Source organism: Stenotrophomonas sp. TWI377, from assembly GCF_039674525.1.
In the GTDB taxonomy this organism is placed as follows: Bacteria; Pseudomonadota; Gammaproteobacteria; order Xanthomonadales; family Xanthomonadaceae; genus Stenotrophomonas.
In genome coordinates this window covers 1-48,827 of sequence record NZ_JBDJNT010000022.1, presented here as the reverse complement: position 1 = coordinate 48,827, position 48,827 = coordinate 1, and the positions used below count along the sequence as shown (strand labels likewise).

The window sequence follows — 48,827 nt, the reverse complement described above, 5'->3', positions numbered from 1 at the left end:
GCTCTACCCCCATGAACCCCGGTAGAGCCGACCGTTGGTCGGCTGCCACAAACCCGGCAGAGCAACCACTACCCAGCCGCCACCCCCGGCGCCCGATTGGCCCCCGCGCCCGAAACGCGCGATAATCCGCCACCGCACCTGCGGAACGACACCCCGTCACGAGACCAGCGCACCGGTCATCGGCGGGGCTTTTTCGTTTCCGGTCGCTACAGATTCGGACAACAGGAAGATCCAATGAAGTCGATTTGCGTTTACTGTGGTTCCAACCCCGGCAGCAAGCCGGTCTACACCGAGCGCGCCATCGCGCTGGGCGACCGCATCGCCCGCGACGGCCTGCGCCTGGTCTACGGCGGCGGCAACGTCGGCCTGATGGGCACCGTGGCCAACGCCGTGCTCGCCGGCGGCGGTGAGGTCACCGGCGTGATCCCGCAGCAGCTGGCGGACTGGGAAGTGGCCCACCGTGGCCTGACCGAGCTGGAAATCGTCGGTTCGATGCACGAGCGCAAGTCGCGCATGTTCGATCTGTCCGATGCGTTCGTCGCCCTGCCCGGCGGCTTCGGCACCATGGAAGAAATCTTCGAGATGCTGACCTGGCGCCAGCTGGGCATCGGCAACAAGCCCTGCGCGTTCCTGGATGTGGACGGCTTCTATGCCCCGCTGATCGGCATGATCGATCGCATGGTCGAAGAGCGCTTCCTGCACCCGGCCCAGCGCGCGGACCTGTGGTATGGCTCGGACATCGATGAAATGCTGGCCTGGATGCGTGCCTACGAGCCGGCGCAGGCCTCCAAGTGGATCGACGAAAAGCGGGCCAACGCGCTGCGTTGATGCCTGCGGCCCCGCGACGGTTCAGGCCGTCGCGGGGGTCACCATCGGGGCCGGCCGGCCGAGCAGATAGCCCTGGCCGTAATCGCAGCCGAGCTGCAGCAGCGTATCGTGCTGGGCCTGGGTTTCGATGCCCTCGCCCACCGTTTCGATGCCCAGCGTGCGCGCCAGTGACAGCACGCCCTGCACCAGCGCGTGCGTGCTCTGCATGTCATGGCCGTGCAGGCCGGCGATGAAGGATTGGTCGATCTTCAGCGTCGAGATCGGGAACCGGTGCAGGTAGGACAGCGCCGAGAAGCCGGTGCCGAAATCATCCAGCTGCACCAGCACCCCGCGCTCACGCAGGGTCTGCAGGATGCGCAGCGTGCGCGGGCCATCATCCAGCAGCGCCACCTCGGTGATCTCCAGCCGCAACCGGTGCGGATCGGCGCCGGCCGCTTCGATCAGGCCGAACAGGCGCGTACTGAAATCGGCCGAGCGGAAGTGCCGCGGCGACACATTGACGGACAGATACCCACGGCCACCGCGCGCGAGCTGGGTGATCACCTGTTCGTACAGCAACCAGTCCACCTGTTCGATCAGGCCGCTCTCTTCGCCCAGATCCAGGAACGCACTCGGCAGCAGCAGCCCGCGGCGCTCGTGCTGCCAGCGCAACAGTGCTTCGTGGCCGACCAGCTCACCATCGCTGAGCCGCACGATCGGCTGATAGAACGGCATGAAATCCCGGTTGATGATGGCCCGGCGCAGGTCCGCCTCCAGGTCCAGGCTGCGCAGTGCCTGCTCGCGCATCGCCTCATCGAACACGGCGCAGCGATCATTGCCCTGCGCCTTGGCGCGGTACATCGCCGCATCCGCATCGCGCACCAGTTCCTCGCCGTTGCGGTAACGCGGGTTCCACATGGCGATACCCAGGCTGCCCGAGGGGAACAGTTCGCGCCCCTTCACCCACATCGATTCTTCCAGCGCCACCAGCATGCGCTGGGAAAACTCCAGCGCCGAGGCCAGGCCATCGCCGCACTGGAGCAGGATCGCGAACTCATCCCCGCCCAGCCGTGCGACCACATCCTGTGCGGAGATCATCGAGACGATGCGCTTGGCCACCTCCACCAGCATCTGGTCACCAGCAGCATGGCCGATGCTGTCATTGACCAGCTTGAACCGGTCCAGGTCCAGGAACAGCACGGCAAAGCCCTGGCTTTCGTTGTCGCGCGCACGCACGATCGCGTCTTCCAACCGGTCCAGCAGATGCAGGCGATTGGGCAGTCCAGTCAGCGCGTCGTGCATGGCCTGGTGGGTGAGGCGCTGTTCGGCACGCAGGCGCTCGCCGATCTGGCCCAGCAGCTTGTCGTTGACGTCGGCCAGCTCGCGGGTGCGCTCGTCCACGCGCTTTTCCAGATCGGCATGCGCGTTGCGCAACCGCTCCTGGTCACGCTGGCGCGCCAGTCCGTTGCCGATGTTCTGTGCCACGAAGGTCAGCAGCCGCTGGTCGTGCACGGTGAACACCACCTCCGGTGAATAACTCTGCACCACGATCACGCCGACCACATCGTCATCACTCAACAACGGCACACCCAGCCAGCAGTTCGAGCGCGCACCGAACTCGCGCACCACGCCACTGTCGCGCATCGCATCGATGCGCTCACGCGTGGCCAGCAGCGGTTGCCGGTTGCGCACGATGAACTCGGTCAGGCCTTCGCTGAAGGGCCGTGGTGCGCGCGAGGGGTTGTACTCATCCACCGAGTACACGAACTCCAGCCCATCCCCGCGTTCATTGACCAGCGCGATATAGAAGTTGCGCGCATCCAGCAGCGTGCCGACGACGCCATGTACCTGGCCGTAGTACTGCGACAGCGACTCGGCGCTCATCGCCAGCTCGGCGATGTTGAACAGCGCCATCTGCAGTTTCTCAGCACGGCGGCGCTCGACCACCTCCTCCTGCAGATTGCGGTTGGCACGCTGCAGCTCGACCGTGCGGCGCTCGACCTGCCGCTCCAACTGCACCTGCGCCTGGCGCCGGTCCATCGCGGTCAGGATGTGCTGGGCGACATAGCCCAGCAGGGTGCGGTCGGCCTCGCCATAGCGCGCGCGGTGTTCGTAGCTCTGCACCACGATCGCGCCGCACACGCGCCCATCGCGCAGCATCGGCACGCCCAGCCAGTCCAGGCTTTCCGGGCCGCGCTCGGGGTCATGTTCGTCATCAAGGACGGCCAGCAGTTCCCGCGAGGGACCGCTCAACGGCTCACCATGCCGCAGCAGCGCGAAGGTGAGGCTGCGTGGCATTTCATGCTCTTCGTAGCTGCGATCCGGGTCGGCAACGAAATCATCTTTCTGATCGGCGAAATACAGGAAGCGGACCCGGTGGCGGATGTCGTCGTATTCGACGATGAAACAGTTCTGCGCGTACATCAGCGAATTGAGCACGCGATGGAAGTGGCGCAGCATCTCGGCCATTTCCAGGTCCGCACCGGCCAGATCGGCGATTTCATAGAGCGCCTGCTGCAGGCGTTTGGAGTCTTCCAGGGAGGCGATCTCGCGGCGCTGCCGCGCCAGCAGCAGGGTGCTCTGGAACAGGGAGCGCGCCAACGCCCACCAGGTGTCCGGCGGTGTCGTCCCGGCGGCCGGGGTCACGTCCAGCGTCAGGGCGGCGCCGCTGTGGTTCCAGCACTGCTGCAGCGCCATGCCGGCCGAGGCCGCCTGACGCCGCGCGGGACCAGGGCCCGCCGGCGGGCTGCGGCCCTCAGGATGGGCCAGGGCACCCTCGCCCAGCACCGGATCCGACCAGGCCAGCGTGATCGCCGCCCCTGCCGGCAACAGGGCGCACAACGCCGTGGCGACCGCGGCAGGGATCACCGCATCACCGTCCCGTTGCACTGAAGAGGTCACCATCTGGCTGGTCACGTTGCTCATCTCTCGCGTGCCGACTGCCCGGCACCGCCCCTGTCCTGCGAGCATAACGCGCGGACCGGGGGGCAATGGAAGCGCTTCAACCCCGTCCGGCGCTGCTGGACGTTGTTCGTGCTGTGCCCCAGGTCATCACCATGCCATCCCGCTCTGCCGCCCCGCGCGCCATCGACTATGCGAACACCCCCGCAGCGCTTACTCTGTGCGGCGTGGACGCCCTTGCCCTGCCGACCGATGAAGCGCTGATGCTGGCCTGGGCCGGCGGCGACCTGCGTGCATTCGAGGCGCTGTATGGCCGTCATCGCGGCCGTCTGTACAGCTTCCTGCTGCGCCAGCTGCGCGACGGCGCGCTGGCCGATGAGATGTTCCAGGACGTCTGGCAGCGCGTGATCGCTGCGCGCGCCGGCTGGCAGCCGGACGCCGCCTTCACCACCTGGCTGTTCCGGATCGCCCACAACCGCCTCAACGACCACTGGCGTGCGGCCAGGCACCGGCCTGCAGCCCCGATCGACGCCGATGAGCGGGTCGCGGCGATCGCCGATGCGCGCACGCCGGAAACCCAGCTGTCCGAGTTCGAACAACGCCGCCAGCTGCAGCTGGCCATGGAGCAGCTGCCGCCCGAGCAGCGCGAGGTCCTGCAGTTGCGCCTGGAACAGGAACTGAGCCTGGAAGAGATTGCCGAGATCACCGGTGTCGGCCGTGAGACAGTCAAATCACGGCTGCGCTATGCCATGGACAAACTGCGGACGGGGTTGAGCGGATGAACCGCCCGGATCCACTGACCCCGGAAGAACGCGAACTGGCCCGGCTGCTGGGTCGCCCGAGTGCCACCGGCCCGGCGCCGGCGATCGACGAGGCGGTGCTTGCGGCCGCCCGTACGGCAGTGGAAGCACCGGCCGCAGACGCTGCCACCTGGACGCTGCCGCCGGACACCGCCGTGCCTGCGCGACGGCCGCGCTCACGCCTGCCGGCCGTGTTCGGGCTGGCCGCCTCGGTGATCTTCGCCGTGGGCATCGCCTGGCAGCTCAAGCCCGAAGACCCGCCCGCCCCGCCGTTGGCCGAACCGGTCGCCGCAACGGCATCCAGCACCGCGGTGACCGGGACTGCGCCGGCGATGGAGGCCGCGCCGCCACCGCCCCCCGCCGCGGCACCGCCGGCGGTCCAGCAGCCGCGCGCGGCAAAGACAACGGCGCTCGAACCTGCCCCAGCCGCCGCACCGCCTGCGACCGAGCGTGGGCGGGACATGTCCTCGCCCCGCCCCGAGGCCATCGCCGCGCCCGCACCGCCCGCCCCGGCACCGGTGCAGGCCCCGGCGCCAATGAGGTCGGCCCCGGCACCGCAGGCAGCCTCGGGGTATGCCATGGACACAAGCGAACCGGCGCTGGACAGCGTCGTGGTGACCGGTTCGACGATCGAGCGCGCTGCGCCGCGTGCCGCACTCAAAAACGCACCGCCGGCCAAACCCGCACCCAGCGCTCCCGGCGTGATGCGCCGCGCCGCCGCGCCGATGGCGGCCCCCGCCTCGCCTGACGATGCCGTGCAGGCTTTGCATCAGGCCGTCGCTGCCGATGCCAGCCTGCCGCGCAAGCAGTGGCTCAAGCGCATCCGCGAGCGGCGTGATGCCGGCGATGTGGATACCGCACGTGCCAGCCTGGAGCGTTATCTGCAGCAGTACCCGGAAGTGCGCATCCCGCGCGATCTCCGCCAGCTGCTCGAGAACTGACGCGGCGCGTACGGTGATCAGGCATCCCCACTAGAATGATGGGAATGCCCGATACGCTCGCCACCCCCGTCAGCCACAGCCTGGAGATCAAGCACAGCCGCTTCATCGCCCATGCCGCGCCAATCCAGCATGCAGCCGCTGCGTTGGCGTTCCTGCAGCAGGTCGCCGTCGCCGATGCCACCCACAACTGCTGGGCCTACCGCTACGGCAACGACTACCGCTCCAGCGACGACGGCGAGCCGTCCGGCACCGCCGGACGCCCGATCCTGGCCGCCATTGATGGCCAGGGCTTCGATCGCGTGATGGTCGTGGTGACACGCTGGTACGGCGGCATCAAGCTCGGTGCCGGCGGCCTGGTCCGTGCTTATGGCGGCACTGCCGCCGAGTGCCTGCGGGTAGCCCCGCGGCTGCCCCTGATCGCCATGGCCGAGCTGGACGTGCAGGCCGGCTTCGAGGATCTGGGCCCGCTGCATGCCGCCCTGGGCGCCCATCTGGCCGAGAAAGTGGACGAAGCGTTCACCGCCGACGGCGTGAACCTGCACCTGCGCTTGCCGGCAGATCAGGTCGAACCGTTGAAAAACCGCCTCCGCGACGCCACTCGTGATCGTGTCCGTATTGAATCCCGCATCGAACCAGGCCCATCGAATGACTGACGCACCCGTTCCGAACGACACGCCGATGCGCCGATTGGGCAGCTTGAACACCTTGTGGCCGTTCGTCCGCCGGCACGTTGGGCTGTTCAGCGCCTGGCTGGTGGCCTTGGCGGTGTCCTCGGTGGCCACCCTGAGCCTGCCGGTCGCGGTGCGCCAGATGATCGACCACGGCTTCACCAGCGGCGGCCAGATCAACAAGGCCTTCGCGCTGCTGTTCCTGGTCGCGGTGGTGCTGGCCCTGGCCACCGCCGCGCGCTTCTTCTTCGTCTCGCTGCTGGGCGAAAAGGTGGTCGCCGATCTGCGCAGCCGCCTGTACGCCCATCTGATCACGCTGGGTGCCGGCTTCCACGACCGCAGCCGCAGCGGCGAGCTGGTCTCGCGCCTGACCGCCGACAGCGAACTGCTGCGCAGCGTGATCGGCTCGACCATGTCGGTGGCCCTGCGCAGCAGCGTGACCGTGGTCGGCAGCCTGGTGATGCTGTTCGTGACCAGCCCGCACCTGGCGGCGTGGTCGCTGGTCGGCATTCCGCTGGCGGTGTTGCCGATCATCATCGGCGCCCGCCGCCTGCGCAACATCGCGCGCGCCAGCCAGGACCGCATCGCCGATGCCAACAGCCTGGCCTCGGAAACCCTGGGGGCGGTACGCACCGTCCAGGCCCACGCCCGCGAACCGTATGAGCGCGGCCGCTTCAATGCCGCGCTGGGCGATGCGATCGGTGCCGCACGCCGCCGCATCCGCGCCCAGTCGATCGTCACCGCCAGCGCCATCGTGCTGGTGTTCGGCGCCATCGTCGGCGTGCTGTGGCTGGGCGCGCACGAGGTGATCGACGGCAACATGAGCGCCGGTACGCTGGGCCAGTTCGTGCTGTATGCGCTGATCGGCGGCGGTTCGGTCGGCGCGCTGGCCGAGGTCTGGAACGAGCTGCAGCGTGCGTCGGGTGGCATGGGTCGCATCGCCGAACTGCTGCAGGAAGACGTGGAGATCACTGCCCCGGCCCATCCCACCGCGTTGCCGCAGCCACTGCGCGGCGAGATCCGTTTCGAGGATGTGGTGTTCCACTACCCGCAGCGCCCGGATACCGCTGCGCTGGACCATGTGGATCTGCACGTGCGCCCGGGTGAAACGGTCGCGCTGGTCGGCCCCTCCGGCGCAGGCAAGAGCACCATCCTGTCGATGCTGCTGCGCTTCCACGATCCCGCGGCCGGTCGCATCCTGGTCGATGGCGTGGATCTGCGCGAGGTCGATCCGGCGCAGCTGCGCGAACAGCTGGCGCTGGTGCCGCAGCAGCCGACCCTGTTTGCCAGCAGTGCGTTCGAGAACATCCGCTATGGCCGCCTGGAGGCAACGGACGAGGAAGTGCAGCGCGCGGCCGAAGCCGCGGAGGCCGATGAATTCCTGCAGGCCCTGCCCGAAGGCTATGCCAGCGAGCTGGGCGAGCGCGGTGCGCGCCTGTCCGGCGGCCAGCAGCAGCGCATCGCGATCGCGCGCGCCCTGCTCAAGGACGCCCCGATCCTGCTGCTCGATGAAGCCACCAGTGCACTGGATGCACAAAGCGAGCGCGCGGTGCAGCAGGCGCTGGAGCGGTTGATGGCCGGTCGCACCACGCTGGTGATCGCGCACCGCCTGGCCACCGTGCTGAAGGCTGACCGCATCGTGGTCATGGACCACGGCCGCATCGTCGCCCAGGGCACGCATGCCGAGCTGCTGGCCGAGGGCGGTCTCTACGCCGAACTGGCGCGTCTGCAATTCATCGATTGATGACGGGCCGGTAACACCGGCCATCGCATCCTGCAGCCCTCACTGGATGCGCTGCAGGAGGTGTTTCATGTCGTTCCGACAGTTCCCCGCCACCGACGCCAACGGCGACGATTACGTCATCATCGAGTTCAAGGATGAGCAGGCAGATGCCGCTCCAGGCACCGGCCAGAGCGCGCGTTACGAGCTGGCCGATGGCCGCCATCTGATCCGCGACGGCCGTGAGTTCCGGACGGCAGGCGGCGAGCTCACCCTCGTCACCTGAGGCGTTGAAAAAAAGTTACGCGGATGTTGGTCAATTTTTGACCAAGCATCTTGACAGCCTTTTACTGCAAGGCGCGTACGCACTTATCCACATGTTTGTGCGCAGATCATCCACACCCCCTGTGGATGAATGCTGCAGCGCACCGTGTCAGCGCACCAGCACGCGGCCGATACCCGAGGCATCGATCTCGATGGCCGCCGCCTGCAGCGCGAGGGCATCGCTGCCCACCACGAACCCCACCCGGAAGTGCACCTCGCCTGCCGGCGTCCGCGAGGAATGGATCGAGGCCAGGCTGACGCCGTGCCGCTCGAACACATGCAGCAACTCACGCAGTGAACCGGGCCGGTCTTCGGGCAGGTGCACGCTGATCGCGTTGCGTTCGGTCAGATCGGCCAGCAGGTAGCCGACCCGCTCGAAGGTGTAGTTGCCGTCGGCCAGCACCTCCGCACCCATGCTGTCACGGTTGTCCAGCAGCAACTGCTGGCGGAACGCCGCGCGCGCCGCGTCATCGCCCTGCTCCAGCTGTGCCCGCAACTGCTGCAACTGCGCCAACAGGCGGTCCAGCATCGGCGCCACGTGCGGGTTGCCGAACTGGATGTCTTCGTAGATCGCCGGATTGAGCGAGAGGATGCGCGCGATGATCGCGGTATCCAGCTCGAACGAGGCCGAGCGGTACGGCATCAAGGCCGGCAAGGCACCGAGTATCGGCGCGTACTCGCGCAGCACACCGGCCTGGGCCAGGTGGGTGGCATGCACCATCGCCTGCACCAGCGCCATGACCTGGTCGTGATGCTCGGGCGTGGCACGTACGCACTCCGCCTCCAGTGCCTCGCACAGCTGCTGCACGAACGGCTGCCACTGCGTCAGGCGCGCCTCGCAGACCACCATCACCCTGCCCTTCAGCGTCGGTGCCTTGGGCGGAGCCGTCATCGGATGCAGCCCCACCACCTCGGCCTGCGAAGCGAGCATCGCCTCGACCGGGGCCGATTTGACCGAGGTGACATCCAACCACAGACGACCGGCTTCGCGACCAGCCGAGCGCGCAACGTACTCGGCGATCAACGCGGGCGTGTGCCGGATCGGCGCCGAGAAGATCAACACGTCGGCGCGATCAAGCAGCGTTTCCGGACTGTCCGACGCGGGGTCGGCCGGGTCATGGCCGATCACTTCCAGGCCGAAGCGTTGCTCCAGGAAGCGGCGCAGCCAGCGCCCGTAGGCACCGTCGCTGCCGACGATGCCAACCACCGGTGTCAGACTCACGCCAGGCGCTCGGCGACGAAGCGATCCGGCAGTGCCAGTGCCGCCGGCGCCGCCGCCAGCACATCGAACTCTTCATGCCCGTTGGCCAGCGTGGTCTCCAGCGCGACATGCACGCCGGCGATGGCGCGTGAGATCGCCTGTTCGAAGGTTTCCCCACGCAGCAGGAACGCGACCAGCAACGACATCAGCACATCGCCGGTGCCGGCGACGTCCACCGGCAGATGCGGCGAGGACCAGCGCCAGATCGCGTCGCGGCTCACCGCGAGCGTGACCAGCTGACCCGGATCGCCGCCGACGCTGTGCGCCAGCACCCACTCGGGACCGCGCGCCAACAGCGCCTGCGAGGCGGCGATCGCATCGTCCTGGGCCAGGCTGGGCATGCCGGTCAGGCGGCCGAGTTCAAAGGCATTCGGCGTGACCAGCCAGGCATGCGGCAGCAGGCGTTCGGCAAAAACTTTTTCCAGGCCCGGCTCGACGTAAGGGCCGGTGTGGGTGTCGCCAATCACCGGGTCCAGGCAATAACGCAGCTGCGGCGAAGACGGCAGCACCGCATCGAGCCAGTCGGCGAAGGCCGCCCCATTGCCGACACTGCCGAAATAGCCGGAGACCAGCATGCGGGCGCGCTGCGGCAGGCCGCGCTCACCCGCGCCCAGCAGCAGATCGGCGAACCAGTCCGAGGGCAGCACGCGGCCGCGCGTGGTTTCGTAGAACGGCGCATTGCTGAGCAGCGTGGTGGGGATTTCGGCCACGCGCACGCCCAGCGCGCGCAGCGGCGGCACGGCCGCGCTGTTGCCGGCATAGCCGTAAACGAGCTGGGACTGCACCGAGATGACGTCGACCGGCGACGGACCGTCCGGGCGCTGGCGGCGGCCGTGGACCAGGTGGCTTTCGAGGGATTCGTTCATGACGACATTTTACGCCCGGTGCCGCCCGGTAGAGCCACCCCATGGGTGGCTGTCAATCCACGGTAGAGCCACCCCATGGGTGGCTGTCAATCCACGGTAGAGCCACCCCATGGGTGGCTGTCAATCCACGGTAGAGCCACCCCATGGGTGGCTGTCGATCCACGGTAGAGCCACCCCATGGGTGGCTGTCGATCCACCCGGCACCGCGTGCAGCCACCCATGGGGTGGCTCTACCCCCCGGTCTGCGCGCACAAAAAAGGCCCCCTGTCGCCAGGGAGCCTTCGGTAATTCACTGAAACCCGTGACGCTTACGACGTCATCCGGTCCCAGAAGCCCTTCACGCCATCGATGAAGGTCGCCGACTTCGGCGAATGCTTGCGCGCTTCCTCACCGGTGAAGGTGGTTTCGAACTGTTCCAGCAGCTTGCGCTGCTCCGGGGTGAGGTTGACCGGGGTCTCCACCACCACGCGGCAGTACAGGTCGCCTTCGCTGCGGCTGCGTACCGAACGCACGCCCTTGCCACGCATGCGGAACAGCTTGCCGGTCTGGGTCTCGGCCGGAATGCGGATCTCGGCATAGCCGCCGAGGGTCGCTACACGGACGGTATCGCCCAAGGCCGCCTGCGAGATGCGGATCGGCACTTCGCAGTGCAGGTCGTCGCCGTCGCGCTGGAAGATCGCGTGCTCGCGCACCCGCACTTCCACATACAGATCGCCCGCCGGGGTGCCGGCCGGACCGGCCTCGCCTTCACCGGACAGACGGATGCGGTCGCCGGTGTCGACGCCCGCGGGCACCTTGACCGACAACACTTTGTCTTCCTCGACACGGCCATTGCCGTGACAGGTCTTGCAGGGGTTCTGGATGATCTGGCCACGGCCGTTGCAGTGGTGGCAGGCCTGCTGCATCGCGAAGATGCCGCGCTGGATGCGCACCTGGCCCTGGCCACGGCAGACCGAACAGGTCTCGACCTTGCCGTCTTCCGAACCGCTGGCGTTGCAGTCATCACACTCGACCAGACTCGGAATCTCGATGCGGCGCTCCACGCCCATCACCGCTTCTTCCAGGTCCAGTTCCATCACGTAGCCGATATCGGCGCCACGACGGGCCTGGCGCGGACCACCACCACCGGCGCCACCGCCGAAGATGTTGCCGAAGATGTCACCGAAGATATCGCCCATGTCCGGGCCACCCGGACCACCGCCACCGCCGCCCATGCCGTGCTCGAATGCCGCATGGCCGTGGGCATCGTACATCCGGCGCTTGTTGCCGTCGGACAGGGTTTCGTAGGCTTCCTTGCATTCCTTGAAGGCGGCCTCTGCCTCGTTGTCACCCGGATTGCGGTCCGGATGGAACTTCATCGCGCAACGGCGATAGGCCTTCTTCAGTTCTTCATCGCTGGCGGTGCGGGACACGCTCAGCACTTCGTAGTAATCGCGCTTGCTCATAACTTGAATCGGGTTCCGGAAGTCGGGATTCGTCAAAGCGGAAGAGCGGCACCAGGTCCGCTCTTTCGCCGGGCGCCCCGACAGGCCGGGAGACGGCTGTCAGGACCAGAAGGGGGATAGGACAACGGGACGCTGCCTGCGCAACGTCCCGTGTTGTGTCCGGATCAGGACTTCTTGTCGTCCTTGACTTCGGTGAACTCGGCGTCGACCACATCGTCGTGCGCGCCGCTGTTGCCACCGGCATCCGGGCCCGGTGCCGCGCCGCCCTGCTCGGCCGCCGCGGAGGCCGCGAACAGGGCCTGGCCGGCTTCTTCCAGCACCTTCGACTTGGCTTCGATCTGTGCCTTGTCGTCGCTCTTCATCGCGGTTTCCAGATCGGCCAGGGCCGACTCCACCTTGCCGATCACATCGCCACCGACCTTGCTGCCGTGCTCGGTGATCGCGGTACGGGTACCGTGGATCAGCGCGTCAGCCTGGTTGCGGGCCTGGACCAGCTCATGGAACTTCTTGTCTTCTTCGCGGTTGGCTTCCGCGTCGGCGACCATGCGCGCGATCTCGTCCTCGGACAGACCCGAACCTGCCTTGATCTCGACCTTCTGTTCCTTGTTGGTCTTCTTGTCCTTGGCCGACACGTGCAGGATGCCGTTGGCGTCGATGTCGAAGGACACTTCCACCTGCGGCAGACCGCGCGGCGACGGCTCGATGCCGGACAGGTCGAACTTGGCCAGCGACTTGTTGAAGCGGGCCTGCTCGCGCTCACCCTGCAGCACGTGCACGGTCACGGCCGACTGGTTGTCCTCGGCGGTGGAGAACACCTGCGAGGCCTTGGTCGGGATGGTGGTGTTCTTCTCGATGATCTTGGTGAACACGCCACCCAGGGTCTCGATGCCCAGCGACAGCGGGGTCACGTCCAGCAGCAGCACGTCCTTGACGTCGCCGCCCAGCACGCCGCCCTGGATCGCAGCACCCAGTGCCACGGCTTCGTCCGGGTTGACGTCCTTGCGCGGTTCCTTGCCGAAGAACTCGGTCACGGCCTGCTGCACCTTCGGCATGCGGGTCTGACCGCCGACCAGGATCACTTCACCGATGTCGCTCGAACGCAGGCCGGCATCATTCAGCGCGATGCGGCACGGCTCGATCGACTTCTTGATCAGGTCTTCCACCAGCGCTTCCAGCTTGGCGCGGGTCAGCTTGATGTTCAGGTGCTTCGGGCCCGACGCGTCAGCGGTGACGTACGGCAGGTTCACTTCGGTCTGCTGGCTGGTGGACAGCTCGATCTTGGCACGCTCGGCGGCGTCCTTCAGGCGCTGCAGGGCAAGCGGATCCTTGCGCAGGTCGATGCCCTGGTCCTTGTTGAACTCGTCGACGAGGTACTCGATGACGCGGTTGTCGAAATCTTCGCCGCCCAGGAAGGTGTCACCGTTGGTGGCCAGCACTTCGAACTGCTTCTCACCGTCGACGTTGGCGATCTCGATGATCGACACGTCGAAGGTGCCGCCGCCCAGATCGTACACAACGATCTTGCGGTCACGGCCGTCACCCTTGTCCAGGCCATAGGCCAGGGCAGCAGCGGTCGGCTCGTTGATGATGCGCTTGACTTCCAGACCGGCGATGCGGCCGGCGTCCTTGGTGGCCTGGCGCTGGCTGTCATTGAAGTAAGCCGGCACGGTGATCACGGCCTCGGTGACGGTCTCACCCAGGAACGCTTCGGCGGTCTTCTTCATCTTCTCCAGCACGCGGGCGGAGATTTCCTGCGGGGCCATCTTCTTGCCGTCGCTGGTCTGGACCCAGGCGTCGCCGTTGTCATGGGCCAGGATGCCGTAGGGCACGTGCGCGATGTCCTTCTGGACTTCAGCGTCGGTGAACTTGCGGCCGATCAGGCGCTTGACAGCGTAGAAGGTGTTCTTCGGGTTGGTCACCGCCTGGCGCTTGGCCGAGGCGCCGACCAGGACTTCGCCGTCCTTGGTGTAGGCGACGATGGAGGGCGTGGTGCGATCGCCTTCCGAATTTTCGATGACGCGGGCCTTGCCGCCGTCCATGATCGCCACACACGAGTTGGTGGTGCCGAGGTCGATACCAATGATCTTGCCCATGAGGGAGACTCCTGAAAGTTCTGGGTACATCCGGCAGCTGCCGGGTTATGAATGGGATGTGTGGGACGCTGCGGACACTTTCAAGCCGTCCATCAAACACAGTGTTCGATGGCGACCCAACGCGTTCAGCGTCCGGTCGGACCGCCGGGCCTGGCCCGGCGGACCGACCCGTGGGTCAGTCGCGGGCCACCACGACCAGCGCCGGCCGCAGCAGGCGGTCGTTGAGCAGGTAGCCCTTCTGGAACACCTGCACCACGCTGCCGGGCGCCGCGCCGGGCGCGTCGACCTGGCTGATGGCCTGGTGGTGGTCCGGGTTGAAGGTCTGGCCGGTCGGGTCGAGCAGGGTCAGGCCATTGTCGGCGGCGACCTTGAGCAGCTGCTTGTAGGTCAGTTCGAGACCTTCGCGCAGCGGGCTCGGCTCGCTGCCGGCGGCATTGAGGCCGGCATCGAGGCTGTCGAACACCGGCAGCAGCTCGCCGAGCAGCTTTTCATTGGCGAAGCGGCGCGCCTGTTCCACGTCGCGGGCAACGCGCTTGCGCTGGTTGTCCAGGTCGGCGCGTTCGCGCAGCGACTCCGAACGCAGCAGGGCCAGCTCGTTGTGCAGGCTGTCCAGCTGCTGCTGCAGGGACGGCTCAGCGCCCGGCTCGCCGGCGGGATTCTGGGATGCGATATCTGACTGATCTTGGTTCATTTCCGGATCCTTGGCGGTGACTCTCCGCCTCCACCCACCCCTATGTGGGCGCGGCTACGGGATTCAAGAGTCCAGGGCCGCTTTATGCGCGATCGCGGGACAATCCGCCGCCCGCGGGCGAGCCCAGCGCGGCCCCCAGCACCTGGGCGGTGGCTTCCACCAGCGGGATCATGCGGTCGTAGGCCATCCGCTTCGGGCCGATCACCCCCAGCACCCCCAGCACCTGGCCATCGGCCGAGTACGGGGCGGTGACCAGGGAGACGCTCTCCAGCGGCATCACCCCGGTCTCCTCGCCGATGAAGATGCGCACGCCCGGGGCCTGGATGGTGCGCTCGAGCAACTGCAGGATCTCGCGCTTGCTGGCGAACACATCGAACAGCTCGCGCAGGCGCTCCAGATCGGACAGGTCCTGCACGCCCATCAGGCGGGTCTGCCCGGCCAGCACCATGTCATCGGCCGGCGGCACCATCGCCTGCTCGGCCAGCTCGATGCTGTGCGCCAGCAACTGCTCCATTTCCGACTGCGCATCGCGCAGCTCCAGCAGCAGCCGGGCCCGGATCTCGGCCAGCGGCCGACCGGCGCAGTTCGCATTGAGGTAGTTGGCGACCTGCTCCAGCTCGCCGGGGTTGAAGCCGCGGCGAGGCTCGATCACCCGGTTCTGCACCTCGTTGTCGGCGAACACCAGGATCGCCAGCACCCGGCGCGCGTCCAGCGCCACGAAATCGATATGCCGGAACGCGAACTGCTCCCGGCGCGGGGCGCTGACCACCCCGACGAAATGGCTCATCGCCGAAAGCAGCTCCGAGGCACTGCCGAGCAGGGCCTGGGTGCCGGTGCCGGTGGCCAGCTCGGTGCGCAGGCGGCTGAGCTCGCCCTCGCCCGGCGGCTGCATCTTGACCAGGCTGTCCACGAACACCCGGTAGCCGTGCGCGGTCGGCACCCGACCGGCCGAGGTATGCGGCGAGCTGAGCAGGCCCAGGTCTTCCAGGTCGCCCAGAATGTTGCGGATCGTGGCCGGACTGACGTCAAGGCCGGCATGCCGGGCAAGGGTCTGCGAGCCGACCGGTTCGCCATCCTGGATGTGGCGCGCGATCAGCGTCCGCAGCAGATGGCGGGCACGCGGGGCGAGATGGGACGCGGAAGGATGCATGGAATCAGCCTGTGAGACGCCCACTTAGATAATGGCTGCACGGGGCGTTGGCAAGTCATTGGAGACGCCCCCCGCCCATGCTAGCGTGCGCGGCTTGGAGACGCCCCTCGTGTACAACGTAGACCATGCTTAGACATCTATCGATCAAGGATTTCGCGGTCGTCCGCGCCACCGAGCTGGAATTCGGCGCCGGCATGACCGTGGTCTCGGGTGAAACCGGCGCGGGCAAGTCGCTGATGGTGGACGCGCTGGGCTTTTTGTCCGGGCTGCGCGCCGACAGCGGCGTGGTCCGCCACGGCGCCGCGCGCGCCGAGCTCTCGGCCGAATTCGCGCCATTGGCCGACGCCCCGGCGCGCCAGTGGCTGCGCGACAACGAGCTGGACGACGAAGAACAGTGCCAGTTGCGACGGGTGATCCGTGCCGACGGTGGCTCGCGCGCCTTCATCAACGGCCGCCCGGTGACGCTGACCCAGCTGACCGAGCTGGCCAGCATGCTGGTCGAGATCCACGGCCAGCACGAACAGCAGGCCCTGCTCTCGCGCCCCTCGCAGCTCTCGCTGCTGGATGCCTTTGCCCGCAACGATGCCGAGCGCGCCCAGGTCCGCCAGACCGCCGCACGCTGGCAGACGCTGGTGGACGAAGCCGAGGCGCTCTCGCGCCAGGGCGACGTGAGCGACCGGATCGGCTATCTGGAACACCAGCTCAGCGAGCTCAAGCGCGAAGACCTGGACCCGGCCTCGATCGCCACCCTGGGCAGCAGCCACCGCCGCCAGGCCCATGCCAGCGCGCTGATCGGCGCCTGCGACGTGGCGGTCAGCCGCCTCAATGGCGATGACGAGGTCTCGGTGCTGCAGCTGCTGCAGCAGACCCGCCACGATCTGGCCCGCGTGGCCGAACACGACAGCCGGCTCGGCGAGGTCGATGCCCTGCTCGACAGCGCCGCCATCCAGCTGGACGAAGCGCTGTCATTGCTCGACCGCGTCCATGACGACCTGGATGCCGACCCGGAGCAGTTCGAGGATATCGAGCGCCGTCTCGGCCGCCTGCACGACCTCGCCCGCAAGCACCGCGTGCCGATGGAAGGGCTGGGCGAGCATCGCGACGCCATGGAGGCCGAAGTCGAGCAGCTGCGGGGTGCCGACGAGCGCCTGCAGGCCCTGGCCGGCGAGATCGACCGTGCCGCTGGCCAGTGGAAAGCCGTGGCCGAGGTGCTCAGCGCCAGCCGCCGGAAGGCCGCCAAGGCGCTGTCGGACACCACCACCACCCTGATCGGTGAGCTGGGCATGGGCGGCGGTCAGTTCCTGATCGAGATCGAGCCGCAGACCGTGGTCAAGCCGGACCCGAACGGCGCCGAGCGGGTCGAGTTCCTGGTTGCCGCCAACGCCGGCCAGCCGCCGCGTGCCCTGCGCAAGGTCGCCTCGGGCGGTGAGCTGTCCCGTATCTCGCTGGCGATCGAAGTGGCCGCGCTGGGCCTGGATGCGGTGCCGACCATGGTCTTCGACGAAGTCGATTCGGGCATCGGCGGCGCCGTGGCCGATATCGTCGGGCAGAAGCTGCGCGCCTTGGGCGAGAAGCGTCAGGTGCTGTGCGTCACCCACCTGCCGCAGGTCGCCTCCAAGGGCCACGCCCACTACCGGGTCAGCAAGGCGCCGGTGGACGGCATGACCCAGAGCGCGGTCGAGAAGCTGGATACCAAGGCCCGCGAGGAAGAGCTGGCCAGGATGCTGGGCGGCGTGGAAGTCAGCAAGGAAGCCCGGGCTGCGGCGCGCAAGCTGCTGCAGGTCTGAGCCCCCCCCCGTGATGGGTAGTGCCGGCCGCTGGCCGGCTCCCCGCCAGAACCGGTGCCTGGCGCTGAAAGCAAAAACCCCGGGCATGCCCGGGGTTTTTTGATCGCATCCGGGCCGCCAGCGGCCCGTTACCGGCGCTTCTTGCGCACGTAGAGCACCAGCGAGTGCTCTTCCAGCTCGTAGCCATGGTCGGCCGCGATCTTGCGCTGCAGCTCTTCGATCTCGTGGCTTTCAAATTCGATGATCTTGCCGCTGTCCACATCGACCATGTGGTCGTGGTGGCCACCGCGATCCAGCTCGTAGACGGCCTGGCCGCCTTCGAAATTGTGCTTCAGCACCAGGCCGGCGGCCTCGAACTGGGTCAGCACCCGGTACACCGTGGCCAGGCCGATCTCATCACCGTGCTCCAGCAGCTGGCGGTAGATGTCTTCGGCGGTCATGTGGTGGCTGGCATTGCGCTGCTCGAGCAGCGCCAGGATCCGCATACGCGGGTGGGTCACCTTGAGGCCGACTTTGCGCAGGTCGTGGGTTTCCATAGTTCTCCGTTCATTGGCGATTTAGCGCCAGCTGCCTCGGATTGGGTCGCGGCGACACGTCGGGAGTGTATCATCGACTCGATTTCCCCAAACGCCATTCCCCGATGCGCAATCTCCTGCTGGTCGCCGCCGTTGCCCTGTCCACCACGGGCTGCGGCATCATTTACAAGCAACCCATCTATCAGGGCAACCTGATCCGGGAGCAGGCCGTCGGTCAGCTGCAGGTGGGCCAGAGCAAGCAGCAGGTCAACGCCCTGCTTGGCACGCCCTCCATCCCGGACCCGTTCCACGCCCAGCGCTGGGACTACACCGCCAGCCAGCGCGTGAACCGCGTGGGCAAGACGGAAGTGAAGAACTTCACCGTCTACTTCGAGAACGATGCGGTCACCCGCTGGGACGGCGAGTACTTCGCCAGCGACGACGCCCAGCTGGCCCGCAGCACGCTGCGCCAGTTCGGCCGCAACCTGCCCAAGGACAAGAAGAAGCGCGGCCGCTGAGGCCTGCCTTCTTCACTCAGCTGCCGGCGCGTGCGCGCCGGCGGCGGTTGTCTTTCGGGTCGGCCAGCAGCGGACGCAGCAGCTCGACCCGGTCGCCCTCGCGCAGCACCTGATCCGGCTTGGCCAGCAGGCCGTGCACGGCTACGGCCGGGCATTGCGCGCTGCCGTCAATGGCGGCCACCGCGATGGCCTCGGCGATCGTGGCGCCTTCGGGCAGCGACAGCACCCGCGACGCGGCCCGATCGGGCCAGGCCAGCACCACCTCGACGGTGATCACCGCTCAGTCCTGGGCGTCGGCGACGCGGACGAAATCGTTCACCATGCGGTCGGCCAGGCCCTGGAAGCCCAGCGCCAGGGCCGGACCAAGCAGACGTGAGGTCGGCTCGAACTCCAGCGTCAGCGTGACCTTGCAGGCGTCCTCGGCCAGCGCATGGAACTCCCAGCGCCCGTGCAGACGCTTGAACGGCCCGTCCTTGAGCTGCATATCGATGCTGTGCGGGCGCTGCAGCGTGTTCTCGGTCATGAACCAGGTCGAGAACGACCCAAAGCCCAGATCCAGGCGCGCGACCAGGCGGTCCGGGCCGGACTCCAGGATCTGCGCGGCCGAACACCAGCGGAAGCGGCGCGGATAGGCGTCAATATCATTGACCAGGTCGAACATGCGGGCAGCCGAATGTTCGACCAGGGCACTACGTCGGATAGTTGGCATGCGATACAGATGTCTGATGAATCGACCGGGCGTGCCCGAATCGGAGACAATAGGGAAATGAGCAAGAACAGCGGCAAGGATAAAGCAAAGGACGCGACGGCCAACAAAACCATCGCGCTCAACAAGCGTGCCCGTCACGAGTACCACATCGAAGATCGCTTCGAAGCCGGCCTGGCCCTGCAGGGCTGGGAGGTCAAGTCGATCCGCGCCGGGCGCGGCAACATCATCGATGCCTACGCCTACGTGCGTGATGGCGAGATCTACCTGATCGGCGCGCAGATCACCCCGTTGATCCAGGCCTCCTCGCACATGGTGGCCAACGACCGTCGCGAGCGGAAGCTGCTTCTGCATCGCAGTGAGATCGACAAGCTGATCGGCAAGGTGCAGCGCGATGGCTACACGATCGTGCCCACCGCGATGTACTGGAGCAAGAACAAGATCAAGCTCGAGATCGCGCTGGCCAAGGGCAAGCAGACCCACGACAAGCGCGATGCCGAGAAGGACCGGGACTGGGCGCGGGAGAAGTCGCGCACGATGCGCCGGCACAACCGCGACGCCTGATGACGCGCACGGTGCCCGCAGCGGGCATCCAGCCGGCCAGCGCCGAGGACACCCGTGCGGTGTTCGCTGGTCTGCTGGCCTTCAACCAGGCCGCCAGTGGCGACGCCCTGGACGACCAGCCGGTCAACCGGGTCATACGTGATGCTGCCGGCCGCGTTGTGGCCGGGATCGCCGCTGATGTCTGTGGCGGCTGGCTGATGGTGCATGCGCTCTGGGTGGATGACACCCGCCGCAACGAAGGATTAGGCCAGGCCCTGCTGGCCGATGCCGAGCAGCAGGCCCGCGCGCTCGGCGCGCACGCCGTGACGCTGGATACCTTCTCCTGGCAGGCGGAGGGCTTCTACCTCAAGCAGGGCTATGAAGTGTTCGGCCGGCTGCAGGATTTTCCGCCGGGTCATCAGCGCCTGTATCTGCGCAAGCGGCTGTAGGCCCTGCGCGGCGCGCGGTCAGCGCGCGGTATCTTCCGGATCGGCTTGGTAGGGTCGCATCTCCACCGGCGGCGGGTCCACGCCGTGCTTCTGGCGGTACAACGCATTGAGATGCAGATTCAGATGCAGCGCCTCGGCCTCGGCCAGCAGGCGCTGGTCGCCGCTCAGCCGCGCCCCCAGCATCATCTCCCGGTGCAACGCTGCGGTGAGATCGCCGCGCATCTCGGCCACCCGGGATATCGCGTAGGCCTCGGGAATCCCTGCCGCATGGGCGCCCGCCTTCCAGGACGACAGCAGACTCAGCGCGAACAGATCGCCGTCCGCGCCCGCGGCCAGCAAACGGCTTTCAGCCGTCGGATCGGCGCCCAGCTGCCGCGCATCGAACACCGTGGCCGCCACCGTGTCGCCTGCCCGCGCCGCCTGGTCGAGTTCGGCGTCGGAGGCCTGCTGATAGCGGGTCCATTGCGCGCCATTGGGGAAGCCGTGCTGGTCGAGCCAGCGCCGCGCCTCCGGATGACCACTGCTGAAGGGGTCCTGGGCGATTTCCAGGCTCTCCCGTGTGCGGGCGAGATCGGGAACGGGGTGCGGCGGTCTGGTCGAGGCGGTCGGCGCCGCTTCAACCGAAGGCGTGGCCGCCTGTCCGGCCGGTGTCGACGCCTGCCCTGCCCCGCCCGGCGCCTGCGCACCGGATGTCGACCGCCAAACGCTGGCGGCTCCGATCACCGCCACCACCAGCACCGCCACTGCAATCCACACCTGCTTCTTCAACGCCTCGTCCCTGTCTGCAACCACTCTTCCGGGGCCGGATTGTAGCCCGCTCGTTCACCCGGGTGCCCACCCCACCTGACCCGCGGACGCCAGCGGGACAACGATCTTTCCCCGCCAACCCCGCACAACTGTCAGAATCCCCGCATTGATACGGAAAGGATCCGCGCGTGACTCTCGAAACTACCCCGGCACCCGCACTGGCGGCGGACGAACTGACCACCCTGCGCGCCGACGTGGCGGCGCTGGAGTTCATCTTTGACGAACTCGCCCGCGCCATGGACCCGGCCGCGCTGCTCAAGGTGCTGACCTACCTGATCCGCAACGCCAAGCGCGTCGCCTCGGAGACCCAGAGCTACGACAGCCTGGAGCACCGCCGCCTGGTGGCCCAGGTGGAATCGCTGATGGCCCGGGTTGAACCGCAGGCCAAGAAGCAGGCGATGACCGTGCGCAACGAGCACAACCGCCTGAAGAAGGAAAAGGCCCGACACAAGGCCGACAGCCGCCGCCAGCTGCAGAAGTAAGCCGCAGACGGCCAAGGTGACTGTTCAGCTGGATTGGAGTAGCATCCATTCCGTCAAGTAGAGTTCCGGTGCTGTTTTTCCGGATGAAGTGCGGTTCTTGAAGAAACCGGGGGTGCATTGGTTTCGACGGGGGTTGTGAAGTTACTTGGTGCATGCCGAGGGGGCAGCTTTCCTCGTTAATCCAGCAGCAAACTTTTAGTTGCCAACGACGACAACTACGGTTCGAACGACTTCGCAATCGCTGCCTAAAAACAGCTTTAGCGTTTAGTTCTACAGCCGCCTTAGGCGAACCCCCGAACCTACTTGTGCCCGTGCTCGTAGATGTAGGGTCATTATCACGGAACCGGTTGTGATGGCTGCCTGTCAGTCACGACTTAACTAAAGCAGGCTGGTCCTGGGGTGCGCTTTGCACACCGTGCTGCCACAGGATGAGATTCAACGGTGAGCTAAGCATGTAGTACCGGGGATGGAGTGCCTTCGGACGGCGGTTCAATTCCGCCCACCTCCACCAATTAGCCGTTTCGACGGTGCATCAAAGGCTGGAACCCTAGAGAAATCGAAGGTCCCGGCCTTTTTTGTGCCCGTCTTCCGCCAGCCAGACAGCCGCTCAGCCCCTCACGGCAACGTGAACTTCCGCGCCATCCGCAGCGGCCACACCGAAGTGAACTGCGCACCGCCCACCAGCCGGTACGCCGCGGACACGCTGTGCAGCACGCCCATCGCCTCCAGCACATCCTTGGTCTTCCGGAAGGTCGGGCGCGGATCCGCGGTGAACATGAAAAGGTTGATCTCTTTCGCGCTGACGTCGTAACCGTCCAGCGTCGCGGCCTTGCCGAGCGCGGTGGTCAGCTCGGCCTCCAGCGTGGCCAGGAAGGCCTCATCATCCAGCGACTTGCGCCAGAACTTGATCACAAGTTGGTAATCCATCAGGCGGACCCGTTGTTCAAGAAGTGAACCGCCAAGGGTACCCGCATGGCAGGCATCACGCTGTCTTGGAGGCGGCCGCGATCATCTGTGCCAGCCGGTCAGCGATGGCCTGCCGCACCTCCGGCGCCAGCCGCGAGCGCGACAGCGCTTCGAACACCCACATGCCGTCGGCGGCGAGCTTGGCGATGAACAGGTCCAGCGCAGCCGGATCGCTCAGGTCCTGCGGCGTGGGCGGCGACCAGCGCTCGACCACTGCGGTCCACGGCTGCATGTTCTCGTCGGTGGCGGCTGCATCGAACATCAGCTGCAGTTCGGCCCGGGTGGCCGTCTGTGCGCAGGTGAGCGCGTAGGACTGGTAGCGCTCGGGGGGCCCTGCCGCGTCGGCAGGTTTGCCCGCGGCCTCGATCATGCTCGCCTCCCACACGCCGGCCAGGTGCTGGTGGATGCCCTGCAGCAGCGCATCGCGCGAGGGGAAGTGATACAGCAGCCCGCCCCGGGCGATGCCGGATTCGCTGGCGACCGCTTCAAAGGTCAGTGCGGTGATGCCGTCGCGTTCGATCACACGGACGGCGGCATCCAGGATGTTGGTTCGGTTGCTCGGGCGCATGGGTCAGTGGGCGTGGGAGACGGTGGTGGCCGTGCCGGGGCCATGGCGGCGCAGCAGCACGCCGGTGGTGACGGTGCCGACCAGCAGCACCGCGGCAATCACATACAGTACCCAAACGTAGCTGGGGTCGTAGGCGGTGCTGGCCGCTGCCAGCCACCCGGCGGCGCCGCCCGGTTGTGCGGCCAGTGCAAGCGCCTGCTGGATGCTCTGGCCCGCACCGGCGTCCACGCCGTCCGGCAGCGTCACGGTGGCCGAGTACAGCGCGGCGATCAGGCTGCCCAGCAGGGAGACCGCGAACAGGCTGCCAAACTCATAGGACACTTCCTCCACCGAGGAGGCCATGCCAGCGCGGTGCGGGGGCACGTTGCCGATGATCGCGGTGGAGGCGACGGAGATGGTGGCGCCCATGCCCAGCCCGGTCAGCAGCAATCCGGCGAGGGTCCAGCCGAGGTGGCCGCCGAAGGTGGCCGCGACCAGCACCACACCGGCGGTGCCCACGCCCAGCCCGCCGGTGATCAGCGGCAACAGCCCGACGCGGTGCAGGAACATGCCGCCGAAAATGGCGCTGGGCAGGCACCCGATCGCCACCACAGACACCAGCAGGCCCGCCTGCAATGGGGTGTAGTCGGCCACCAGCTGGAAACGCTGGGTGGTCAGCAACTGCAGGCCGGCGATGGCGAACATCGCGAACGCCGCAGACAGGACGCCGGCCAGAAACGGAGCGTTACGGAAGATGGCCACGTCGAGCATCGGGTACGGCAGCCGGCGCTGGCGGCGCAGGAACAGCACCAGCCCCACCACGAAGACCAGCGCCGCACCGGCTGCCAGCCCCCAGTTCGGCGGCGCATGCGCAACCTCCTTGATCGCCACCACCAGCCCGGACAAGGCGACCAGGCTGAGCAACGAGGAGATCAGGTCCCACGGCTTGCTTGCATCGGGCGTGCCATGGGGCGCGAACAGCACCGCCCCGACCATGGCCAGCAGCACGATCGGCACATTGATGAGGAACACCGCGCCCCACCAGAAGTGCGCCAGCAGCACGCCACCGACGATCGGGCCGAGGGCCGCGCCGACGATGGAAATGCAGCCCCATACGGCGATGGCCAGATTGCGCTCGCGTTCGTCCTCGAAGGTCAGGCTGATCAGCGCCAGCGTGGCCGGCATCATCGCCGCCGCGCCCACGGCCAACAGCGCGCGGGCGGCGATCAGCAGATTGGCGTCCGGCGCGAACGCGGCCAGCAGCGAGGCGATCCCAAAAATCACCAAGCCGATCAGGAACATGCGCCGGTGCCCCAGCCGGTCGCCGAGGGTACCGGCACCCAGCAGCAGGCCAGCCATCACCAGGGGATAGGCGTTGATGATCCACAGGCCCTGCAGCGGGGTCGCGCCCAGTTCCTTGGTCAGCGTGGGCAAGGCGGTGTAGAGCACCGAGTTGTCGAGGGTGATCAGCAACAGGCCGGCGGCAACGGTGAGCAGCAGGCTCCAGCGCTGGGTCTTGGTCGGGGTCATGGTGCGCAAAGGGGGGGGCGACGGGATCGTAACTATACAGGACGTCCTGTTATGTTTTACCAACCTGGCGCCCACGCGTTCAGCCTACGGCGGCGCACCGTGTGCGCACTGCGCGCTGGCCGGTGCGTCGGCCCAACCGCGTTTACCTCATTGCAGGGGGCTCACCCGGGCAGGCAGGCGCCTGTCCGATATGGACTGTGTCGGGGGAACGCTATGGACGGACAGAAAGAGGCTTTTCGGCTGGCGCAGGCCGAGTTGGCGCAGTGCTGGGCAGGCGGGGTGTCGGCCGCCGAGCGCTGGGCGGTGTATGACGCGATCCATGATCGGCTGGTCGCACAGTGGCCCAACGAGGCCCATCGCATCGTCGGCATGATGGTGCTGTGGGTGACCGAGATCCGCGGCACCTGCCCTGCTCCGGACCGCACGGCAGATGCGGGCCTGGATGACAGCGTGCTGCTGCGCACGTGCCGTATCGACTCGTGAGGAGCTATGGCGCCGTCGGCTGGAACGGATCGGTGTGGCCGGCCACTTCCATGTTGATGGCATTGATCAGGGCCGACACGGCGGTCGCCAGGCGACGGCTGTCCGCGATGGAGCCGAAGAACAGAATCGAGGTGCCGTCGAGTTCGACACCGGCCAGCCCGAGTTCGCCCTTGAGCGCGGCCACCCGTTCGTCGAACAGCTTCAACCAGTGGGCATCGGGAACAACATCGAGCATGGCGACAATGGCCTCGTCCGCGCCGTGATCGACAATGGTCTGCAATGTCGGGACGTCAAAACCCAGCAGGCGCGGCACGCTGCTATCTGGTACGGGGATGCTCATGCGGGCATGGTAGCCGGTCAGCCGGGCGAGCGCTGGAAGACGTTCAGTAACACGCGATGCTCTCTCGCTGGCGGCAACACAAACGACCCGGCCAATCCGACCGGGCCACGGTGCGTGCGGACCCGTTTTATTCTTCCTGGTCGCTCTGCTGGCCCGAGCGCTGGCCCTGCTGATCCTGGTCCTGCTGTTGCTGCTGCTTCTGGGCATCGCGATCGCGCTGATCCTGCTGCTCCTGCTGGCCCTGCTGCGGGGCATTGCGCTGCGGATCATTCTGACCCTGCTGCGGGTTCGGGGTGTTGGCCATTGCCGTATCTCCGGTGTTCGGCATCGAAGTGGTGCCGGTGAATCCACGCTAGGCCTGCCGGCGTTACCCATGTGTGCGTGGAAGGGGCTGGTGCATGCACGCGCCGGGCACCTGCGTAAACAATTCAGAACGCACTGGAAACCGAGACCGGTAGAGCACGCTGCGTTCATCGCAGTGCGGCGAGGGTCGCAGCGCATCGACAATCCCTTGATGGGGTCACGCCCATGCTCGGGACGAAACGCCCTTGCCGGGCCCCACCAAGGACATGCCATGACGCCGCTCCGCTCACTGCTGTTGACCACCCTGCTCGCCCTGACGCCGATGCTGGCCGCGGCAGCGGACAAGGTCACCACCACCCCCGTGCACTTCACCAAGGGTGCCAGCAGTGCCACCGTGCGTGGCACGTTGTCCGGCTATGACACCGTCCGCTACACGATTGCCGCGCGCGCCGGCCAGACCATGGCGGTGACGATCGACGGCAGCCCGAATGCCAACTTCAATGTGTTCGCGCCCGGCGTGACGCCCGGCCAGGGGGAGGCACTGGGCAGCAACGACGAAAAGCGGCGCTGGAGCGGCACGTTGCCGACCACCGGCACCTATGTCGTGCAGGTCTACCAGATGCGTGCCCAGGCGCGTCGCAATGAAAAGGCACCGCACAGCCTGACAGTCGCGATCCGCTGAGCCCTGTCCCGGGTATCCTCGGCGGTGCTGGCTTCCCCCCTCGCAAGGACCCCGGGATGGACTTCCTCAAACTGCTGCGGTCGCTGGAAGAGTTCCTCTACGAGCTGTGCACCTGGTTCCTGTTTTTCCCACGCACGCTGTACCGCGTGATCGTGTATCCGCGGCGGATGGCCCAGTACGTGGATACCGAGCTGAAGGAAAAGCTGGAGCGCCAGTTCGACGATGCGATCAGCCCGCCCATGTTCCTGATGCTGGCGGTGCTGGTCGCGCACGGGGTGGAGCTGATGCTGCACCAGCAGGTGGTCGGTACCGGGGCGCTGTCGCGCTCGATCTTCGGCAATGAAGAAAGCCTGCTGCTGTACCGCTCGATCACGTTCGCGATCTGGCCCCTGGTGACTACCACGCACCTGTTGCGTCGCAAGCACGTGCCGATGACCCGCGAGTCGCTGCGCCGTCCGTTTTTCATGCAGTGCTACCTGACCGCACCGTTCGCGGTGGCGCTGTCCACCAGCATGGTGTTCGTGCGGCTGCCGGGCCAGCTGTCGACCACGCTGGGCGTCGCGGTCGGCGTGCTCGCCGCGCTCTGGTATGCGGTGGTGCAGGCCGGGTGGCTGAAGATCGCGCTGCAGCGCTCGTGGTTGAACACGATCCTGTCCACGGTGTGGGTGCTGGTGTTGGGGGCAGCGATCAATATGACGATCGGCGTGATCCTGCTGTCGAGCTGAGGGGGCACTGCCGATCAACCGCCATGTCCTGCATATCCTTTTCCTGCCCTTCCATGCGACCCTTTGGGAACGTTTTCATGGAATGGAGGGATTCCACATGCTGTCTCGTTTCCATCGGCCCGCGCTGCTGGCCCTGATGATGTTCGCCGCCCCGCTGGCCAGCGCCTGGGCGCAGGCACCCGATGCGTTGAAGGTGATGTCGTTCAACGTACGCACGCCGGCCGATACCGACCCGGGCAAGCGCTGGGAGGACCGCCGCGATGCGATGGTCACGCTGATCCGTGAGCAGAAGCCCGAGGTGATCGGCACCCAGGAGCTGGTGCAGAAACAGGGCGAGTACCTGGTCGCGCACCTGCCCGGCTACACCCTGTTCGGCAGGGACCGCCGCGGCGGCAACGGCGACGAACACATGGGCGTGCTGTACGACAGTGCGCGGCTGAAGGTGCTCGAATCGGGTGACTTCTGGCTCTCCGACACACCGGACGTGCCGGGCAGCATCACCTGGGGCAACCTGTTCCCGCGCATGGTGACCTGGGCACTGTTCCAGCGTCAGGCCGATGGGCAGCGCTTCTATCTGTTCAACACCCACCTGCCCTACCGTGACGAAGATGAGCCGCGCCGCGTCCTCGGCGCAAAGCTGATCGTCTCGCGGCTGGCCACACTGCCCAAGGACATCCCGGTGGTGGTCACCGGCGATTTCAACAGTGAGCCCGGCAGTGACACCTACAAGGCATTTACCGCTGCGTTGGGCGATGCTCGAAAACTCGCCGGCAAGGTCGATGGCCCGCGCCTGACCTTCCATGATTTCACCGGCAAGCCGACGGTGGAACTGGACTGGATCCTGGTGCGCGGTTTCAGCGTGGACAGCTTCAGCACGCTGGACCAGAAACCCGGTGGCGTGCTGCCCTCGGATCATTATCCGGTGCAGGCGGAACTGCGGTTCCCCGTGCGAGCACCGGCGGGCAAGTAAGCAGACGCAAGATGGACGGTCAGCGCACCGTCCATCGGCTTCAGGTTGGCCGTACGGCGGCCTGCGTTTTCACAACGTCGATCATGGCTGCCGCTCATCCATCTTCTGCAGCAGTCGATACAGCGCTTGGTGCTGCTCACGTGCCTGGCAGATCCGCGCGCCGATGGCGATGAACACACCCGTGGCGATCAGGCCGATCTCGAACAGGCCTTCGGTCAGGCAACAGAATCCCGTGACCACCGCAAGGATCGCCACCACCAACAGCGCGATCACGCCACGGGAAAGTCCCGCACCGGAGGCAGGTCCCGGGTCGTGCAGATGCAGGCGGACAGGACGCCACGGATTGGGTTGCATGCGGGCCACTCCAGAAAACGACCCACGCTTTTAGCACCGTGCACAGACACCGTGCAGAGGCAAAGCCGTCAATCGCGACGCACTGCGCAGCGGATGTGACGGCTGTTGCCTTTCTTGCTGTCGGGACGGCGCCCTCGCCGCCCCGTGCCCAACGGTGGGGTCAGCGTTGCGTGACCGCCACCGGGGTGTTGGCCGCATCCTGCTGCTGGCCCCAACCCCCCAGGGCCTTGTACACACCGACCACGCTGACGTTGACCGTGGATTCGGCCTCGGCCAGTGCATCGTCCGCGGCCAGCTGGGTGCGTTGCGCATCGAGCAGGGTCAGGAAGTCTTCCGACCCCTCGCGGAAGCGGATCTGCGCCAGTTCCTCGGCGCGCCCCGCCGCCTGGGCCTGCTCGGCGACGATCGCCAGGCGAGCCTGCTGCTTGGCGTACCGCGTCAACGCGTTCTCGGTGTCTTCCAGCGCCAGCAGCACGGCCTTTTCGTACTCGGCGGCAGCACCATCGGCCTGTGCCTTGCTGGCGCGCAGACGGGCTTTGACCGTACCGAAATCGAACGCGGCCCAGCTGATCGACGGCGTCACCGACCATGCCTTGTTGCTGCCGTTGACCAGGCCACTGGCATCACCAGACAGGAACCCGACAAACCCGCTCAGGCTGATCCGCGGGAACAGGTCTGCCGTGGCCACGCCAACCCGTGCGGTCGCCGCGGCCAGCCGACGCTCGGCCACGCGCACATCGGCGCGCTGACGCAGCAGATCGGTGGTGTCACCCAGCGGCAACGCCTTGGCGTACGGCCGCATCTCGCGCGGCTGCAGCAGGCTGTCCAGTGCGTCCGGGCGCTGGCCCAGCAGCACCGCCAGACGATGACGTGACTGCACCTCGGCCACTTCCAGCAGCGGGATGTCGGCCTCGATCGCCTTCAGGCGCGCACGGCTGCTCTGCACGTCCAGCTCGCTGCCGGCGCCCAGTTCCCACCGGGTTTCGGTGAGCTTCTGGGTGTCGCGCAGATTGACCAGGGTGCGCTTGGCCACCGCGATGCGCTTCTGGGTACCGCGCAGTTCGAAGTAGTTGCGGGCCACTTCGGCGGCGACGGTGACCTGTGCATCGGCGAGGTTGTCCTGCTCGGCGCCCAGGTCGGCGCGCGCCGCTTCGGCGGCACGGCGCTGGCGGCCGAACAGATCCAGCTCCCAGCCGGCATCGAAGCCGAGCTGGTAGCTTTCGCTGAAGACACGCTCGCCACCGAGGGTGGCATCCGGCTGCTTGCGACGGTCGTAACTGCCACCACTGGTGACGTGCGGCAACTGGTCCAGGCGCTGCTCGACGAACACCGCGCGGGCCTCACGCACGCGCGACATCGCGATGCGCAGGTCCAGGTTGGTGCCCAGTGCTTCATGCACCAGCTGCTCCAGCACCGGGTCATCGAACTGGGCCCACCAGCTCGCCACCGGCGAGGTGGTGGTGAACACCGGCGCGGCGGCGCCCTGCAGGCTCACCGGCTCGGCCGGCGGCGCCTGGTAGTTGGGGCCGACGCTGACGCAGCCGGCCAGCAGCGCGCTGGTCACGGCCACGGTCAACAGACGGATCACCATGGCAGCACCTCGCCGAGGTAGGTGAAGCTGCCGTTCGGGCCGTCGGCATCGATCAGTGCCATGCCGACGCTGGAACGCGCACCTTCGCTGATTTCGATCTCACCTTCGCCACCGTTCATGTCGGTTTTGACGTAGCCCGGATGCACGGTGTTGACCTTGGTGGTGCTCTCGCGCAGCTCATAGGCCAGCTGCACGGTCCACGCATTTACCGCGCTCTTGGAGGCGTTGTAGGCCGGCACCGCGAAGCCATAGATCGGCGAGCCCGGCTGGCTGTGCAGGGTCAGCGAGCCCAGGATGCTGGACACGTTGACGATGCGGCCAGCCGGCGAGGCGTTGAGCAGCGGCAGGAACGCCTGGGTGACGGCGATCACCGCGAACACGTTGGTGTCGAAAGTATCGCGCCAGGTCTGCAGGGTCTGCGCCGAGGGGGCCAGTTTGATGTCATCGAGCAGGATGCCGGCGTTGTTGACCAGGATGTCCAGGCGGCCGTGACGCTCGGTCACGGTCTGCACGGCGGCGGCGATGCTGGCGGCATCGCCCACGTCGAGCTGGATCGCCTCGACCGGCAGGCCCTCGGCCTGCAGCTTCAGCGCCTCGGCCACGGCGACGTCGCGCTTGCGCCCGGCCAGCAGCGTATGCACGCCGGCCTGGGCCAGCTGACGGACGGTTTCCAGGCCGATGCCGCGGGTGGCACCGGTGACCAGGGCGATCTTTTGGGTAGCGGTATTCATGTGAAAAACCTCGCGGGGGAAGGAATCAATGGTGGATGGTCGGTTGGCCGTGGGTCACCAGCTGCCCGCCGCCGTTACGGCTGACGAACTTGCGCAGGGCCACGTAGAACACCGGGGTCAGGAACAGACCGAACAGGGTGACGCCCAGCATGCCGGCGAACACCGTGATACCGGTCACCGAGCGGACTTCCGCGCCGGCGCCATGCGAGATCACCAGCGGGATGGTGCCGGCAATGAACGCGATGGAGGTCATCACGATCGGGCGCAGACGCAGGCGGCACGCTTCCAGTGCAGCCTCCACGATGCCCTTGCCGCCCATTTCCAGTTCGCGGGCGAACTCGACGATCAGGATCGCGTTCTTGCATGCCAGGCCCATCAGCACCACCAGGCCGACCTGCACGAACACGTTGTTGTCGCCACCGGTCATCCATACGCCGAACAACGCGGACAGCAGGGTCATGGGGACAATCAGGATCACCGCCAGCGGCAGCGACCAGCTTTCATACAGCGCGGCCAGCACCAGGAACGCCAGCAGGATCGCCACCGGGAACACGATGAAGGCGGCCTTGCCCTGGGTGGCCTGCTGGTAGCTCAGGTCGGTCCACTCGGTCTGCATGCCCACTGGCAGGACCTGCCCGGCGATCTCGGTCAGCTTGGCCATGGCCTCGGCCGAGGACAGCATGCGCGGGTCGGCTTCGCCGGCCAGATCAGCCGCCGGGTAACCGTTGAAGCGCAGCACCGGATCCGGACCGTAGGTCTCCTTCACGGTGACCATCGAGCCGATCGGCACCATCTCGCCACGGTTGTTGCGGGTGCGCAGGCGACCGATGTCTTCCACGCTGTCACGGAACTGGCCGTCGGCCTGGGCAATCACCTGCCAGGTACGACCGAACTGGTTGAAGTCATTTACATACGACGAGCCCAGGTAGGTCTGCAGGGTGTCGAACAACTCGGTCAGTTCCACGCCCTGGGCCTTGGCCTTGACGCGGTCCACTTCGGCATCCAGCTGCGGCACGTTGGCCTGGTAACTGGTGATCGGGAACGCCATGCCCGGGGTCTGCGCGACGGCACCCTGCATCGTGCTCACCGCGGTCTGCAGTGCGCCGTAACCGAGGTTGCCACGGTCCTGGATGAACATCTGGTAGCCGTTGCCGTTACCCAGGCCGAGGATCGGCGGCGGCATCATGGAGAACGCGAAGCCCTCCTGCAGCCCGGCGATCTTGGCGTTGATCTCGGCATTGATCTGCGCGGCGGTGCGGCCCTTGCGCTCACTGAACGGCTTGAGCGGAACGAAGGCCACACCGGTGTTGGGCGTGTTGGTGAACTGCAGCGCGTTCAGACCCGGGAACTGGATCGTGTGCGCCACGCCATCGGTGTTGCGCGCGATCTCGGCGACCTTGGCCAGCATGGCGTCGGTACGTGCGATCGAGGAGCCTTCCGGCAGCTTCACACCGGCGATCAGGTACAGCTTGTCCTGGGTCGGGATGAAGCCGGCCGGCACCGCCTTGAACATCAGGCCGGTGGCCAGCAGCAGGCCGGCATAGACCACGAACACCAGGCCGCGGCGGCCCAGCAGGCGGCCGACCGAACCGTGGTATTTCTCCGAACTGGTCTTGAAGAAGCGGTTGAACGGACGGAAGATCCAGCCGAACAGACGATCGATCAGACGGGTCAGGCCATCCTTGGGTGCACCGTGCGGCTTGAGCAGACGTGCGGCCAGGGCCGGCGACAGGGTCAGCGAGTTGATCGCCGAGATCACGGTCGAGATCGCGATGGTGACGGCGAACTGCTTGTAGAACGCACCGGTCACGCCCGACAGGAACGCCATCGGCACGAACACGGCACACAGCACCAGCGCGATCGCCACGATCGGCCCGGAGACTTCACGCATCGCCTGGTGTGCCGCGGCCAGCGGGGTCAGGCCTTCTTCAATGTTGCGCTCGACGTTCTCCACCACCACGATCGCGTCATCGACCACGATGCCGATCGCCAGCACCAGTCCGAACAGGGTCAAGGTGTTGATCGAGAAGCCCAGCACGTACAGCGCCGCGAACGTACCCACGATGGACACCGGCACGGCGATCAACGGAATGATCGAGGCGCGCCAGGTCTGCAGGAACAGGATCACCACCAGCACCACCAGCGCGATGGCTTCCAGCAGCGTGGAGACCACGGCCTTGACCGAGTCACGCACGAAGATGGTGGTGTCGTACACCGCTTCGTACTTCACGCCGGCCGGGAACTGCTTGGTCAGCTCGTCCATCGTATGGATCACCGAGTCACGGATCTCCAGCGCATTCGCACCCGGGGCCTGGAAGATACCGATACCGACCGCGTTCTTGCCGTCCAGCTGCGAGCGCAGCGTGTAGTCACCGGCACCCAGTTCCAGGCGGGCGACATCGGACAGGCGGACCAATTCACCGTCGTCACCGGCCTTGAGCACGATGTCGCGGAATTCCTGCTCGCTGCGCAGGCGACCCTGGGCGTTGATGAGGGTCAGGAAGTCGCTGCTCGGCATCGGCTCGGCGCCGAGCTGGCCGGCCGAGACCTGCACGTTCTGCTCGCGCATCGCACGCACCACGTCGCTGGCGGTCAGGCCGCGCGCGGCGATCTTGTCCGGGTCCAGCCACGCACGCATGGCGTAGTCACCGCCGCCGAACATCTGCGCATCACCGACGCCCTGCAGGCGTGCCAAGGCATCCTTGACGTGCAGGCGGGCGTAGTTGCGCAGGTACAGCGAGTCGTACTTGCCGTCCGGCGAGGTCAGGTGGACCACCATCAGGAAGGTCGGCGACTGCTTCTGGGTGGAGACACCCTGGCGGCGCACGTCCTCGGGCAGGCGCGCCTGCGCCTGGGCGACGCGGTTCTGCACCTTGACCGCGGCTTCGTCCGGATCGGTACCCGGGCGGAAGGTCACCGTCATCTGCAGCACGCCGTCCGAGCCGGCGACGGACTTGATGTACATCATGTCCTCGACGCCGTTGATCGCTTCTTCCAGTGGCGTGGCCACCGTTTCAGCGATCACTTTGGGGTTGGCGCCCGGGTACACCGTGCGCACCACCACCGAGGGCGGCACCACTTCGGGGTACTCGCTGATCGGCAGCATCGGGATCGCGATCAGGCCAGCGGCGAAGATCACGATCGACAGCACCGCCGCGAAGATCGGCCTGTCAATGAAAAAACGGGAAAAGTCCATGGGTGGATTCCTGGGGTTTCACCAGCGCCGGCGTGCACGACCCCGGCCGCTGTCGCAGGCGACAGCGGTGGCGGGTTCCCCTGCACGGGGCGATGGCAGTCACGGTAGAGCCGACCGTTGGTCGGCTGCTATGTAGAACCGACGGTCAGTCGGCTGCCCTTCAATTCTTTGCAACAGCCGGCGCGGCTACCGGTGCGGCAACCGGCTGCATCGCAACGGCCTTGGCCTGGACCGGCATGCCGGGCATGAAGACTTTCTGCACGCCATCGATGATCACGCGGTCTCCGGCCTTCAGGCCCTGCTCGACGATGCGCAGGCCGTCGGCGGTGCGGCCGAGTTCAATATCGCGGCGCTGTGCCTTGTTGTCCTTGTCGACCACGTAGACGAACTTGCGGTCCTGGTCGGTCAGCACGGCCTTGTCATCGATCAGCATGGCCTGGAACTGGCCGCTGCCCAGCAGCTGCACGCGGGCGAACAGGCCCGGGGTGAAGGCGCGGTCGGCGTTGTCAAGCAGCGCGCGGACCCGGATGGTGCCGGTGCTGCGGGTCACCTGGTTGTCCAGGAAGTCGACCTTGCCTTCATGCGGGTAACCGGTCTCGCCGGACAGGCCGACCTTCACCGGCAGTTCGCTGTCGCGCTCGCTCGGGCGTTCACCCTTGCGCGCCATCTGCGCGTAACGCAGGAAGGTGCCTTCATCGGCATCGAAGTACACATGCACCTTGTCCAGCGAGACCAGCGTGGTCAGCACGCTGGCGCTGTCGCCGGCGGTGACGAGGTTGCCGGCGGTCACCATCGCGCGACCGGCGCGGCCGTTGATCGGCGCGCGCACCTGGGTGAACTCCATGTTCAAGCGCGCCGCATCGACGGCAGCCTGAGCGGCCTGCACCTGCGCCAGGGCCTGCTCGGACACTGCACGGCGCTGTTCCCAGGTCTCGGTGGAGATGGCCTGCTGGTCGGACAGGCGCCGGGCACGGTCGGCTTCGCTGCGGCTCACCTGGGCCTGGGTGCGCGCGCGGTTGAGCTCGGCGGTGGCGCGATCCAGCTCGGCGCGGTAGCTGCGCGCGTCGATGGTGAACAGCACATCGCCCTTCTTGACCTCCTGGCCTTCGACATAGTTGACCTTGTCGATGTAGCCGGAGACGCGCGGGCGCAGTTCAACGCTTTCGACCGCTTCGACGCGGCCACTGAAGTCGTCCCACTGGCTGACCTGCTTGACCAGTACCGGGGCGGCACTGACCGAGGGCGGCGGCGGCATGCCGGCTTCTTCAGCGTGGCTGCCACTGCAGGCGGTCAGCACCGCGGCGGCGAGGATGGAAACGCCGGCCATGGTCAGCCGTCGGGTGAAACGATGCGGGGAGGAGTTGGAAGTCATGTCATGCATCCGTACGTAGGGGTGGTGATACAGAATCGAAAACGTGGGGCGACGTGGGGGGCGTAGCCTGGGACCTGAACCTTGGTAGAGGTCAAGCCGTGCCGACCGTGTCGCGCGACATCGGCGGGGGGCGGTCCAGATGCAGCAGCCCGCGCGGCAGTTCGGCATCGCGTGCATCGCAGCGCACGATGGCGCGGTTGTCGGTGCAGTTGTCGAGCAGCGAGACCACACGACGGCCGACGAGCAGCGCGCTCGGCCATTCGATGCAGGCTTTGGCCGCATTGGCCGGGGTGCACACCGGATCGCACACTTCCAGCATCTGCGCGCGCACGCCCAGTGCCTGGGCTTCCTGGTGCAGCACCTGCGCGTACATGCGCGTGGCGGACATGGTGATGGAGGACTCACCGTGCCCGGCCCACGGCTTGAAGCCGGCCGGCCCGCCGACCAGCACGTAGCGCCGCACCTGGGCGCCACCGCGCACCAGCGGCAGCAGATGGCGGCCGGCATGCACGTGCGGCATCACGTCGGCCAGCAGCGCCTGCAACAGCGCATCGCCGCTGCGGTCGGTCACCCGCCCACGGTTGTACGGCCCGCCCATCGCATCCACCACGGCCGCCAGCGCGCGGGGACGTCCGCCGACGCGCTCGGCCACGGTGCGCGCCGAGGCGTCGTCGCCCAGCGAACCGAGCAGGACTTCCAGCCCCGGCTCATCGGCGAACTGCTCCTGCAGCGCGGCCAGCCGGCCGGGGTCGCGGCCGACCACCAACACGGGGCTGCCGGCCTCCAGCAAGGCCGCCACGATCCCCTGGCCCACGCTGCCGGTGCCACCGAGCACCAGCACCTCGGGGGCCAATGTCCCATTCATGGGACTTTCACTCCCGTCGCCGGGATAATCCCAATTCGACCCAGTCGGTCGCCATTGCGCGAGCCCAGCCGGAAGCTGCCGCCGCGCTGCATGTTGGCAGGCGGGGTAAACTCCCGAAAAGCCTTGCGGGACAAGGAGCCCGGACGGACTTCCACGGTCATCGCGAGGTCCAGCGGGGCGTTGGGGCCGCTACGCAGGCGGCCAAGAATGTTCCGCAACCACATGGTTGTCGTCCTTCATATCTGGAATGGCGCCAGATTAGTCCTCAAACTCCCCCTTGATTAGTCCGGATTTAGGGGAATAATCATCCCGTGCCCGGCACAATCATTTGCGGCACTCTTCCCCTCCCCCGACTTTGGATCCCGTCATGGCCCACGATCTCAACGACACGCTGATCTTCGTCAAAGTGGTCGAGCAAGGCAGTTTCATCGCCGCCGCCACTGCACTGGGGCTCCCCAAGACGACGGTGAGCCGCAAAGTGCAGGAACTGGAAACGCGTCTCGGCGCACGCCTGCTGCACCGGACCACCCGCCGCCTCGGCCTCACCGAGGCCGGCTCGGTCTATCACGAGCATTGCCAGCGCATCGCACGCGAGCTGGAAGAAGCCGAAGGTGCGGTCAACCAGCTGCAGTCCGGCCCGCGCGGCTGGCTGCGCTTCACCGTGCCCTACTCGATCGGCATCACCTGGATCGCGCCGCTGCTCGGCCAGTTCCATGCGCAATACCCGGAAATCCAGCTGGACATGCATCTGGGCAACGAGAAGCTCGACCTGATCGCCGGTGAAGCGGATCTGGCACTGCGCGTGGGCACCCTGCCCGACTCCAACCTGGTCGCGCGCAAGCTTGGCAGCCTGCGCACGCAGGTATTCGCCAGCCCGGCCTATATCGAACGCTACGGCGAGCCGCTGCATCCGGATGAGCTGCAGTTCCACCGCATCCTGGCCATGCGCAAAGCGCGCAACCTCAACAACAACCGCTTCTTCTGGCAACTGGGCGAGAACGGGGGCGAGCTGCTCGATTTCCCGGTCAATCCGCTGCTGGTGGCCAATGATCCTTCGGCGTTGAACGGTGCACTGGTGTGCGGCGAAGGGTTGCTGTTGACCGGTGACGTGATGGCCAAGCCATTCGTTGAATCCGGGATGGTGCGCCGCGTGCTGGCCGGCTGGACCGGGCCGGAAGTGGACTTCAACGCGGTGTTCGCCGGCGGCCGGCTGGTCTCGCCGAAGGTGCGCGCGTTCGTCGATTTCCTGGTCGAGAAGATGAACTTCGATGCCAACTACATGCTTGCGCAATGCCCGGCGGCGAAGCTGGCCAAGCAGCAGCAGACCCAGGTGGAAACGGAGCTGCAGGCGGCCGGGAAGCGGATTCTGGAGACGGTGACCGCGGGGTAGTGCTGCTTCATCAGCGCAGTGCCGTATGAACGACAACGCCGCCCTTGGGCGGTGCGGTCGTGTGGGCGGTGCGGTCGTTTGGGCGGTGCGGTCGTTTGGGCGGTGCGGTCGTTTGGGCGGTGCGGTCGTGTGGGTGTGCGAGCGGACGGAGTTGTTCCGGGCGTACCGGCCAACGGCCGGTACCTACAAAAAATGCCGCCTGTAAGGGCGGCATTTTTGTGTTGCGAGCCTGCGGGTCGCAACACGCAATAACAGCGCGCTGGCGCGCTGTTATTGCTGCAAGGGAATCACACGGATCTCGACACGGCGGTTCTGCGCGCGGCCGGCATCGGTGTTGTTGTCGGCAATCGGGTAGGCCTTGCCGGCACCCAGGGTTTCGATACGGGCGCGCTGCACGCCCTGGCCGGCCAGGTAGGCGGCGACCGAATCGGCACGTTCCTTGGACAGGCGGTTGTTGACCGCATCGCTGCCGATGCTGTCGGTGTGGCCGACGACTTCGATCATGGTCTGGTTGTACTCGGCCAGCGTGCTGGCCACGCCGTTGAGCGAGCTGTAGAACTGCGGCTTCAGCGTGGACTTGCCGAAATCGAAGGTGATGCCGTCCGGCAGGTTCAGGACCAGGTTGTCGCCATTACGGGAGACGTCGATACCGGTGTTGGCGGTACGCTCGCGCAGCGCGCGTTCCTGGCGGTCCTGGTACTGGCCGACGGCCGCGCCGCTCAGTGCGCCGATACCGGCACCGATCATGGCGTGCTGGCGGCGCTCGGTGGCGCTGTTGCCGCTGAGCAGGCCCGCGGCGACGCCGACGGCGGTACCGATCAGGGCATTGCGGCCGGTGCGGTTCTGCTGCTCGACGGGATTGCCGTACTGGTCACTCTGCACGTAGGAGCCACCGGTGGCGCAGGCCGTCAGGGCGGCAGCAGTCATCAGGGCCAGGGCCACGTTGCGGGTTGCGGGTCGAATCATGAGGTTTCTCCTTGGTTACCGGACGGCGCCGGCGTGCGGGCCGTGAAGAGCATAAACAGCCCAACGCGATGCCGGCATGATGAATGGCACGCTCGGCAGCTCCCTGTTCAGGTAAACGGTTACGGCGAAAGCGACTTTTACGGGACGCCGGTCACGCCCCGCCGGTATGCCGATACGCTGCCAACGCGGCATCCCGACCCTCGCTCAGATCCACCAGCGGCAGGGTCGGATACCCGGGCGCGAGCTCGGCCAGCAGCTGCGGCGATTGCCACGGGGCGAAGCGCGCCTTCACCGGTAGTGCCCCCAGTTCGGGTACCCAGCGCGTGATGTAGCGCGCCTGCGGATCGAACTTCTGCGACTGCGTCACCGGATTGAAGATCCGGAAGTAAGGCGCCGCGTCCGCCCCCGTGCCGGCAACCCATTGCCACCCCATGGTGTTGTTGGCCAGATCCGCGTCGACCAGGGTGTCCCAGAACCAGCGTGCACCCTCGCGCCAATGCTGGCGCATGTGCTTGCACAGGTAGCTGGCGACGATCATGCGCACGCGGTTGTGCATGTATCCGGTCGCCCACAGCTCACGCAGGCCGGCATCGACAATCGGGATGCCGGTGCGCCCCTGCTGCCACGCACGCAGCGCGTCGGCATCGGGCTTGGCCCAGTCGAACTGATCGAAGCGCGGGTTGAGGTTGTGATCCGGGGTCTGCGGGTAGTGATGCAGCAGGTGATACGAAAACTCGCGCCAGCCCAACTCGCGGATGTAGCCGTCGATGTCGGCATCGCGACTGGCGCTGCGCTCGGCCTGCAGACGACGCGCGATCTGCCACGGTGCGATCTCGCCGAAATGCAGATGCGGCGACAGCATCGAGGTGCCGACCCGGTCCGGCAGATCACGCTGCTCGCGATAACCGTTGAGCGCACCGTCGATGAAGACGCCCAGCGCCTCGTGCGCGCCCGCCTCGCCCGGTTGCCAGTGGTCCCAGAACTGCCGATCCCACGGAATCGACGGCGCCAGGCCGAGCGCGTCGAGGCTCTCGCCGCTCGCGGTGTGCGCAGGCAGCCGGTCCGGCAAGCGTGTGGGTGCCGACAGCTGCAGACGGGTCAACGCATTGCGCCAGAACGGGGTGAACACCTTGTACGGCCCGCCCTGCTGGGTCGCTACGTCCCACGGTTCGAACATCAGGCTGCCGTTGTGGCTTTCGGCCTCGATGCCCAGCTCGCGGAGGTCCCGCTTGATCTTCGCATCGCGTGGCTGCGTGGCTGGCTCGTACTTTCGGTTCCAGTACACCGCGACAGCATCGGTCTGCTCGATCAGCTGCTGCAGCTGTGCCTGGCTGTCGCCCTGGCGCAGCACCAGCGCCGAGCCGCGTGCGCGGAGGTCGGCGTCCAGCGCCGCCAGCGAACGATGCAGCCACGTGTCCGACGCACCACCCGGGGCCCAGTCACCCTCCTCCTGCGGCGCATGGATGTAGACCGGCACCGGCACGTGGCCCGCGTCCAAGGCGGCCTGCAGGGCCGGGTTGTCCTGCAACCGCAGATCACGACGAAACCACACCAGCGCTACCGACACGAGACTACCCCGGAAGATTGTTGAGGCAATGATAGCCAGTGCAGGTGAAGGACAGGCAGCGGTTACGCGTGGGTGGTCCGTACTGTTCCACTCCGCCGCGCTTGACCTCAATCGTGCTTGAGGTTCTATCGTGGCATCACCGTGCTGCGTGCCGGCACCACCCTCACCTGCTCTTCCGGAGATAACCATGGCTTACACCCTCCCCGCCCTGCCCTATGCCTACGACGCACTCGAGCCGCACTTCGACGCACGCACGATGGAAATCCATCATGCCAAGCACCACCAGACCTACATCACCAACCTCAATGTCGCGCTCGCCGATGCCGGGGTCCAGAGCACGGATATCGATGCACTGATCGCCGATATCGGCTCTCTGCCCGAGGGGGTGCGCAACGCCGTCCGCAACAACGGCGGCGGGCATGCCAATCACAGCCTGTTCTGGACGGTGCTGACCGCCAGCAGCGGCCAGCCGGACGGCACTGTTGCGGCCGCCATCGAGCGCGACCTCGGCGGCTACGCCGCGTTCAAGGACGCCTTCACCAAGGCTGCGCAGACCCGTTTCGGCAGTGGCTGGGCGTGGTTGACGTTGAGCCGTGATGGCACGTTGCGGGTGGAGAGCAGCCCGAACCAGGACAACCCGTTGATGGGCGAGTTCGCCGGCCTTTCCGGCGGCACGCCGATCCTGGGGCTGGATGTGTGGGAACACGCCTACTACCTCAACTACCAGAACCGCCGCCCGGACTACATCGCCGCCTTCTTCGAGCTGATCGACTGGGCCGAAGTGGCGCGCCGTTACCAGGCGGCCGGCGGCCGTTGATGGGCGCCGCTACTGCACGGTAGACGCATCGATGGATATCCCCGCACTGCAACGCCTGCTCGAGCGTGGACGCGACAGCGCTCTGCTCCGCTTCGGCCTGGGCAAGGCCCTGCTCGACGCGGGCGACAGCGCGGAGGCGGTCATCCATCTGCAGCGCTGTGTCGCACAGGATCCGCGCTACTCGGCGGGCTGGAAATGGCTGGGTAAGGCACATCTGGCGGCCGGCGATACGGACGCGGCAGCACAGGCGTGGCGGGAAGGCAGTGCTGTCGCCGAGACCAACGGCGACAAGCAGGCGGTCAAGGAGATGGCCGTGTTCCTGCGGCGGCTGCAGAAGACAGACGCGGGCCGGGCGTGATCGCCCGGCACCGCTACCAGAGCAGGCCGTTGTTGTAGAGCGCGATCAGGGTCCACACCAAAGCGATCACCGCGAAGCCGGTGAAATAGGTCCAGTTCTGGTGTGCGGCCGTCCAATCGTCTTTTCCAAAGCGGCCGCCGCTGAAGGCGAACAGCGCGACGCGCCCGATACCGAACACCAGAATCTGCACGATGAAGCCGACCACGATCCAGTGGATCACGGTCAGTACGCCGCGCTTGATCTCCTCTTCCATGTGCTGCCGCCCACTCCGTTGAAAAGCCTGACATCGACGATGCGCAGGCGACCAACACTGAGCATAGCGGACGAAAAAATCAATCGCCTTTCGCGCGCCGCTGCTGCGCATCGAAGCGCTGCATGGAGGTACGGATCAGCGCCTTGGCCTCGGCGGCATTGCCCCAGCCGTTGAGCTGGACCGGATTGCGACCGGCCGGCAGATCCTTGTAGACCCGGAAGAAGGCTTCGATGCGCTGCCGCTCGATCAGCGGCAGGTCATCCAGATCGCGGATGTTGGCGTAGGTGGGATCGATCTTGTCGGTCGGCACGCCGATGACCTTTTCATCCTGCTCCCCGTCATCGACCATCTTCAGGAAGCCGATCGGACGGAACCGTACGATCACGCCGGGATGCAACGGCTCGCGGGTCAGCACCAGTGCGTCGAGCGGGTCGTTGTCGCCGGCCAGGGTGCGCGGCATCGAGCCGTAGTTGGCCGGGTACGCCACCGGCATCGACTGGAAGCGGTCCACGTGGACCAGACCGTCCTCCTTGATCTCGTACTTGGTGAAGCTGCCGGCCGGGATCTCCACGGCCAGATGCACTTCGTCCGGCGCGTTCTTCGGCTGCGCGGCGAGGAAGGGGTGCAGGACGGCGTTGCCGGCGACGCTGGCACCGGCGAGCAGCAGCAGCGAGGCGGCCAATACGGCCAGCCCGAGGGAACGGCGATGGATCATCTCAGTCTCCACGAATGGCCGGGCGCGCCGCAGCGGCCCGGCCGGTCGGTCATTCCCAGCAACGGTCGGCGCGGCCCTTCAGGGTCTGGGCGCGCGTGCAGTCACGGGGGGCGATGCGTCCCTGCGTCAGTTCGGCTTTCTGTTTGCGGCCATCGGTGCCGCGTGTCAACTCGAAGCCGTCGTACAGGCGGCCGGTGACGGTGCGCGCCTCGTAACGCAGGTGGCTGGGATCGAACTTCAGCACCTGGAACAGCTGCGTGTCCTCGCCGACCGGCGCCATGGTGGCGCGGGCCTCATCGGACAGCCGGTACTGCTTCGGCCCGGCCACGGTGACCACGAACTGTGGCGTCGCGCCCTGGCCTTCGCCACGGCGGCCGTAGGTGTGGTCGTGGCCCTGCAGGACCAGATCGACCTGGTGGCGGCGCACCACCGGCAGCAGCACATCGCGCAGTTCGGTGTTCTCGCGGCCCTCGCGCGGGGAATAGAACGGCTGGTGCAGCAGCACGATGCTCCACGGGTGCGGATTCTCCGCCAGCACGGTGTCCAGCCAGGCGGCCTGCGCCTTGGCGGTGCCCAGATCGAGCGCGGAGGTGCCGTCGAGCACGGCGATGCGCACGCCCTGGTAGTCGAACCAGTAGGTGCTGGTATCCGCGGCGTCCACACCATTACGCGGCAGTGCGAACGTCACCGGCCAATGGCGGCCGAGCACGCGACGCTCCTGCGGGGTGTCTTCAAACTCCTCGAAGTACTCGTGGTTGCCGATCGCGGGGGCCACGGCGGTCTCCTGCGGCAGCCAGCCGGCAGCGGCGAACCACTCGCCCCACTCGCTGTCGTCCTGCCCGTCGCCCCCGCTGACCAGGTCACCGGCGAACAGGCTCAGGCGCGCGTCCGGGGCGGCCTTGATGCCGGCCCGCATCACCCGCGAGACGTGGCTGAGGTTCTTGTTCTGGGTATCACCGAAGTACAACAACGTCAGCGGCTGCTCGGCACGGCCGGCGGTGCGCAGTTGGTTCCATGCACTCCAGGTGTTCTGACCCTGCACGCGCCACAGGTAAAGCGTATCCGGCTGCAGGCCGGTGATGTCGGCACGGTGATGATGGGACGCGCCCAGTTCGGTGGTCAGCGCCTGCGTGGTGGCGGTGATCCGGGTCGGCGTGCCCACATCCGGCGAGTCGCCAGCGGCGACCCACTCCAGCACCGGCGCCTTGACCGAGGTGTCGGTGCGCCACGCAACCGAGAAGCCCCGTGCGGCGTCCTGCGCCGGCGAGGCGACCAGGCGGTCCGGGAAGCCGGTCGCCGCGTAGTGGCGGTTGCCGGCCGGCACCTGGGTGTTGGGCTCGGCACCGGTCTCGGGGCCCTTCTTTGCCGAGGCGCTGCCACTGCACAGCAGCAGCGCCATCGTCAGCGCGGTCAGGGCGGCAGGAACGCGGCTCACGCGCCGCACTCCAGCGGCAGCGACAACTGCTTGGCGATGCTCGCCCAGTCGAAGGCGACCACGCCCTGGTCATCGTGCACGGCATACAGCGCGCCATGCGGGAAACGCGCGGACGGTGCCTGCATCGACCAGATGCCGTCGGTGTTGGCCACCGTGTTGCCCTGGAACGCACCGACATGCTTCAGGCTGTGCCGGTCGAACAGATGGAACACGCTGCGCTGCTTGCCCTGCTCGGTGGTGATCCACCAACCGTCCTTGCCGCAGGTCCGCAGCATCACGCCTTCGGCCTGGGCCTGGAAGGCATCGCGGCCAAACGTGGTGCCACTGAAGCGGCCTTCCAGCGTATAGACCTTGAACTCGCTGGCGTAGGTTTCGTCTTCTTCCGCGATCAGCAGGCGGTCGTTGGCCGGGTCGCCCCAGATCGATTCGACCACCCGCAGCGCGCCAGCTTCGGTGGTGTCACCGATGCTGGCGGTGAGCGCAGCCTGCGCCTTGCCGCCCTGCACGGTGAGCGCGTAACGCCGCACGCGCTTGTCCAGTTCGGCCAGCGGCGGCAGCACGTCGTTGCCCTGCGCGTCTTCGCCGGCGTCGTAGGAATCGGTGACGTACACGTCGTAGCCGTTGCCGAGCTTGTTCACCCACAGCCCGTACGGCTTGCGCAGATCATCGGCGCCGAACACGCCCAGCGGGCTGAAATCCGGCAGCTGCAGCACCTGCACACGGTGGCTGTCACGCTCCACGATCAGCACCAGGTCATCGACCACGGCAATGCCGTTGGGGCGATCGAACTGACCCGGCGCGGTGCCGAGGCTGCCGACGTCACGCAGCTTCGCCCCGGTCTGCCCGTCGTAGACCACCAGCTTGTCGGTGGCCTTGGCGGTGGCGATCAACCAGACCTGGCCCTCGGGCGTGGTCCAGCTGGCCGGGGAGTCGATGTTGTCGTCCGGGGTCATCGGAGTGAGGAACGCCTCGGCGACGGTGGCCACATCACGTGGCGTGGAGGCGTCGGTGCCGGTCGGTGCGACCCCCGGGGCCGGCGCCGCTGCGTCGGGCGCGGCTGCCGGCCGGCAGGCGGTCAACAGCGCCAGTGCGAGCAGGCTCAGACCATGGGACGCGCGCATCACAGGGCCACCTTCAGGCCGAGGGCGTAGGTGCGGCCGTATTCTTCGTTCTGCAGGGTGCGCGAGCGCACGCCCTGGTACAGCTCCAGCGGCTTGTCGAGCAGGTTCTGGGCTTCGAAGTAGACGCTCACGTTGGAGGTGATCTTGTAGTCCATGCTGAAATCGAGCTGGGTGTTGGGCGCCACATAGATGTCATAGGCGCGACTGTCGCCCAGTGAATCCAGATACTCGCTGCGGTAGACCGCGGCCACGCGGGTGCTGAAGCCGGCCTTTTCATAGCCGATGTGCGCGCTGTACACGTGCTTGGAGGCACGCGGCAGCATGAAGTCGTCGCGCTCGCGGCCGGCCACGCCCGGATCGAAATCCGTATCCAGCCAGGTACCGCTGGCGCCGACCAGCAGACCATCCCAACCGGCCGGCAGGAAGGCGAGCTGCTGCTGCCAGTTGAACTCGGCACCCTTCACCGTGGCCCTGTTGCCGTTGATCACCCGGGTGACCTCGAAGTCCGGATACGCCGGATCGTTGTTGCTCACCGTGTTGACGATGTAGCCGTCGATCGACTTGTGGAACACGCCCAGCGACACGATGCCGGTGCTGCCGATGTACTTCTCGAGCGACAGGTCGATGTTCCTGGACTCATACGGATCCAGCTGCGGATTGCCGATCCGGACTTCCTCGTCACCGCGGCTCAGGCCGACCCGCGGCGCCACATCGCCAAACGACGGGCGCGACACGGTCTTGTTGGCGGCCGCACGCAGCACCCAGTCATCACCGGCGTCATAACGCAGGTGCAGGCCAGGCAGCACGTTGGTGTAGCTGCGGCTCACGCTCAACGGGGTGACCGTGAAGCTGCGGCCGTTACCAGCCACCTCGACGCTGTTGCCGGTGGCGCTGAACTGGGTGTTCTCCACACGCACGCCACCGATGATGCGCAGCGCGCCGACATCCCAGGTGCCCATCACGTAGCTGGCGAAGATGTCCTCACTGGCGGTGTAATCCTCTTCCAGCGAGGTCAGCGCATTGCCGCCGGCATCCTGCGGGCGGGCACTGTACTGGCCACCGGACTGCGCCCAGTAGCGGCGCATGGCATCCGAGCTCATGCCCTGGCCGAGGCTGCCGCCGCGGTGATCGGGGGTGGAGGTGGTCCAGTCCGACAGCGCCACGTCCGGACCAACGCGCAGTTCGCGCTCATCGACATTGACGTCGCGGTCGCGCCAGCGCCCGAGCAGGCCGAACTTGATGCTGGAGGCATCGCCATCGAAGCGCACGTTGATCTGCGCACTGCGCTCGCTGTCGTTGACCTGCTTGGGCGACACCACAAAACGATCGAAATCGTAGTTGCCGTTGTCCATCCACTGCGCGCTGGTCAGGCTGTAGCGCGGGATGCCACTGTTCTGATCGACGCTGGCGCCGAGGTCATCGCCGTTGTACTCGAAACGCGCCTCCATCTCATCGTTGACGCGCTCTTCGGTACGCGTGTAACCGACCTTGTAATCGACCACCGCATTGGTCAGGCGGTTCTCGCCGCCGGCGCTGGTGGTGAAGGTGTTTTCTTTCTTGGTGCGGTAGCGCATGCGCTTCTGGATCGCATCGGCCGGCAGGTCATCGACGCGGTACTGGTTGCTGCCCAGCGCGGTGACGTCACCATCGCCGAAGTTGAAGATGGTGCGCTGGCGGGTTTCGGCATCGTCGAACTGGCTGTACAGCGTGCGCAGGTAATACCGATTGTCGTCATCCGGGTGCCAATCCAGATTGAGGTTCGCACCGATGCGCTTGCGCTCGATCTCGTACTTGCGCTGCTGCAGGCTGGTGGCGAACAGGTCGTCCTCGGCACCGCCGTCGAACTCGCCGTACTCCACTTCGGTGTTGTCCGATTCGAACTTGCGGTTCTGGTAGTTCACCCCCAACGCCACGCCGAAGGTATCGGCGAACACTTCGCTGTAGTTGATCGCGGCCTTGGGGCTGGTGTTGCCGGAGAGCTGCTGATGGCTGGCTTCGATCTTGCCGCGCAGGTTGCGGCCTTCGCGGTCGAACGCCGAGGCGGACTCGACCAGGATCGCACCGCCGATCGCGTCGCCGGGCATGTCCGGGGTGGGCGATTTGACCACGCGCAGGCGCTCGGTCGAGTCGGAGGGAATCACGTCCAGCGGTGCAGCGCGGCTGGAATCCTCCGGCGTACCAATCGCGATGCCATCGACGCTGACGCTGTTGAGGTTGGCATCCAGGCCACGGATGACCACGAAGCGCCCCTCGCCCTGGTCACGGGTGACGCTGACGCCCGGCAGGCGCTGCAGCGATTCGGCCACGTTCTGGTCCGGATAGACGCCCATGGCATCGGAAGACACCGCATCTTCGATCGCATCGCTGCTGCGCTTGAGGTCGACCGCGCGGGTCTGCGACTCCAGCTGCGGGCGGACTTCGACCCGGTCCAGATCGATGGCGGCGGCACCGGCGGCGGCGCTGCCGGCCACGGTGCTGCCATCGGGCGTATCGGCGGCATGGGCCGACGGGGTGATCACCGCCAGCAACGAAAGGCTGATCGCCAGGCCCAACGGACGCTTCTTCTGCACTGCATTCCCCAATCTGTGTAAAGAATGGGTCAGCACGGTATGTCCGGGAGGTTGCATGAGGATGACACCGGGGACATCAAGGGCGGAGATCGGGGTCTGGGTAGAGCCGAGCCATGCTCGGCTGCCTCGGGTTGACGGGTGCGCCGGTGATCGGCTTCTTCATTGGCGGGCCTGCCGAGCGTCGGCTTCGTCACTGGCGGGCCTGCCGAGCGTCGGCTTCGGCATTGGCGGGCCTGCCGAGCATGGCTCGGCACTACCGGGCGTGGCGGCTTCGGCTTTTGGCTTCGGTTGGGCGTTGCGGCACACTAGTGACCTCTCCTCTCCCCTGATTCCCCCATGAAAATCGTCGAAGTGCGCCATCCGCTGGTGCAGCACAAGATCGGCCTGATGCGCGATGCGTCCCTGAGCACCAAGGACTTCCGCGAGCTGGCCAATGAACTCGGTGGGCTGCTGGCCTATGAGGCCACCGCCGATCTGGAGACCGAAGCCCACACCATGGCCGGCTGGGCGGGCCCGGTCACGGTGCAGCGCATTGCCGGGGCAAAGATCACCGTGGTGCCGATCCTGCGCGCCGGCCTGGGCATGCTCAGTGGCGTGCTCTCGCTGATCCCCGCCGCGCGGGTGAGCGTGGTCGGCCTGCAGCGCGATGAGGAAACCCTGCAGCCGGTGCCCTACTTCGAGCGCCTGACCGGCCGCCTGGAAGAGCGCGATGCGCTGATCCTGGACCCGATGCTGGCCACCGGCGGCACCCTGATCGCCACCATCGACATGCTCAAACGCGCTGGCGCCCGCCGCATCAAGGGCATCTTCCTGGTCGCCGCGCCGGAAGGCATCGCCGCCGTGCAGGCCGTGCACCCGGACGTGGAGATCTTCACCGCCGCCATCGATGCCCAGCTCAACGAGAAGGGCTACATCCTGCCGGGCCTGGGCGATGCGGGCGACCGCATCTTCGGGACCCGCGTGGTCGGTTGATCCGCTCGTTCTGACCGGCGGCCAGCACCGGCCGCCGGTGCTTCACACGGCCTGGCCATGGCCGGGCAGAAGCTGCGCGCACCATCATCCCGTGCGTGGAGCTGCGTCATGAAGACCCTGTCCCTGCTGGCCTGTCTGCTGTTTTTGGGTGGCCCTGTGATCGCCAGCGCGGCGACCCCGCAGCAACAGCGGATGGCCGATTGCTCGGCCAAGAACAAAGGCAAGACCGGCGAGGACTACAAGACTGCGCAGAAGGCCTGCCTGAGCGCTCCGGCGCCGGCGGCGAGCACGCCGCAGGAGCGCATGAAGACCTGTAACGCCGATGCGGCGGCGAAGAAGCTGGCCGGCGATGCGCGCAAGACGTTCATGAGTGGGTGTTTGAAGGCGCATTGACGCGCCGTACCGGGTTCATGCCCGGTGCCGTGGGGTGCCGTGCCGACCACCGGTCGGCACCTGCCGGCTTGCTTGGACGGACGCCCCACGGTAGTGCCGGCCGCTGGCCGGCTCCTCATGAACCTCGGACGCGTAACGTGG

General features: G+C 66.8%; 49 protein-coding genes and 1 other RNA gene. 21 read left to right on the top strand and 29 right to left on the bottom strand.

The genetic code is table 11. The features are described from left to right. Positions 1–234: 234 nt before the first annotated feature. Positions 235–828 (top strand): TIGR00730 family Rossman fold protein, encoded by a 594-nt coding sequence (locus tag ABE546_RS16330; protein WP_019183145.1) that lies wholly within the window; start codon positions 235–237, stop codon positions 826–828. 21 nt (positions 829–849) lie between these two features. Here the strand turns inward: ABE546_RS16330 and ABE546_RS16325 are convergent, their stop codons facing one another. Continuing rightward, complete coding sequence (locus ABE546_RS16325; protein WP_346464499.1) at positions 850–3,732, bottom strand: EAL domain-containing protein; 2,883 nt, start codon at positions 3,730–3,732, stop codon at positions 850–852. 203 nt (positions 3,733–3,935) lie between these two features. Between ABE546_RS16325 and ABE546_RS16320 the strand changes: the two genes are divergently transcribed. From ABE546_RS16320 to ABE546_RS16300, 5 genes are all read left to right on the top strand, one after another. Further along, positions 3,936–4,490, top strand: a complete 555-nt coding sequence (locus ABE546_RS16320; RefSeq protein WP_346464501.1) for an RNA polymerase sigma factor — start codon at positions 3,936–3,938, stop codon at positions 4,488–4,490. Continuing rightward, complete coding sequence (locus ABE546_RS16315; RefSeq protein WP_346464498.1) at positions 4,487–5,449, top strand: hypothetical protein; 963 nt, start codon at positions 4,487–4,489, stop codon at positions 5,447–5,449. The genes ABE546_RS16320 and ABE546_RS16315 overlap by 4 nt, the downstream gene beginning before the upstream one ends. A 44-nt stretch (positions 5,450–5,493) precedes the next feature. Beyond that, positions 5,494–6,102 (top strand): YigZ family protein, encoded by a 609-nt coding sequence (locus ABE546_RS16310; protein ID WP_313211568.1) that lies wholly within the window; start codon positions 5,494–5,496, stop codon positions 6,100–6,102. After that, positions 6,095–7,861 (top strand): ABC transporter transmembrane domain-containing protein, encoded by a 1,767-nt coding sequence (locus ABE546_RS16305; RefSeq protein WP_346464497.1) that lies wholly within the window; start codon positions 6,095–6,097, stop codon positions 7,859–7,861. Before ABE546_RS16310 ends, ABE546_RS16305 begins: the two co-directional genes overlap by 8 nt. Before the next feature lie 67 nt (positions 7,862–7,928). After that, on the top strand, positions 7,929–8,123 hold the full coding sequence (locus ABE546_RS16300; protein WP_313211565.1) for a hypothetical protein: 195 nt from the start codon (positions 7,929–7,931) through the stop codon (positions 8,121–8,123). A gap of 147 nt (positions 8,124–8,270) precedes the next feature. On the opposite strand, the gene ABE546_RS16295 is transcribed toward ABE546_RS16300, so the two are convergent. The 6 genes from ABE546_RS16295 to hrcA form a co-directional block, all read right to left on the bottom strand. Next, positions 8,271–9,383, bottom strand: a complete 1,113-nt coding sequence (locus ABE546_RS16295; RefSeq protein ID WP_346464496.1) for a prephenate dehydrogenase — start codon at positions 9,381–9,383, stop codon at positions 8,271–8,273. Next, on the bottom strand, positions 9,380–10,288 hold the full coding sequence (gene pdxY, locus ABE546_RS16290; protein WP_313218022.1) for a pyridoxal kinase: 909 nt from the start codon (positions 10,286–10,288) through the stop codon (positions 9,380–9,382). The genes ABE546_RS16295 and pdxY overlap by 4 nt, the downstream gene beginning before the upstream one ends. Positions 10,289–10,596: 308 nt before the next feature. Continuing rightward, positions 10,597–11,733: a molecular chaperone DnaJ gene (gene dnaJ / locus ABE546_RS16285; RefSeq protein ID WP_121042065.1), complete on the bottom strand. Its 1,137-nt coding sequence runs from the start codon at positions 11,731–11,733 to the stop codon at positions 10,597–10,599. Positions 11,734–11,897: 164 nt separating this feature from the next. Further along, complete coding sequence (gene dnaK, locus ABE546_RS16280) at positions 11,898–13,826, bottom strand: molecular chaperone DnaK (protein WP_259260393.1); 1,929 nt, start codon at positions 13,824–13,826, stop codon at positions 11,898–11,900. A gap of 175 nt (positions 13,827–14,001) precedes the next feature. Then, positions 14,002–14,517, bottom strand: coding sequence for a nucleotide exchange factor GrpE (grpE, locus tag ABE546_RS16275; RefSeq protein WP_121042061.1), 516 nt, complete (start codon positions 14,515–14,517; stop codon positions 14,002–14,004). 82 nt (positions 14,518–14,599) lie between these two features. Continuing rightward, on the bottom strand, positions 14,600–15,667 hold the full coding sequence (hrcA, locus tag ABE546_RS16270; protein ID WP_088433152.1) for a heat-inducible transcriptional repressor HrcA: 1,068 nt from the start codon (positions 15,665–15,667) through the stop codon (positions 14,600–14,602). A gap of 125 nt (positions 15,668–15,792) precedes the next feature. Between hrcA and recN the strand changes: the two genes are divergently transcribed. Beyond that, on the top strand, positions 15,793–17,454 hold the full coding sequence (gene recN, locus ABE546_RS16265) for a DNA repair protein RecN (protein ID WP_313211560.1): 1,662 nt from the start codon (positions 15,793–15,795) through the stop codon (positions 17,452–17,454). 128 nt (positions 17,455–17,582) lie between these two features. Here the strand turns inward: recN and fur are convergent, their stop codons facing one another. Next, positions 17,583–17,990: a ferric iron uptake transcriptional regulator gene (gene fur / locus ABE546_RS16260; protein WP_070470227.1), complete on the bottom strand. Its 408-nt coding sequence runs from the start codon at positions 17,988–17,990 to the stop codon at positions 17,583–17,585. 104 nt (positions 17,991–18,094) lie between these two features. On the opposite strand from fur, the gene bamE reads away from it, so the two are divergent. Next, positions 18,095–18,487: an outer membrane protein assembly factor BamE gene (gene bamE / locus ABE546_RS16255; RefSeq protein WP_019183163.1), complete on the top strand. Its 393-nt coding sequence runs from the start codon at positions 18,095–18,097 to the stop codon at positions 18,485–18,487. 16 nt (positions 18,488–18,503) lie between these two features. Here bamE and ABE546_RS16250 read toward each other — a convergent pair whose 3' ends face one another. Both ABE546_RS16250 and ABE546_RS16245 read right to left on the bottom strand, forming a co-directional pair. Next, entirely contained in the window at positions 18,504–18,764 is a 261-nt protein-coding gene (locus ABE546_RS16250) for an RnfH family protein (RefSeq protein WP_313211557.1), read from the bottom strand. 3 nt (positions 18,765–18,767) lie between these two features. Then, positions 18,768–19,196, bottom strand: coding sequence for a type II toxin-antitoxin system RatA family toxin (locus ABE546_RS16245; protein ID WP_346464495.1), 429 nt, complete (start codon positions 19,194–19,196; stop codon positions 18,768–18,770). A gap of 57 nt (positions 19,197–19,253) precedes the next feature. On the opposite strand from ABE546_RS16245, the gene smpB reads away from it, so the two are divergent. Then, positions 19,254–19,757, top strand: coding sequence for an SsrA-binding protein SmpB (gene smpB, locus ABE546_RS16240; RefSeq protein WP_088433158.1), 504 nt, complete (start codon positions 19,254–19,256; stop codon positions 19,755–19,757). After that, complete coding sequence (locus tag ABE546_RS16235) at positions 19,757–20,185, top strand: GNAT family N-acetyltransferase (protein ID WP_346464493.1); 429 nt, start codon at positions 19,757–19,759, stop codon at positions 20,183–20,185. The genes smpB and ABE546_RS16235 overlap by 1 nt, the downstream gene beginning before the upstream one ends. A gap of 18 nt (positions 20,186–20,203) precedes the next feature. Here the strand turns inward: ABE546_RS16235 and ABE546_RS16230 are convergent, their stop codons facing one another. Beyond that, entirely contained in the window at positions 20,204–20,953 is a 750-nt protein-coding gene (locus ABE546_RS16230; protein ID WP_346464491.1) for a hypothetical protein, read from the bottom strand. Between the two features lie 167 nt (positions 20,954–21,120). Here ABE546_RS16230 and ABE546_RS16225 point away from each other — a divergent pair, with 167 nt between their 5' ends. After that, on the top strand, positions 21,121–21,474 hold the full coding sequence (locus ABE546_RS16225; RefSeq protein WP_121042052.1) for a hypothetical protein: 354 nt from the start codon (positions 21,121–21,123) through the stop codon (positions 21,472–21,474). Between the two features lie 108 nt (positions 21,475–21,582). Further along, positions 21,583–21,985, top strand: a transfer-messenger RNA (tmRNA) gene (gene ssrA / locus ABE546_RS16220). A 104-nt stretch (positions 21,986–22,089) separates the two neighbouring features. Here ssrA and ABE546_RS16215 read toward each other — a convergent pair. The 3 genes from ABE546_RS16215 to ABE546_RS16205 are packed head-to-tail and all read right to left on the bottom strand — an operon-like array spanning position 22,090 to position 24,517. Further along, entirely contained in the window at positions 22,090–22,401 is a 312-nt protein-coding gene (locus ABE546_RS16215) for a hypothetical protein (RefSeq protein ID WP_123729002.1), read from the bottom strand. Between the two features lie 55 nt (positions 22,402–22,456). After that, positions 22,457–23,008, bottom strand: coding sequence for a TetR/AcrR family transcriptional regulator (locus tag ABE546_RS16210; protein ID WP_346464489.1), 552 nt, complete (start codon positions 23,006–23,008; stop codon positions 22,457–22,459). A gap of 3 nt (positions 23,009–23,011) precedes the next feature. Next, a complete protein-coding gene (locus tag ABE546_RS16205) occupies positions 23,012–24,517 on the bottom strand; it encodes an MFS transporter (protein WP_346464487.1) in 1,506 nt (501 codons plus the stop codon). Between the two features lie 213 nt (positions 24,518–24,730). Between ABE546_RS16205 and ABE546_RS16200 the strand changes: the two genes are divergently transcribed. Then, on the top strand, positions 24,731–25,000 hold the full coding sequence (locus ABE546_RS16200) for a hypothetical protein (RefSeq protein WP_346464486.1): 270 nt from the start codon (positions 24,731–24,733) through the stop codon (positions 24,998–25,000). 4 nt (positions 25,001–25,004) lie between these two features. On the opposite strand, the gene ABE546_RS16195 is transcribed toward ABE546_RS16200, so the two are convergent. Both ABE546_RS16195 and ABE546_RS16190 read right to left on the bottom strand, forming a co-directional pair. Beyond that, positions 25,005–25,340 carry a hypothetical protein gene (locus ABE546_RS16195; RefSeq protein ID WP_313217956.1) on the bottom strand — a complete coding sequence of 112 codons (336 nt, stop codon included), beginning with the start codon at positions 25,338–25,340 and terminating at the stop codon, positions 25,005–25,007. Between the two features lie 127 nt (positions 25,341–25,467). Further along, complete coding sequence (locus ABE546_RS16190) at positions 25,468–25,644, bottom strand: hypothetical protein (protein ID WP_183073778.1); 177 nt, start codon at positions 25,642–25,644, stop codon at positions 25,468–25,470. Positions 25,645–25,914: 270 nt separating this feature from the next. On the opposite strand from ABE546_RS16190, the gene ABE546_RS16185 reads away from it, so the two are divergent. The 3 genes from ABE546_RS16185 (at position 25,915) to ABE546_RS16175 (ending at position 28,020) form a co-directional block, all read left to right on the top strand. Next, positions 25,915–26,325, top strand: coding sequence for a g-type lysozyme inhibitor (locus ABE546_RS16185; protein WP_313211521.1), 411 nt, complete (start codon positions 25,915–25,917; stop codon positions 26,323–26,325). A 56-nt stretch (positions 26,326–26,381) separates the two neighbouring features. After that, positions 26,382–27,050, top strand: coding sequence for a hypothetical protein (locus ABE546_RS16180; RefSeq protein ID WP_313211519.1), 669 nt, complete (start codon positions 26,382–26,384; stop codon positions 27,048–27,050). A gap of 97 nt (positions 27,051–27,147) precedes the next feature. Beyond that, entirely contained in the window at positions 27,148–28,020 is an 873-nt protein-coding gene (locus tag ABE546_RS16175) for an endonuclease/exonuclease/phosphatase family protein (RefSeq protein ID WP_313211517.1), read from the top strand. Between the two features lie 81 nt (positions 28,021–28,101). Here the strand turns inward: ABE546_RS16175 and ABE546_RS16170 are convergent, their stop codons facing one another. The 6 genes from ABE546_RS16170 to ABE546_RS16145 all read right to left on the bottom strand — a co-directional run bounded on the left by ABE546_RS16170 (position 28,102) and on the right by ABE546_RS16145 (position 36,129). Then, entirely contained in the window at positions 28,102–28,374 is a 273-nt protein-coding gene (locus tag ABE546_RS16170; protein WP_313211516.1) for a hypothetical protein, read from the bottom strand. A 160-nt stretch (positions 28,375–28,534) separates the two neighbouring features. Then, positions 28,535–29,965, bottom strand: a complete 1,431-nt coding sequence (locus tag ABE546_RS16165) for an efflux transporter outer membrane subunit (protein ID WP_313211515.1) — start codon at positions 29,963–29,965, stop codon at positions 28,535–28,537. After that, positions 29,959–30,696 (bottom strand): SDR family oxidoreductase, encoded by a 738-nt coding sequence (locus ABE546_RS16160; RefSeq protein WP_121041922.1) that lies wholly within the window; start codon positions 30,694–30,696, stop codon positions 29,959–29,961. Before ABE546_RS16160 ends, ABE546_RS16165 begins: the two co-directional genes overlap by 7 nt. Before the next feature lie 25 nt (positions 30,697–30,721). Further along, complete coding sequence (locus ABE546_RS16155) at positions 30,722–33,892, bottom strand: multidrug efflux RND transporter permease subunit (protein WP_346464485.1); 3,171 nt, start codon at positions 33,890–33,892, stop codon at positions 30,722–30,724. 160 nt (positions 33,893–34,052) lie between these two features. Beyond that, positions 34,053–35,264, bottom strand: coding sequence for an efflux RND transporter periplasmic adaptor subunit (locus ABE546_RS16150; protein WP_313217952.1), 1,212 nt, complete (start codon positions 35,262–35,264; stop codon positions 34,053–34,055). 91 nt (positions 35,265–35,355) lie between these two features. Continuing rightward, positions 35,356–36,129 (bottom strand): SDR family oxidoreductase, encoded by a 774-nt coding sequence (locus tag ABE546_RS16145; RefSeq protein ID WP_313217951.1) that lies wholly within the window; start codon positions 36,127–36,129, stop codon positions 35,356–35,358. 367 nt (positions 36,130–36,496) lie between these two features. Between ABE546_RS16145 and ABE546_RS16140 the strand changes: the two genes are divergently transcribed. Beyond that, entirely contained in the window at positions 36,497–37,519 is a 1,023-nt protein-coding gene (locus ABE546_RS16140) for a LysR family transcriptional regulator (protein WP_121041912.1), read from the top strand. A 270-nt stretch (positions 37,520–37,789) separates the two neighbouring features. On the opposite strand, the gene ABE546_RS16135 is transcribed toward ABE546_RS16140, so the two are convergent. Together ABE546_RS16135 and ABE546_RS16130 are read right to left on the bottom strand one after the other, a co-directional pair. Then, positions 37,790–38,485: an OmpA family protein gene (locus ABE546_RS16135; RefSeq protein ID WP_088432184.1), complete on the bottom strand. Its 696-nt coding sequence runs from the start codon at positions 38,483–38,485 to the stop codon at positions 37,790–37,792. A 151-nt stretch (positions 38,486–38,636) separates the two neighbouring features. Continuing rightward, positions 38,637–40,052: a deoxyribodipyrimidine photo-lyase gene (locus ABE546_RS16130; protein WP_346464484.1), complete on the bottom strand. Its 1,416-nt coding sequence runs from the start codon at positions 40,050–40,052 to the stop codon at positions 38,637–38,639. Positions 40,053–40,239: 187 nt separating this feature from the next. Between ABE546_RS16130 and ABE546_RS16125 the strand changes: the two genes are divergently transcribed. Together ABE546_RS16125 and ABE546_RS16120 are read left to right on the top strand one after the other, a co-directional pair. After that, positions 40,240–40,869 carry a superoxide dismutase gene (locus tag ABE546_RS16125; RefSeq protein WP_346464482.1) on the top strand — a complete coding sequence of 210 codons (630 nt, stop codon included), beginning with the start codon at positions 40,240–40,242 and terminating at the stop codon, positions 40,867–40,869. Between the two features lie 31 nt (positions 40,870–40,900). Next, the gene (locus ABE546_RS16120; protein ID WP_313217947.1) at positions 40,901–41,227 is read left to right on the top strand and encodes a tetratricopeptide repeat protein; all 327 of its coding nucleotides are present in this window, start codon (positions 40,901–40,903) and stop codon (positions 41,225–41,227) included. A gap of 13 nt (positions 41,228–41,240) precedes the next feature. Here ABE546_RS16120 and ABE546_RS16115 read toward each other — a convergent pair whose 3' ends face one another. From ABE546_RS16115 to ABE546_RS16095, 5 genes are all read right to left on the bottom strand, one after another. Then, the gene (locus ABE546_RS16115; RefSeq protein ID WP_346464480.1) at positions 41,241–41,480 is read right to left on the bottom strand and encodes a hypothetical protein; all 240 of its coding nucleotides are present in this window, start codon (positions 41,478–41,480) and stop codon (positions 41,241–41,243) included. Positions 41,481–41,559: 79 nt separating this feature from the next. Continuing rightward, positions 41,560–42,195 (bottom strand): inorganic diphosphatase, encoded by a 636-nt coding sequence (locus ABE546_RS16110; RefSeq protein ID WP_313217943.1) that lies wholly within the window; start codon positions 42,193–42,195, stop codon positions 41,560–41,562. Positions 42,196–42,244: 49 nt separating this feature from the next. Beyond that, entirely contained in the window at positions 42,245–43,594 is a 1,350-nt protein-coding gene (locus ABE546_RS16105; protein ID WP_346464500.1) for a metallophosphoesterase family protein, read from the bottom strand. A gap of 32 nt (positions 43,595–43,626) precedes the next feature. Further along, positions 43,627–44,751 (bottom strand): phytase, encoded by a 1,125-nt coding sequence (locus ABE546_RS16100; protein ID WP_346464478.1) that lies wholly within the window; start codon positions 44,749–44,751, stop codon positions 43,627–43,629. Continuing rightward, positions 44,751–47,321, bottom strand: coding sequence for a TonB-dependent receptor (locus tag ABE546_RS16095; protein WP_346464476.1), 2,571 nt, complete (start codon positions 47,319–47,321; stop codon positions 44,751–44,753). Before ABE546_RS16095 ends, ABE546_RS16100 begins: the two co-directional genes overlap by 1 nt. Before the next feature lie 336 nt (positions 47,322–47,657). Here ABE546_RS16095 and upp point away from each other — a divergent pair, with 336 nt between their 5' ends. Further along, positions 47,658–48,293, top strand: coding sequence for a uracil phosphoribosyltransferase (gene upp / locus ABE546_RS16090; protein ID WP_070470290.1), 636 nt, complete (start codon positions 47,658–47,660; stop codon positions 48,291–48,293). Positions 48,294–48,401: 108 nt separating this feature from the next. Then, positions 48,402–48,686 (top strand): PsiF family protein, encoded by a 285-nt coding sequence (locus ABE546_RS16085; protein ID WP_313217935.1) that lies wholly within the window; start codon positions 48,402–48,404, stop codon positions 48,684–48,686. Positions 48,687–48,827: the final 141 nt, after the last annotated feature.

Excerpts from the sequence above, each read along its gene's own strand:
- ABE546_RS16180 (WP_313211519.1), top strand. The coding sequence starts at position 26,382 with ATGGACTTCCTCAAACTGCTGCGGTCGCTGGAAGAGTTCCTCTACGAG.
- ABE546_RS16085 (WP_313217935.1), top strand. The coding sequence starts at position 48,402 with ATGAAGACCCTGTCCCTGCTGGCCTGTCTGCTGTTTTTGGGTGGCCCT.
- fur (WP_070470227.1), bottom strand. The coding sequence starts at position 17,990 with ATGGAAACCCACGACCTGCGCAAAGTCGGCCTCAAGGTGACCCACCCG.
- dnaJ (WP_121042065.1), bottom strand. The coding sequence starts at position 11,733 with ATGAGCAAGCGCGATTACTACGAAGTGCTGAGCGTGTCCCGCACCGCC.
- hrcA (WP_088433152.1), bottom strand. The coding sequence starts at position 15,667 with ATGCATCCTTCCGCGTCCCATCTCGCCCCGCGTGCCCGCCATCTGCTG.
- ABE546_RS16195 (WP_313217956.1), bottom strand. The coding sequence starts at position 25,340 with ATGAGCATCCCCGTACCAGATAGCAGCGTGCCGCGCCTGCTGGGTTTT.
- dnaK (WP_259260393.1), bottom strand. The coding sequence starts at position 13,826 with ATGGGCAAGATCATTGGTATCGACCTCGGCACCACCAACTCGTGTGTG.
- ABE546_RS16125 (WP_346464482.1), top strand. The coding sequence starts at position 40,240 with ATGGCTTACACCCTCCCCGCCCTGCCCTATGCCTACGACGCACTCGAG.
- ABE546_RS16325 (WP_346464499.1), bottom strand. The coding sequence starts at position 3,732 with ATGAGCAACGTGACCAGCCAGATGGTGACCTCTTCAGTGCAACGGGAC.
- grpE (WP_121042061.1), bottom strand. The coding sequence starts at position 14,517 with ATGAACCAAGATCAGTCAGATATCGCATCCCAGAATCCCGCCGGCGAG.
- ABE546_RS16170 (WP_313211516.1), bottom strand. The coding sequence starts at position 28,374 with ATGCAACCCAATCCGTGGCGTCCTGTCCGCCTGCATCTGCACGACCCG.
- ABE546_RS16175 (WP_313211517.1), top strand. The coding sequence starts at position 27,148 with ATGCTGTCTCGTTTCCATCGGCCCGCGCTGCTGGCCCTGATGATGTTC.
- ABE546_RS16100 (WP_346464478.1), bottom strand. The coding sequence starts at position 44,751 with ATGCGCGCGTCCCATGGTCTGAGCCTGCTCGCACTGGCGCTGTTGACC.
- ABE546_RS16330 (WP_019183145.1), top strand. The coding sequence starts at position 235 with ATGAAGTCGATTTGCGTTTACTGTGGTTCCAACCCCGGCAGCAAGCCG.
- ABE546_RS16185 (WP_313211521.1), top strand. The coding sequence starts at position 25,915 with ATGACGCCGCTCCGCTCACTGCTGTTGACCACCCTGCTCGCCCTGACG.
- ABE546_RS16135 (WP_088432184.1), bottom strand. The coding sequence starts at position 38,485 with ATGATTCGACCCGCAACCCGCAACGTGGCCCTGGCCCTGATGACTGCT.
- ABE546_RS16145 (WP_313217951.1), bottom strand. The coding sequence starts at position 36,129 with ATGAATGGGACATTGGCCCCCGAGGTGCTGGTGCTCGGTGGCACCGGC.
- ABE546_RS16300 (WP_313211565.1), top strand. The coding sequence starts at position 7,929 with ATGTCGTTCCGACAGTTCCCCGCCACCGACGCCAACGGCGACGATTAC.
- ABE546_RS16315 (WP_346464498.1), top strand. The coding sequence starts at position 4,487 with ATGAACCGCCCGGATCCACTGACCCCGGAAGAACGCGAACTGGCCCGG.
- ABE546_RS16105 (WP_346464500.1), bottom strand. The coding sequence starts at position 43,594 with ATGGCGCTGCTGCTGTGCAGTGGCAGCGCCTCGGCAAAGAAGGGCCCC.
- ABE546_RS16310 (WP_313211568.1), top strand. The coding sequence starts at position 5,494 with ATGCCCGATACGCTCGCCACCCCCGTCAGCCACAGCCTGGAGATCAAG.
- pdxY (WP_313218022.1), bottom strand. The coding sequence starts at position 10,288 with ATGAACGAATCCCTCGAAAGCCACCTGGTCCACGGCCGCCGCCAGCGC.
- ABE546_RS16200 (WP_346464486.1), top strand. The coding sequence starts at position 24,731 with ATGGACGGACAGAAAGAGGCTTTTCGGCTGGCGCAGGCCGAGTTGGCG.
- ABE546_RS16110 (WP_313217943.1), bottom strand. The coding sequence starts at position 42,195 with ATGATCCATCGCCGTTCCCTCGGGCTGGCCGTATTGGCCGCCTCGCTG.
- upp (WP_070470290.1), top strand. The coding sequence starts at position 47,658 with ATGAAAATCGTCGAAGTGCGCCATCCGCTGGTGCAGCACAAGATCGGC.
- recN (WP_313211560.1), top strand. The coding sequence starts at position 15,793 with ATGCTTAGACATCTATCGATCAAGGATTTCGCGGTCGTCCGCGCCACC.
- ABE546_RS16305 (WP_346464497.1), top strand. The coding sequence starts at position 6,095 with ATGACTGACGCACCCGTTCCGAACGACACGCCGATGCGCCGATTGGGC.
- ABE546_RS16150 (WP_313217952.1), bottom strand. The coding sequence starts at position 35,264 with ATGACTTCCAACTCCTCCCCGCATCGTTTCACCCGACGGCTGACCATG.
- ABE546_RS16120 (WP_313217947.1), top strand. The coding sequence starts at position 40,901 with ATGGATATCCCCGCACTGCAACGCCTGCTCGAGCGTGGACGCGACAGC.
- ABE546_RS16245 (WP_346464495.1), bottom strand. The coding sequence starts at position 19,196 with ATGCCAACTATCCGACGTAGTGCCCTGGTCGAACATTCGGCTGCCCGC.
- ABE546_RS16235 (WP_346464493.1), top strand. The coding sequence starts at position 19,757 with ATGACGCGCACGGTGCCCGCAGCGGGCATCCAGCCGGCCAGCGCCGAG.
- ABE546_RS16155 (WP_346464485.1), bottom strand. The coding sequence starts at position 33,892 with ATGGACTTTTCCCGTTTTTTCATTGACAGGCCGATCTTCGCGGCGGTG.
- ABE546_RS16115 (WP_346464480.1), bottom strand. The coding sequence starts at position 41,480 with ATGGAAGAGGAGATCAAGCGCGGCGTACTGACCGTGATCCACTGGATC.
- ABE546_RS16160 (WP_121041922.1), bottom strand. The coding sequence starts at position 30,696 with ATGAATACCGCTACCCAAAAGATCGCCCTGGTCACCGGTGCCACCCGC.
- ABE546_RS16165 (WP_313211515.1), bottom strand. The coding sequence starts at position 29,965 with ATGGTGATCCGTCTGTTGACCGTGGCCGTGACCAGCGCGCTGCTGGCC.
- ABE546_RS16215 (WP_123729002.1), bottom strand. The coding sequence starts at position 22,401 with ATGGATTACCAACTTGTGATCAAGTTCTGGCGCAAGTCGCTGGATGAT.
- ABE546_RS16205 (WP_346464487.1), bottom strand. The coding sequence starts at position 24,517 with ATGACCCCGACCAAGACCCAGCGCTGGAGCCTGCTGCTCACCGTTGCC.
- smpB (WP_088433158.1), top strand. The coding sequence starts at position 19,254 with ATGAGCAAGAACAGCGGCAAGGATAAAGCAAAGGACGCGACGGCCAAC.
- ABE546_RS16140 (WP_121041912.1), top strand. The coding sequence starts at position 36,497 with ATGGCCCACGATCTCAACGACACGCTGATCTTCGTCAAAGTGGTCGAG.
- ABE546_RS16210 (WP_346464489.1), bottom strand. The coding sequence starts at position 23,008 with ATGCGCCCGAGCAACCGAACCAACATCCTGGATGCCGCCGTCCGTGTG.
- ABE546_RS16190 (WP_183073778.1), bottom strand. The coding sequence starts at position 25,644 with ATGGCCAACACCCCGAACCCGCAGCAGGGTCAGAATGATCCGCAGCGC.
- bamE (WP_019183163.1), top strand. The coding sequence starts at position 18,095 with ATGCGCAATCTCCTGCTGGTCGCCGCCGTTGCCCTGTCCACCACGGGC.